The sequence below is a fragment of the Labrys sp. Lb11 genome, from assembly GCF_057554225.1.
This window is the reverse complement of the sequence record NZ_BAAJOT010000008.1, coordinates 171068-227476: the sequence shown is the minus strand read 5'-3', so window position 1 is coordinate 227476 and position 56409 is coordinate 171068. Positions and strand designations below refer to the sequence as shown.

General features: G+C 68.7%; 53 protein-coding genes (2 of these 53 only partly in view). 26 read left to right on the top strand and 27 right to left on the bottom strand.

The window, feature by feature from the left end; all coding sequences use genetic code 11:
* Positions 1–146, bottom strand: partial view of a YciI family protein gene (locus tag AC27L4_RS28000; RefSeq protein ID WP_487145900.1) — the beginning only. 253 nt of this gene lie to the left of the window's left edge; the window shows 146 of its 399 coding nt (coding positions 1–146); its start codon is at positions 144–146; its stop codon lies off the left edge, out of view.
* A 105-nt stretch (positions 147–251) separates the two neighbouring features.
* Positions 252–1352, bottom strand: coding sequence for a calcium:cation antiporter (locus AC27L4_RS27995; protein WP_487145899.1), 1101 nt, complete (start codon positions 1350–1352; stop codon positions 252–254).
* A gap of 274 nt (positions 1353–1626) precedes the next feature.
* On the opposite strand from AC27L4_RS27995, the gene AC27L4_RS27990 reads away from it, so the two are divergent.
* Genes AC27L4_RS27990 through AC27L4_RS27980 form a run of 3 tightly spaced genes read left to right on the top strand, consistent with a single transcriptional unit; the run spans position 1627 to position 2642 of the window.
* Positions 1627–1950: an ArsR/SmtB family transcription factor gene (locus AC27L4_RS27990; protein WP_487145898.1), complete on the top strand. Its 324-nt coding sequence runs from the start codon at positions 1627–1629 to the stop codon at positions 1948–1950.
* Positions 1947–2378, top strand: coding sequence for an SRPBCC family protein (locus tag AC27L4_RS27985; RefSeq protein ID WP_487145897.1), 432 nt, complete (start codon positions 1947–1949; stop codon positions 2376–2378). The genes AC27L4_RS27990 and AC27L4_RS27985 overlap by 4 nt, the downstream gene beginning before the upstream one ends.
* A 57-nt stretch (positions 2379–2435) precedes the next feature.
* On the top strand, positions 2436–2642 hold the full coding sequence (locus AC27L4_RS27980; RefSeq protein ID WP_487145896.1) for a hypothetical protein: 207 nt from the start codon (positions 2436–2438) through the stop codon (positions 2640–2642).
* 24 nt (positions 2643–2666) lie between these two features.
* Here AC27L4_RS27980 and AC27L4_RS27975 read toward each other — a convergent pair whose 3' ends face one another.
* A complete protein-coding gene (locus tag AC27L4_RS27975) occupies positions 2667–3464 on the bottom strand; it encodes an IclR family transcriptional regulator (protein ID WP_487145895.1) in 798 nt (265 codons plus the stop codon).
* Between the two features lie 241 nt (positions 3465–3705).
* Between AC27L4_RS27975 and AC27L4_RS27970 the strand changes: the two genes are divergently transcribed.
* From AC27L4_RS27970 to AC27L4_RS27910, 13 genes are all read left to right on the top strand, one after another.
* On the top strand, positions 3706–5082 hold the full coding sequence (locus AC27L4_RS27970; RefSeq protein WP_487145894.1) for an aminotransferase: 1377 nt from the start codon (positions 3706–3708) through the stop codon (positions 5080–5082).
* A gap of 35 nt (positions 5083–5117) precedes the next feature.
* Entirely contained in the window at positions 5118–6221 is a 1104-nt protein-coding gene (locus tag AC27L4_RS27965) for an ABC transporter ATP-binding protein (protein ID WP_487145893.1), read from the top strand.
* 72 nt (positions 6222–6293) lie between these two features.
* A complete protein-coding gene (locus AC27L4_RS27960) occupies positions 6294–7337 on the top strand; it encodes an ABC transporter substrate-binding protein (RefSeq protein WP_487145892.1) in 1044 nt (347 codons plus the stop codon).
* A 13-nt stretch (positions 7338–7350) separates the two neighbouring features.
* Positions 7351–8541: an ABC transporter permease gene (locus AC27L4_RS27955; protein WP_487145891.1), complete on the top strand. Its 1191-nt coding sequence runs from the start codon at positions 7351–7353 to the stop codon at positions 8539–8541.
* Between the two features lie 11 nt (positions 8542–8552).
* Complete coding sequence (locus AC27L4_RS27950) at positions 8553–9356, top strand: ABC transporter permease (protein ID WP_487145890.1); 804 nt, start codon at positions 8553–8555, stop codon at positions 9354–9356.
* A 174-nt stretch (positions 9357–9530) separates the two neighbouring features.
* Complete coding sequence (locus tag AC27L4_RS27945) at positions 9531–10607, top strand: beta/alpha barrel domain-containing protein (protein WP_487145889.1); 1077 nt, start codon at positions 9531–9533, stop codon at positions 10605–10607.
* Positions 10604–11521, top strand: a complete 918-nt coding sequence (locus tag AC27L4_RS27940; protein WP_487145888.1) for a DUF6282 family protein — start codon at positions 10604–10606, stop codon at positions 11519–11521. The genes AC27L4_RS27945 and AC27L4_RS27940 overlap by 4 nt, the downstream gene beginning before the upstream one ends.
* Positions 11518–12288 carry an HpcH/HpaI aldolase family protein gene (locus AC27L4_RS27935; RefSeq protein WP_487145887.1) on the top strand — a complete coding sequence of 257 codons (771 nt, stop codon included), beginning with the start codon at positions 11518–11520 and terminating at the stop codon, positions 12286–12288. The genes AC27L4_RS27940 and AC27L4_RS27935 overlap by 4 nt, the downstream gene beginning before the upstream one ends.
* A 5-nt stretch (positions 12289–12293) precedes the next feature.
* On the top strand, positions 12294–12626 hold the full coding sequence (locus tag AC27L4_RS27930; RefSeq protein ID WP_487145886.1) for a cupin domain-containing protein: 333 nt from the start codon (positions 12294–12296) through the stop codon (positions 12624–12626).
* 20 nt (positions 12627–12646) lie between these two features.
* Entirely contained in the window at positions 12647–14068 is a 1422-nt protein-coding gene (locus AC27L4_RS27925; protein WP_487145885.1) for an NAD-dependent succinate-semialdehyde dehydrogenase, read from the top strand.
* A gap of 20 nt (positions 14069–14088) precedes the next feature.
* Positions 14089–14397 carry a hypothetical protein gene (locus tag AC27L4_RS27920; protein ID WP_487145884.1) on the top strand — a complete coding sequence of 103 codons (309 nt, stop codon included), beginning with the start codon at positions 14089–14091 and terminating at the stop codon, positions 14395–14397.
* A 23-nt stretch (positions 14398–14420) separates the two neighbouring features.
* Positions 14421–14825 carry a RidA family protein gene (locus AC27L4_RS27915; RefSeq protein WP_487145883.1) on the top strand — a complete coding sequence of 135 codons (405 nt, stop codon included), beginning with the start codon at positions 14421–14423 and terminating at the stop codon, positions 14823–14825.
* Between the two features lie 3 nt (positions 14826–14828).
* Positions 14829–15713 carry an amidohydrolase family protein gene (locus tag AC27L4_RS27910; RefSeq protein WP_487145882.1) on the top strand — a complete coding sequence of 295 codons (885 nt, stop codon included), beginning with the start codon at positions 14829–14831 and terminating at the stop codon, positions 15711–15713.
* A gap of 56 nt (positions 15714–15769) precedes the next feature.
* Here the strand turns inward: AC27L4_RS27910 and AC27L4_RS27905 are convergent, their stop codons facing one another.
* The 3 genes from AC27L4_RS27905 to AC27L4_RS27895 all read right to left on the bottom strand — a co-directional run bounded on the left by AC27L4_RS27905 (position 15770) and on the right by AC27L4_RS27895 (position 18274).
* Positions 15770–16234 carry a hypothetical protein gene (locus tag AC27L4_RS27905; protein WP_487145881.1) on the bottom strand — a complete coding sequence of 155 codons (465 nt, stop codon included), beginning with the start codon at positions 16232–16234 and terminating at the stop codon, positions 15770–15772.
* Positions 16231–16491, bottom strand: coding sequence for a hypothetical protein (locus AC27L4_RS27900; RefSeq protein ID WP_487145880.1), 261 nt, complete (start codon positions 16489–16491; stop codon positions 16231–16233). The genes AC27L4_RS27905 and AC27L4_RS27900 overlap by 4 nt, the downstream gene beginning before the upstream one ends.
* A 355-nt stretch (positions 16492–16846) precedes the next feature.
* Positions 16847–18274, bottom strand: a complete 1428-nt coding sequence (locus AC27L4_RS27895) for an MltF family protein (RefSeq protein WP_487145879.1) — start codon at positions 18272–18274, stop codon at positions 16847–16849.
* A gap of 138 nt (positions 18275–18412) precedes the next feature.
* On the opposite strand from AC27L4_RS27895, the gene AC27L4_RS27890 reads away from it, so the two are divergent.
* The gene (locus AC27L4_RS27890; RefSeq protein WP_487145878.1) at positions 18413–19216 is read left to right on the top strand and encodes a phosphate/phosphite/phosphonate ABC transporter substrate-binding protein; all 804 of its coding nucleotides are present in this window, start codon (positions 18413–18415) and stop codon (positions 19214–19216) included.
* Here AC27L4_RS27890 and AC27L4_RS27885 read toward each other — a convergent pair.
* The 6 genes from AC27L4_RS27885 to AC27L4_RS27860 form a co-directional block, all read right to left on the bottom strand.
* On the bottom strand, positions 19198–19773 hold the full coding sequence (locus AC27L4_RS27885; protein WP_487145877.1) for a P-loop nucleotide/nucleoside kinase family protein: 576 nt from the start codon (positions 19771–19773) through the stop codon (positions 19198–19200). The genes AC27L4_RS27890 and AC27L4_RS27885 overlap by 19 nt on opposite strands.
* Position 19774: 1 nt before the next feature.
* Positions 19775–20620 carry a class II fructose-bisphosphate aldolase gene (locus tag AC27L4_RS27880; RefSeq protein WP_487145876.1) on the bottom strand — a complete coding sequence of 282 codons (846 nt, stop codon included), beginning with the start codon at positions 20618–20620 and terminating at the stop codon, positions 19775–19777.
* Positions 20617–21417 carry an ROK family protein gene (locus AC27L4_RS27875; RefSeq protein WP_487145875.1) on the bottom strand — a complete coding sequence of 267 codons (801 nt, stop codon included), beginning with the start codon at positions 21415–21417 and terminating at the stop codon, positions 20617–20619. The genes AC27L4_RS27880 and AC27L4_RS27875 overlap by 4 nt, the downstream gene beginning before the upstream one ends.
* On the bottom strand, positions 21414–22232 hold the full coding sequence (locus AC27L4_RS27870; RefSeq protein WP_487145874.1) for a carbohydrate ABC transporter permease: 819 nt from the start codon (positions 22230–22232) through the stop codon (positions 21414–21416). Before AC27L4_RS27870 ends, AC27L4_RS27875 begins: the two co-directional genes overlap by 4 nt.
* Positions 22225–23112 (bottom strand): carbohydrate ABC transporter permease, encoded by an 888-nt coding sequence (locus tag AC27L4_RS27865; RefSeq protein ID WP_487145873.1) that lies wholly within the window; start codon positions 23110–23112, stop codon positions 22225–22227. The genes AC27L4_RS27870 and AC27L4_RS27865 overlap by 8 nt, the downstream gene beginning before the upstream one ends.
* Positions 23113–23176: 64 nt before the next feature.
* A complete protein-coding gene (locus AC27L4_RS27860; protein ID WP_487145872.1) occupies positions 23177–24454 on the bottom strand; it encodes an ABC transporter substrate-binding protein in 1278 nt (425 codons plus the stop codon).
* Positions 24455–24685: 231 nt separating this feature from the next.
* Here AC27L4_RS27860 and AC27L4_RS27855 point away from each other — a divergent pair, with 231 nt between their 5' ends.
* Positions 24686–25567 (top strand): MurR/RpiR family transcriptional regulator, encoded by an 882-nt coding sequence (locus tag AC27L4_RS27855; protein ID WP_487145871.1) that lies wholly within the window; start codon positions 24686–24688, stop codon positions 25565–25567.
* Positions 25568–25767: 200 nt separating this feature from the next.
* Here AC27L4_RS27855 and AC27L4_RS27850 read toward each other — a convergent pair whose 3' ends face one another.
* A complete protein-coding gene (locus AC27L4_RS27850) occupies positions 25768–27312 on the bottom strand; it encodes a calcium-binding protein (protein ID WP_487145870.1) in 1545 nt (514 codons plus the stop codon).
* Between the two features lie 713 nt (positions 27313–28025).
* Positions 28026–29645: a calcium-binding protein gene (locus AC27L4_RS27845; RefSeq protein WP_487145869.1), complete on the bottom strand. Its 1620-nt coding sequence runs from the start codon at positions 29643–29645 to the stop codon at positions 28026–28028.
* A gap of 578 nt (positions 29646–30223) precedes the next feature.
* Between AC27L4_RS27845 and AC27L4_RS27840 the strand changes: the two genes are divergently transcribed.
* Positions 30224–31438 (top strand): acyltransferase family protein, encoded by a 1215-nt coding sequence (locus AC27L4_RS27840; RefSeq protein WP_487145868.1) that lies wholly within the window; start codon positions 30224–30226, stop codon positions 31436–31438.
* Between the two features lie 566 nt (positions 31439–32004).
* Here AC27L4_RS27840 and AC27L4_RS27835 read toward each other — a convergent pair.
* The 6 genes from AC27L4_RS27835 to AC27L4_RS27810 form a co-directional block, all read right to left on the bottom strand.
* Positions 32005–32289 (bottom strand): acyl carrier protein, encoded by a 285-nt coding sequence (locus AC27L4_RS27835; protein WP_487145867.1) that lies wholly within the window; start codon positions 32287–32289, stop codon positions 32005–32007.
* A gap of 57 nt (positions 32290–32346) precedes the next feature.
* Positions 32347–33897, bottom strand: a complete 1551-nt coding sequence (locus AC27L4_RS27830; protein WP_487145866.1) for a class I adenylate-forming enzyme family protein — start codon at positions 33895–33897, stop codon at positions 32347–32349.
* The gene (gene asnB / locus AC27L4_RS27825) at positions 33897–35915 is read right to left on the bottom strand and encodes an asparagine synthase (glutamine-hydrolyzing) (RefSeq protein WP_487145865.1); all 2019 of its coding nucleotides are present in this window, start codon (positions 35913–35915) and stop codon (positions 33897–33899) included. The genes AC27L4_RS27830 and asnB (AC27L4_RS27825) overlap by 1 nt, the downstream gene beginning before the upstream one ends.
* Positions 35891–36934: an NAD(+) synthase gene (gene nadE, locus AC27L4_RS27820; RefSeq protein ID WP_487146063.1), complete on the bottom strand. Its 1044-nt coding sequence runs from the start codon at positions 36932–36934 to the stop codon at positions 35891–35893. Before nadE ends, asnB (AC27L4_RS27825) begins: the two co-directional genes overlap by 25 nt.
* Before the next feature lie 56 nt (positions 36935–36990).
* Positions 36991–38016 (bottom strand): alpha/beta fold hydrolase, encoded by a 1026-nt coding sequence (locus tag AC27L4_RS27815; RefSeq protein ID WP_487145864.1) that lies wholly within the window; start codon positions 38014–38016, stop codon positions 36991–36993.
* Positions 38017–38451: 435 nt separating this feature from the next.
* Positions 38452–39228: a class I SAM-dependent DNA methyltransferase gene (locus AC27L4_RS27810; RefSeq protein WP_487145863.1), complete on the bottom strand. Its 777-nt coding sequence runs from the start codon at positions 39226–39228 to the stop codon at positions 38452–38454.
* A gap of 701 nt (positions 39229–39929) precedes the next feature.
* Here AC27L4_RS27810 and AC27L4_RS27805 point away from each other — a divergent pair.
* Complete coding sequence (locus tag AC27L4_RS27805; protein WP_487145862.1) at positions 39930–40139, top strand: hypothetical protein; 210 nt, start codon at positions 39930–39932, stop codon at positions 40137–40139.
* Positions 40140–40474: 335 nt separating this feature from the next.
* Here AC27L4_RS27805 and AC27L4_RS27800 read toward each other — a convergent pair whose 3' ends face one another.
* Complete coding sequence (locus AC27L4_RS27800; protein WP_487145861.1) at positions 40475–40876, bottom strand: transposase; 402 nt, start codon at positions 40874–40876, stop codon at positions 40475–40477.
* Positions 40877–41080: 204 nt separating this feature from the next.
* Here AC27L4_RS27800 and AC27L4_RS27795 point away from each other — a divergent pair, with 204 nt between their 5' ends.
* A complete protein-coding gene (locus AC27L4_RS27795; RefSeq protein ID WP_487145860.1) occupies positions 41081–41857 on the top strand; it encodes a response regulator transcription factor in 777 nt (258 codons plus the stop codon).
* 504 nt (positions 41858–42361) lie between these two features.
* On the opposite strand, the gene AC27L4_RS27790 is transcribed toward AC27L4_RS27795, so the two are convergent.
* From AC27L4_RS27790 to AC27L4_RS27765, 6 genes are all read right to left on the bottom strand, one after another.
* Positions 42362–43912: a lipopolysaccharide biosynthesis protein gene (locus AC27L4_RS27790; RefSeq protein WP_487145859.1), complete on the bottom strand. Its 1551-nt coding sequence runs from the start codon at positions 43910–43912 to the stop codon at positions 42362–42364.
* Between the two features lie 65 nt (positions 43913–43977).
* Positions 43978–44808 (bottom strand): nucleoside/nucleotide kinase family protein, encoded by an 831-nt coding sequence (locus tag AC27L4_RS27785; RefSeq protein WP_487145858.1) that lies wholly within the window; start codon positions 44806–44808, stop codon positions 43978–43980.
* Between the two features lie 74 nt (positions 44809–44882).
* On the bottom strand, positions 44883–47084 hold the full coding sequence (locus AC27L4_RS27780; RefSeq protein WP_487145857.1) for a GumC family protein: 2202 nt from the start codon (positions 47082–47084) through the stop codon (positions 44883–44885).
* A gap of 25 nt (positions 47085–47109) precedes the next feature.
* Positions 47110–49107: an asparagine synthase (glutamine-hydrolyzing) gene (asnB, locus tag AC27L4_RS27775; RefSeq protein ID WP_487145856.1), complete on the bottom strand. Its 1998-nt coding sequence runs from the start codon at positions 49105–49107 to the stop codon at positions 47110–47112.
* Positions 49108–49111: 4 nt separating this feature from the next.
* Complete coding sequence (locus AC27L4_RS27770; RefSeq protein ID WP_487145855.1) at positions 49112–50380, bottom strand: O-antigen ligase family protein; 1269 nt, start codon at positions 50378–50380, stop codon at positions 49112–49114.
* Complete coding sequence (locus tag AC27L4_RS27765) at positions 50377–51576, bottom strand: glycosyltransferase (protein WP_487145854.1); 1200 nt, start codon at positions 51574–51576, stop codon at positions 50377–50379. The genes AC27L4_RS27770 and AC27L4_RS27765 overlap by 4 nt, the downstream gene beginning before the upstream one ends.
* 445 nt (positions 51577–52021) lie before the next feature.
* Between AC27L4_RS27765 and AC27L4_RS27760 the strand changes: the two genes are divergently transcribed.
* The 5 genes from AC27L4_RS27760 to AC27L4_RS27740 all read left to right on the top strand — a co-directional run.
* Positions 52022–52741: a sugar phosphate nucleotidyltransferase gene (locus tag AC27L4_RS27760; protein ID WP_487145853.1), complete on the top strand. Its 720-nt coding sequence runs from the start codon at positions 52022–52024 to the stop codon at positions 52739–52741.
* Positions 52742–52819: 78 nt separating this feature from the next.
* Entirely contained in the window at positions 52820–53956 is a 1137-nt protein-coding gene (locus tag AC27L4_RS27755; RefSeq protein WP_487145852.1) for a DegT/DnrJ/EryC1/StrS family aminotransferase, read from the top strand.
* Positions 53953–54675 (top strand): sugar transferase, encoded by a 723-nt coding sequence (locus AC27L4_RS27750; protein ID WP_487145851.1) that lies wholly within the window; start codon positions 53953–53955, stop codon positions 54673–54675. The genes AC27L4_RS27755 and AC27L4_RS27750 overlap by 4 nt, the downstream gene beginning before the upstream one ends.
* 30 nt (positions 54676–54705) lie before the next feature.
* Positions 54706–55713 carry an SDR family NAD(P)-dependent oxidoreductase gene (locus AC27L4_RS27745; protein WP_487145850.1) on the top strand — a complete coding sequence of 336 codons (1008 nt, stop codon included), beginning with the start codon at positions 54706–54708 and terminating at the stop codon, positions 55711–55713.
* Positions 55714–55778: 65 nt separating this feature from the next.
* Positions 55779–56409, top strand: partial view of a hypothetical protein gene (locus tag AC27L4_RS27740; RefSeq protein WP_487145849.1) — the 5' portion only. The gene runs 701 nt beyond the window's last position; the window shows 631 of its 1332 coding nt (coding positions 1–631); its start codon is at positions 55779–55781; its stop codon lies beyond the right edge, outside the window.

Sequence of the window (56409 nt, the reverse complement as noted above, 5' to 3'; positions counted from 1 at the left end):
AGCAGGCGCGCCGCCGGCCCGAGCCGGCCCGCCGCCGCCAGCCGCCGTTCGACGGCCTCGATCCGTGCCATGGCCTCCGCCTCCTGCTCCCGGCTCCAGCCTCCGACCACATCCTCGGACTCGTAGCAAAGGATGGCATAGAGCATGGCCGCACTCCGTTCGCCCCAAGGACGTCCCGAGGCGGTCGATCCCGACAGCGCCTTGAAAAAAACGGCTCGTCGCTCGGCGTTGCATCCGCAGGCTGCGCCACGTCAGGGCACGAAGATCAGGAAGACGTAGGCGACGAAGATGACGAGATGCACCATCCCGGTGAGGACGGTCGTCCGGCCTGTCCCGAAGCTCAGGACGCTGATGGCCAGCGCGAGCACCAGGAGCACCATGTCCCCCGCGTCCAGGCCGAGCGTCAGGCTTCGCCCCGTCAGGAGGCTTGCCACGGCGACCGCCGGAATCGTCAGGCCGATGGTGGCGCAGGCCGAGCCCAGGGCGACGTTCAGCCCCCGTTGCAGCTCGTTGTTGATCGCGGCCCGGATGGCTGACACCGCTTCGGGCATCAGCACCAGCGTGGCGATGAAGAAGCCGACGATCGCATCCGCCTGGGGCACCTGCAGATAGGCCAGGCCGTCCTCGACGCTGCCCGCGACCTGTTCCGTCAGGAGGACGATGCCGACCAGCCCGACCACGAGCAGAACGGCGTTGACGGCGATGCCGCCGCTTGCATCGGCATGCCCGTGGCCGGCCGCCAGGTCCTCGACGAAGTCGTCCCGGTGGCGCACGGTCTGGGCAAAGACGAACGAACCGTAGAGCAGCACGGACAGGCAGCTGACGAAGGCAAGCTGCGATGCCGAGAACAGGCCCGGCGCCGTCGCCAGCGTGTAGTCCGGCAGGATCAGCGTCAACACCGTGAGCGCCATGAGCACGGCCAGCGACGCATTGGTGCCCTGCCGCTTGATGTCCTGGTACCGGTGCCGGAGCCCGCCCATGGTCAGGCACACGCCGACGACGCCGGCGCAGACGATCATCACGGTCGAGAACACGGATTCGCGGGCCAGCGTCGGGTTGTTCCCGCCGTGCAGCATCATCGAGACGATGATCGACACCTCGATGGCCGTGACTGCGAAGGTCAGGAGCAGCGTGCCATAGGGCTCGCCCACATGCCGCGCCACCGTCTCGGCATGGTGCAGGACGACGAAGACCGTCACGAAGATCAGGACGAGGACGAGGGTGAGCGACGGAATCCTGACCGGAAGCGGCCAATGCTCGGCGGAGATCAGGCCCAGTTGAGCCGCTGCCGCCAGGCCGAAGGCGCCGACCGGGATCAGGCGATTGGCAACCGACTGTCGATGAAAAGCCAAACCCAGCCCCTTCTCTCGGTGGAACATCGCGGCGGTGGTATTATGGGGATGATGCCAAGTCCATAGGTCCATCCGCCGGTTCGACGCCCGTTGGAGTGCTTGGGGGGCTGCCTCCGCGCGGCAATGCCCGACGCGGCCGCAGGCCGGCCGCTGCGGTTCTGCCGACTGCGCAGCAGGGACCGATGCGGGTCGTTGCAGCTCCGTGCTCCCGCTTGACTCGCATATAACCCTACGGTTATTGATTTGATCAATAACCGTAGGGTTATATGTTTCGATGACGAATGCCCATGATGTGCTCTTCAGGACGCTCGCCGATCCGACGCGGCGGGCCATCTTCGAGCGGCTGTGCCGGGAGGGGGAACTGACGGTCGGGGCGCTGACGGCCCGGGCCGGGATTTCGCAGCCGGCTGTCTCGAAACATCTGGGAGTCCTGAGGCAGGCCGGGCTTGTGAGCGACCGTCATGAAGGCCGCCAGACACATTACAGCGCGCGGCCCGGCGCCTTGGAGCCGCTGCTCGACTGGACGAGCCGCATGGCCGGGTTCTGGGAAGCGCGTTTCGACGACCTTGAAGATCTGCTCAAGAGGATGGACCAATGAGCGAAGCAGCAACCGAAACGCGTTCCGTCATTGTCGAGCGCGAGATACCCCATCCCCCTGAAAAGCTCTGGCGCGCGCTGACGCAGCCACACCTGATCGAGGAGTGGCTGATGAAGAACGACTTCAACCCCGTCGTGGGTCACCGTTTCAACCTTCGCGGCGATTGGGGCGGCGTGCTGGACTGCGAAGTCCTCACGGTCGAGCCGAACAGAATGCTGTCCTACACTTGGAACTTCGCGCATGACGATCCGGCCTACGCCCTGCAGAGCGTGGTGACCTTCACGCTGATCCCGACGGGCACGGGGACGCTCTTGCGCATGGAACAGGCGGGCTTCCGGCCGGGCCAGCGGCAGGCCTTTGGCGGCGCCAAGGCGGGATGGACGCAGTTCCTCGCGAATCTGGATCAGGTCCTGGCGCGCACGGATTGAGGCCCCGGCCGAGGAAATGGCCCGGCCCGCGTTTGCTCGTCTTCAAGGGAGGTCGTGTTGAGCTGGAACAGATGGATTCGGCAGTCCCATCGCTGGCTGTCGATCGCCTTCACGGTGACGGTCGTCGCCAATTTCGTCGCCATGGGACTTGGAGACCCCCCCGCCTGGGTGGTCTACGCGCCGCTGCCCCCGCTCTTCCTGCTGCTGTTCACCGGCCTGTACATGTTCGTGCTGCCATACGCCGCCAACCGGCGCGGCGGGTGACGCCGGACGGACGCGGCCGCCCTGTCACCGCGGGTCGGGCGGGATGCGGCCGGCATAGCCGAGTTCCCAGGACACCTTGGCGGCGGCGCGCAGCACCGCGTCGACCTGCTCGACCGGCGGCTCGCGCGGGATGTGCTGGATCGAGCCGACGATGGCGATGGTGCCCACCGCGTGGCCGTCCTTGCCGAGCAACGGCGCGGCCAGGGCGTTGATGCCGAGCGTCTCCTCCTCCGGCGCGGTGGCGTAGCCGCTGGCGTGGCAGCGGGCGAGCTCCTCGGCGAAGAGGTCGATGTCCTGGATGGTGTGTTCCGTCTCGCGCGTCAGCCCCCTGCGGCGGATGGCCGGCAGCAGCGAGGGGTGGCTGAAGGCGGTGGCGACCTTGCCCTGTGCCGTGGCGTGCAGCACCAGCTCGCTGCCCGGACGCACGCCGATCTCCAGCGACGGCTTGCCCAGGAGCGTGGTCAGCACCGTCACGCCGCGGGCGCTGACGGCCGAGACGACGACGGTGGCGCCGGTCTCCTCGCGCAGGCTGCGCGCCGGCGCCTCCGAGGCGGCCAGGAGGTCGATGCGGCCGGCCGCGGCCTGGCCGAGCAGATGTGCCCGCACGCCCAGCCTGTAGCGGGCGCTCGCCGGATTCTGCGAGATATAGCCGCGTTCCATCAGCGTCTGCAGGTGCCGGAACACCGTGCCCTTGGTCGTGCCCAGCCGGTTGGCCAGTTCGCTGACGCCGATTTCCTCCTGCTCCGCCGCCACGGCTTCGAGCACGTCGAACGCCAACTGCACGGACCGCACGCCCGTATCGGCCTTTTCACCAGACGCCATCGCCGCACAGCCCCCTCATCCGCCGCAGCAGCGCGAATCCATCCGACGGACCCCCGAACTGCGTTTTTCTCCTCGAAACAAAATTCGGACCAGATTGCGCGGAAGGAATCAAGGGATTTTTTGTAACATATTGAAAATATGCGTATATATCTGTCGGATCGCATTTTTGGCTGGATCTTGATTCGTAGAAAATCGTCCTGTATGTAGAAACTAAGTTTTGTCAGCCGAAACGATATCTCTCATGTCCCCGACGACGAACTCGCCCTTTGCCCGCGACGCGGCCTTCCATCTGCATCCGCAGACCAATCTGCGCCTGCACGAACAGGTCGGCCCGATGGTGATCCGTCAGGGCGAGGGCGTGCATGTCGTCGACATCGAGGGCAACCGCTTCATCGAGGGCATGTCGGGCCTGTGGTGCGCCGCGCTCGGCTTCAGCAATCGCCGGCTGGCCGACGCCGCCCACCGCCAACTGCTGGCGCTGCCCTACCAGCAGGCCTTCGCCCATCGCGTCGCCGAGCCGGTGGTCGACCTGACCCAGGCCCTGGTCGAGCGCGCCCCGGAGGGGCTCACCAAGGTGATGCTGCAGAGCTCGGGCTCCGAGGCGGTCGACACGGCGATCAAGCTGGTCTGGTACTATCACGAGGCCATCGGCAAGCCGCAGAAGCGCAAGATCATCGGCCGCATGCGGGCCTATCACGGCACCACGGTCGCCTCGGCCAGCCTCACCGGCCTGCCCAACATGCATCGCGGCTTCGGCATCCCGCTGCCGGGCTTCCTGCATGTCGGTTGTCCGCACCACTACCGCTACGCCCAGGAGGGCGAGAGCGAGGAAGCCTTCGCCGACCGGCTGGCGCGCGAGCTGGAGGAGACGATCCTGCGCGAGGGGCCGGACACGGTCGGCGCCTTCTTCGCCGAGCCGGTGATGGGCACGGGCGGCGTCATCGTGCCGCCGGCCGGCTATTTCGAGAAGGTGCAGGCCGTGCTGAAGCGCCATGACGTGCTGATGGTCGCCGACGAGGTGATCTGCGGCTTCGGGCGCACCGGCCATTACTGGGGCTGCGACGCCTTCGGCATCCGGCCGGACATGCTGACCTGCGCCAAGGGGCTGTCCTCGGCCTATTTCCCGGTCTCGGCCCTGATGGTCTCCGAGCCGATCTACCAGGCGATCGCCGACCAGACCGACCGGCTCGGCGGCTTCGGCCAGGGCTTCACCTATGGCGGCCATCCCGTCGGCGCCGCCGTGGCGCTCGAGACCCTGCGCATCTATGACGAGATCTACATCGTCGGCCGGGCCCGTCGCATGGGCGCGCTGCTGCAGGAGGGGCTGCGCCGCTATGCCGGCCATCCGCTGGTCGGCGAGGTCCGCGGCATCGGCATGATGGCGGCGCTGGAGCTGGTGGCGGACAAGCGCACGAAGGCGCCGTTCCCGGCCGAGGTCAAGGCGGCGGCCCGCGTCTCCGACGCGCTGCGCAGCCGCGGCGTGCTGTTGCGCGCCCTGGGCGAATCCCTGCTCTGCGCCCCGCCGCTGATCATCGAGGAGGCGGAGCTCGCCACCGTGGTGGACGGCGTCGGCGCGGCGCTCGACGAGGTGCAGCGGGACCTGTCGCGGCTGCAATGAGGGCGGCGGAACGCGATGACGGCCGGGGAGGGGGCATGAACGCGATCCCGCAGCACGACGCCGAGGGCCGGAGCGCTCCGCCGATCGTCAGCTTCCGCAACGTGTCGAAGAGCTATGACGGCCGCACGCCGGTGGTCGACGCCCTCGACCTCGACATCCGCGGCGGCGAATTCCTGACCCTGCTCGGGCCGAGCGGCTCGGGCAAGACCACGACGCTGATGATGCTGGCCGGTTTCGAATGGCCTGACGCCGGCGAGATCCGCCTCAACGGCCAGGACATCACGCGCCTGCCCGCCTACAGCCGCGACATGGGCGTGGTGTTCCAGAGCTACGCCCTGTTCCCGCACATGAGCATCGCCGAGAACATCGCCTTCCCGCTCGGGGTGCGCAAGACGCCGAAGGCCGAGCAGGCCCAGATGGTCGGCAAGGCGCTGGAACTGGTGCATCTCGCCGGCCTCGGCGACCGCAAGCCCCAGCAGCTCTCCGGCGGCCAGCAGCAGCGCGTCGCGCTCGCCCGCGCCCTGGTCTACCGGCCGCGCCTGGTGCTGATGGACGAGCCGCTCGGCGCGCTCGACAAGGCGCTGCGCGAGAGCATGCAGGCCGAGCTCAAGCAGATCCATCGCCGGCTCGGCATCACCTTCGTCTATGTCACGCACGACCAGGACGAGGCGCTGACCATGTCGGACCGGGTCGCCGTGTTCCACCAGGGTCGGATCGCCCAGATCGCCGCGCCGCAGGCGCTCTATCGCCGGCCGGCCAACCGCTTCGTCGCCGGCTTCGTCGGCGAGACCAACCTGATCGAGGGCACCGTGGTGGCGCTGACGCCCGAGCGCGCCCGGCTGCGCCTTGCCGGCGGAACCACCGTCGAAGGCTGGCGCGGCGAAGGCCTGGCCGAAGGGCGGCAGGCCGCCCTGGTGATCCGGCCGGAGGCCGTGGCGCTGCGCCCGGCCGGCAGCGGCGAGATCGAGGGCGTCGTCACCGACACCATGTTCCACGGCGATCATCTGCGCCTGCAGGTCGATGTCGGCGGCGCCGCGGTGCAGGTCAAGGTCGCCGCCGCGGCGGGCGTCGCGGTGCCCGCCCACAAGGATCGCGTCGGCCTTGCCTTGCCGACCGAAGACTGCGTGGTGCTCGCCTAGGCAGGTTCAGGAGAACCGGCCCGGAGCCGCGCGGTCCCACACGCAAGAAACGACCAGGAGAAGGGAACCGACATGACATCGTTCAGGACAACGGGCGCGGCGCTGCTGCTGGCTGCCTGTCTCGCCGGCTCGGGCGCGGCGGCGCGAGACCTTACCGTGGTTTCTTGGGGCGGCAGCTACCAGGAGGCCCAGCACAAGGCCATCTTCGCCCCCTTCGCCGCGGCGAGCGGCACGCCGGTGGTCGAGGATTCGTGGGACGGCGGCATCGGCATCCTGCGCACCAAGTCCGAGGCGGCCGACAGCGGCTGGGACGTGGTGCAGGTCGAGGCCGAGGAACTGGAGCTCGGCTGCGCCGAAGGCGTGTTCGAGACCATCGACTATGACCGGGTCGGCGGCAAGGACGCCTATGTGGCGGGTGCGGTGCATCCCTGCGGCGTCGGCTCGGCGATCTACAATTTCGTGCTCGCCTACGACAAGGCGAAGCTGAGCCAGGCCCCGGCCGACTGGAAGGACTTCTTCGACCTCGCCCGCTTCCCCGGCAAGCGCGCCCTGCGCCAGGGGCCGAAGGGCAACCTGGAGATCGCCCTGATGGCCGACGGCGTCGCCCCGGCCGACGTCTATGCCACGCTCAAGACGCCGGAGGGCGTCGACCGCGCCTTCGCCGCGCTCGACCGGATCAAGCCCTCGCTGGTGTTCTGGAAGGCGGGCGCGCAGCCGATGCAGCTGCTCTCCTCCGGCGAGGTGGTGATGACGACGAGCTACAACGGCCGCGTCACCAACGCCATCCGCAACGACCACAAGGATTTCGGCATCGTCTGGAACCAGTCGCTGCAGACGCTCGACAGCTGGGTGATCCTGAAGAATTCGCCGAACAAGGACGCCGCCTACAAGCTCCTGGAGTTCGCCTCCCGCGGCGACGTGCAGGCCGTGCTGCCGACGATCCAGCCGATCGGCATCACCTCGGCGGCGGCGCTGCCGAAGATCGACGCCAAGGTGCTGGTCGACATCCCGACCGCGCCCGACAACGCCAGGACCGTCCTGAAGCTCGACGACGCCTTCTGGAACGACAACATCGACGCGCTCCTGGCGCGCTGGACCACCTGGGCGGCAAAGTAGGCGAGGCAGGGCGATGACGCGGCGCGATCTCGGGACGGCCCTCGGCGGCTATGCTCTGGCCGCGCCGCTGCTCCTGTTCCTCGGCCTGACCTTCCTGCTGCCGCTCGGCATGGTCGCCTGGCGCAGCCTGGCCGATCCCGAGCTCGGCCAGGCCCTGCCGGAGACGGCCGGCCTGCTCGCCGCCTGGGACGGGCGCGGCCTGCCGCCGGACGCGGTCTATGCCAGCCTCGGGCGCGAGCTCAAGGCCGGCGTCCCCGAAAGGACCTCGGCGCTCGCCCGGCGCATGTCCTATGAGACGCCGACCGGGCGCGAGCTGCTGTTCGGCACCGTGCGCAAGCTGAAGGCCCTCGGCCCGGCCGGGCCGGTCGACCGCGCCGCCCTTGTGGCAGCCGACGCCCGCTGGGCCGATCCCGCCACCTGGCAGGTGCTCAAGCGCGCCGTCGGGCCGGCCGGCACCTTCCACCTGCTCTCCGCCCTCGACCTGAAATGGGACTACGAGAAGGGGCTCGTCGACTTCCGTCCGGAAGGCAGCCTCTACCGTGACATCCTTATGCGCACCCTGCTGATCGGCGGGGTGACGACGGCCCTGTGCATGCTGCTGGCCTTCCCGCTCTGCGCCTATCTCTCCGGCCTGACCGAGCGCCGGCGCAATCTCCTCCTGATCCTGGTGCTCCTGCCGTTCTGGACCTCGATCCTGGTGCGCATGACCGCCTGGATCGTGCTGCTGCAGGACCGCGGCGTCATCAACGACACGCTGCGCCTCGTCGGCCTGATCGACACGCCGCTCGGCCTGCTGTTCAGCCGCACCGGCGTCATCCTGGCGCTCGTCCACGTCATGCTGCCCTTCATGATCTTCCCGTTGCTGACGGCGATGCGGGCGGTCGATCCGCGCCTGATGCGCGCCGCCGCCTCGCTCGGGGCACGGCCGTTCCACGCCTTCCGGCGTGTCTACCTGCCGCAGGTCCTGCCCGGCCTGGTGGCGGGCGGCATGCTCGTCTTCATCGTCACCATCGGTTTCTACATCACGCCGGTGCTGCTCGGCGGGCCGGGCGACCAGATGATCGGCTCCTACATCGCCCTGTTCACCACCGGCACGCTCAACTGGGGCCTGGCCTCCTCGCTCGGCATGATCCTGCTGGGGCTGATCGTGGTGCTGTTCATCGTCCAGACGCGCCTGGGCAAGTCCGCCAACACCGGGTTCTAGGAGGGAGAGCGATGCGCGCGCCGAAGACGACGGCCACGGCCCGCCTGGGATCGGGCCTGCTGGTGGCGTCCGCCATCCTGGTGCTCGGCTTCCTGATGCTGCCGATCCTGGTGATCGTGCCGCTCTCCTTCAATGCCGGGCGCTATCTCAGCTTCCCGCTCGAGGGGCTGTCGCTGCGCTGGTACGCCGATTTCTTCGGCTCGCCGCTCTGGCGCAGCGCCCTCGCCAACAGCCTGGTCATCGCCCTGGCGACCACGGCGCTGGCGACCGTGCTGGGCACGGCGGCGGCGCTCGGCCTTGCCCGCCCCGGGCTGCCGGGGCGGCGGCTGATCCAGGGCCTGGTGCTCGCCCCGCTGATCGCCCCCGCGGTCATCGTCGGCGTCGGCATGTATTTCGTGTTCTCGACGCTGCAATTGACCAACACCCTGGTCGGCCTGGTCATGGCGCACACCGCCCTGGCCGTGCCCTTCGTCGTGGTGACGGTCGGGGCGGCGCTGACCAGCCTCGACGGCCGCCTGCTGCGTGCCGCCGCCAGCATGGGGGCCCGGCCCTGGCTCGCCTTTCGCCGGATCACCCTGCCGCTGATCGCCCCGGGCGTCGCCTCGGGCGCGCTGTTCGCCTTCACCACCTCGCTGGACGAGATCGTCGTCACCCTGTTCCTGGCCGGTCCGGGCCAGCGGACGCTGCCGCGGGAGATGTTCTCGGCGGCGCGCGACACCCTCACCCCGACCATCGCCGCGGCGGCCACCGTGCTGATCGCCTTCTCCAGCGCGCTGCTGGCCGCCTTCCTGTTCTTCCGCCGCCGCGGCGGCTGACCGCCGCCGCGATGGCTCTTCCCGCCCGGCCCGCCGGGATTCCGGTTGACCGTTGTCCTTTGCGGATGTACCGTCCATTAAAACGTCGTTTTTCACAATGAAACGACATCTCACGAAGAGCCCCGCAGGCCGCGACCGGCCGGGGTCTCCGGCACGATGCTTCCGAGTCCTCCGATGACAACCAGACTGGAAACCCGGATCGGCGCCGTCCGGCTCAAGAACCCGCTGATCGCCGCGGCCGGCGAGCACATGATCGACGCCGCCGGGGTCGCGGCCGCCATCCGGGCCGGCGCCGGTGCCGTGGTGGTGAAGTCCACCAACGAATCCGCCGCCGCCCGGGACCAGTTGCAGCGGGCCGAATATGTCGCCCTCGGCGCCGACTGGCGGCCCGTGCCCTGGGACGCCGCGGCGCCGCGCGACGTGACACTGGCGACGCGTTCGGGCCTGACGCCGCAATCCTTCGAGGCCTGGCTCGACCAGTGCCGCCGGGCCGATGCGCTGGCGCGCCGCCACGACTGCGTGCTGGTGGCGAGCCTGATCCTCGGTGATCTCGACGCGGCGCTCGCCATGGTGCGCCAGATGGAGGCGGCGGGGCTGCCCGTGCTCGAGTTCAACATCGGCACGCCCTATGCCAGCCAGGCCGCCAGGGGCGCGGTGTCGACCGAGCTGCGGCCCGAGCGGGTCGGCGCCATCGTCGCCGCCGTCCGCGCAGCGACCACGCTGCCGCTCTGGATCAAGCTGACCGGCCAGAGCGAGCGCGTGCCGGAGTTGGCCGAGGCCGCCTTCGCCGCCGGTGCCGATTCCGTCGTCATGGCCGGACGCCTGCTCGGCCTCGTGCCGGACCTCGACACCATGGCGCCGATGCTCGGCACCAGCCTGGCGGTCGGCGGCTTCTGGAACCTGCCGCTCACCTGCCAGTGGCTGGCCCTGACCCGCGCCCGGCTCGGCCGGGAGCGGCCGCTGATCGGCATCAACGGCGCGCAGGACGGGCTCGACATGGCGCGCATGCTGCTCGCCGGCGCCAGCGCCGTCGGCTTCGCCTCGGCGGTGATGCTGCGCGGCTACGACCTCATCGGCCGCAGCCTCGGCGAGCTCGACGCCTATCTCGCCGGCAAGGGCCTGACGGCCGAGGACATCGTCGGCCGGGCCGCCGACAGCCGCCGCAGCTTCGCCGACATGCCGCTGCGCCAGGACCACTGGCGCCGCTTCGTTCCCGCCCCAACCCCCGCCCAGGAGGAGACATCGTCATGAGCGAGCCCCGCGACCAGGCGCGCACCGAGGCCGTGGACCGGCTGATGCAGGGCGCCGTCGACCTGCACGTCCACAGCGGCCCCTCGCTGATGCCGCGCGCCGTCGACCACATCGAGGTGGTGCAGCAGGCGGCCGAGGTCGGCATGGCGGCCGTGCTGCTCAAGGACCATTACTACCCGACGATGCCGATCGCGCATCTCATCAACAAGCACCACCCCAGCCGCACCACCGTGCTGGGCGCCATCGTCCTCAACAACCCGCTCGGCGGCCTCAACCCCAGCGCGGTCGACTATGCCCTGAAGCAGGGCGCGCGCATCGTCTGGATGGCGACCGCCCACGCCCAGAACCATATCGACCACGACAAGAAGGACGCCGACTTCAAGAACAAGTTCCCGGTCAACAGCAAGAAGACCGTGGCGCCGGTCGGCCAGAGGCTGGTCGACGAGCGCGGCGTGATCACCGACGAGGTCAAGCTGATCCTCGACCTCGTCGCCCAGGCGGACGCGGCGGTCTCCGGCGGCCATCACCACATCGATGAGCTCTGGCCCTTCTACGAGGAGGCAAAGCGCCGCGGCGTCAAGCGGCTGTTCCTCAACCACCCGACCTACGTCAACGAAGCCTCATTCCAGGACGTGACGCAACTGGTGCGCATGGGCGTGATGATCGAGCACTCGATCTGCATGTTCGTGCCCTCCACCTTCCTGCTGTTCGACCGCGACCACCTGCGCCAGGTGATCGAGGCCGCCGGCGTCGACAACACCTTCTTCGGCTCCGACCTCGGCCAGAAGAACAACCCGACGCCGGTCGAGGGCTTCCGGCAGATGATCGACCTGCTGCTCGACCTCGGCTATGGCGAGGACGCCGTCCGCAAGATGGTGTCGACCAATGCCGCGACCCTGATGGGCCTGCCGTGAACCCCTCGTCGCTGCGCGCCCGCATCCGGGCCGGCGAGGTCCTCGCCGGCACGTTCGTCAAGACGCCGGCGCATCACCAGGCCGAGCTTCTCGGCCTTGCCGGCCTCGACTTCGCCGTGGCCGATGCCGAGCACGCACCGATCGACCTCGCCGCCGTCGATCGCATGGCCGCGGCGGCCCGCGGCGTCGGCCTGCCGCTGCTGACGCGGGTGCCCGCCCTCGACCCCGTGGCGATCGCGGCGCAGCTCGACGTCGGCGCGCTCGGCGTGGTCGTGCCGCATGTCCGCAGCGCCGCCGATGCCGAGGCGGTGCTGGCGGCCGCGGACTACGGCCGCGGCCGGCGCGGCTTCTCGCCCTCGCCGCGGGCCGGGCGCTTCGGCACCGAGGATCCGGCTGCCTACCGCGCCCGCGCCGACGCCGAGCGCGTGGTCGTGGCGCAGGTCGAGGACGCCGAGGCGGTCGAGGCCGTCGACGCCATCGCCGCTGTCGAGGGCCTGGACGCACTGCTCATCGGCCCGGCGGATCTCGCCCTGTCGCTCGGCCGCGAGCGGCCGGACGATCCGGCCGTGCGCGAAGCCATCGCCCATGTCGCCGCTGCCGGGCGCCGGCACGGACGGACGGTCGGCATCTTCATCGGCCGGCCCGAGGCCGCCGCGGCCTTCGCCGCGCTCGGCATCAGCCTGTTCATCTGCGGGTCGGACCAGAGCCTGCTCATCGCCGAGGCCGGCCGCGCCGCGCGCATCGTGCGCGCATCCAAGACGGAGTGACGGACATGTCGGTTCATCAGGTCGACTGGGAAGCCATGGAGTGGACGCCGGTGCGCCGCGGCATCGAGCGCAAGGCCTTTTCCGGCAACGGCGCCACGCTGGCGCTGCACCGGCTGTGGCCGGGGCACGAGACGCTGCCCCATTCCCATCCGCACGAGCAGATCGTCTACATCATCGAAGGCCTGGTCGATTTCCACATCGGCGAGGAGGTGGTCCGCCTCGGCGGCGGCGGCGTCGCCCTCATCCCCTCCAACGTCGTCCATTATGTCGAGGTCGTCGGCGACCAGCCGGCCCTGAACCTCGATGTCTTCACGCCGGCCCGTCCCGAATACGCGTGACCGCCTCGGAGTTCCCGTCCATGACCGCATCCCTCTTCATCGACGGCGCCTGGAGCGCCGGGTCGGGCGCCCGCCGCGGCACCGTGGTCGACCCCGCCACCGGCGGCGCCATCGGCGAGGTCGCCTTCGCCGAGGCGGCCGATCTCGACCGCGCGCTCGCCGCTGCCGAGCGCGGCTACCGGGCCTGGCGCAAGGTCACCGCCTATGAGCGCTACAGGATCCTGCGCAAGGCCTCGGATCTGGCGCGGCAGCGGGCCGAGGCGCTGGCGCAGGCGATCACCCGCGAGCAGGGCAAGCCGCTGGCGGAGGCGCGCCTGGAGGCGGGTGCCACCGCCGACGTCATCGACTGGTATGCCGAGGAGGGGCGGCGCGCCTATGGCCGCGTCATCCCGGCCCGCATCCCCGGGGCCCGACAGGTCGCCCTGGCCGAGCCGGTCGGCCCGGTCGCGGCCTTCAGCCCCTGGAACTTCCCGCTCGGCCAGCTCGTCCGCAAGGTCGCCGCCGCGCTCGCCGCCGGCTGCTCGATCATCGCCAAGGCGCCGGAGGAGACGCCGAGCTCGGCCATCGCCCTGGTCGCCTGCTTCGAGGAAGCCGGCGTGCCAGCCGGCGTACTCAACCTCGTCTTCGGCGTGCCGGCCGAGATCTCGGCCCATCTCATCCCCTCGCCGGTGATCCGCAAGGTGTCGTTCACCGGCTCGGTCCCGGTCGGCCGCCAGCTCGCCGCGCTCGCCGGCCAGCACCTCAAGCGCAGCACCATGGAGCTCGGCGGCCACGCGCCGTTCATCGTCTGCGACGATGTCGACGCCGAGGCCGTGGCGCGGCTCGGCTCCGGCACAAAGTTCCGCAACGCCGGCCAGATCTGCACCTCGCCGACCCGCTTCCTGGTGCAGGCGCCGCTGCAGCAGCGCTTCGCCGAGGTCTTCGCCGGGCTGGCCGAGGCGCTCGTCGTCGGCAACGGCGCGGCCGAGGGCACGCAGATGGGGCCGCTGGCCCATGCCCGCCGCGTCGATGCCATCGACGGCTTCGTCCGCGACGCCGTCGACAAGGGCGCGAAGCTGCTGACCGGCGGCAAGCGAGTCGGCAACCAGGGCTTCTTCTACGCCCCGACCGTGCTCGCCGACGTGCCGCGCTCCGCCCGCATCATGAACGAGGAACCGTTCGGGCCGGTGGCGGTGATCAACCGCTTCGAGACGCTGGACGAGGCCGTCGAGGAGGCCAACCGCCTGCCGGTCGGCCTCGGCTCCTATGCCTTCACCGGCTCGACTGCCCGGGCCGCCCGCCTTGCCGACGAGATCGAGGCCGGCATGGTGTCGATCAACCATTTCGGCCTCGCCGCGCCGGAGACGCCGTTCGGCGGCATCAAGGACAGCGGCCATGGCAGCGAAGGCGGCAGCGAGGGCCTGCAGGCCTATCTCGCCACCAAGTTCGTCAGCCAGGCCTGAGCGGGGGAGGGCGGCGCGCCATGGCGGCCGATCGCCGGGAGGGCAGGGGAGGCGCGGCCGCGCCGCAACCGGACGCCGACGTCCATGCCCTGCTGGTCCGGGCGACGGGCTGCGTCGTCCGGCGCGGAGCGCGCCCGAGCTGCGACCTGATCGTCGGCGAGGAGGAGCGGCGCCTCGCCTTCGCCTCGCCGGCGGATCTCGCCGCCTTCCTGCGCGAGGTCCGGCAGGCCGGCATCCCCATCCATCGCGACGGGGCCTTGCCCCTCGCACTCCTCGCCGTCGCGGCGGCGGCCGTGCTCGCGGCCGCCCTGTGGCTGCTGCATCGCTGATCCCGCGCCTTCCGGAGACAAGCATGGTCCGCCAGAGCATCGTCATCGACGGCTTCCGGCATCGGAACCCGATCCCCAACGCCAGCATGATCGGCGGCCTGCTGATGTCCGGCGTGATCAACGGCGTCGATCCGGCCACCGGCCGCGTCGCCCCGACCATGGACGCGCAATGCGCCCACATGTTCGCCCATGTCCGCGCCATCGTCGAGGCGGCGGGCGGCACCACGGACGACATCCTCAAGATGACGGTGTGGATGAAGGACCGCGCCGACCGGACCGCGCTCAACCGCGAATGGCAGGCGATGTTCCCCGACGAGGAGTCGCGGCCGGCCCGCCACGCCCTGCAGGTCGAGATGGAAGGGGCCATGCTGATCCAGTGCGACGTCACCGCCGTCATCGGCGCCAGCCGGTCCGGCAGGGAGGTCTGAGCCATGCCCGACTATCATCCCTTCGACCCCGATCCGCGGGCGCCCGGCTTCATGCCGCCGCCCGGCGCCTGCGACTGCCAGTTCCACGTCTTCGGCAGCCCCGAGCGCTATCCCCCGCGAGACGGCGCCGCCTACCGCATGCCGCAGGCGACCTTCGCCGAGGCGCGGCGCATGCACCGCGCCCTCGGGATCGAGCACGGCATCATCGTCCAGGCGACGACCTACGGCACCGACCACGCGGCGGTGCTGGACGCCCTCGCCGAGGCCGGGCCGGCCTATCGCGGCTGCGCCATCGGCGCAGTCCTCACCGAGGCCGACGACCGCCTCCTGGCGCGGCTGCACGACGGCGGCATCCGCGGCGCCCGCTTCAACTTCCTGAAGGACGTCAACCTGATGCCCTCGCGGGCCGGCTTCGAGCGCGCCGTGGCGCGGGCGCGCGAACTGGGCTGGTACGTCAAGATCCAGCCGGGCGCCGCCGGCATCCGCGACTCCGTCGACCTCTACGCCAACCTCGACATTCCCGTGGTCATCGACCATATGGGCCGGCCCGACGGAGCCGAGGGTCTGGACGGGCCGAATGTCGGCAGGGTGATCGAGCTGCTGCGCCGCGGCAATGTCTGGGTGATGCTCTCCAACGGCCACAAGCTTTCCAAGGCCGGCCGGCCCTGGCACGATATCGTGCCGATCGCCCGGGCCTATATCGACGCGGCGCCCGGGCGGGTGCTCTGGGCCAGCGACTGGCCGCATCCGCTCTCGACCACGCCGCCGCCGAACGATGGCTGCCTGCTCGACCTGCTCGCCGCCTACGCGCCGGACGAGGCCGTGCGGCGGCGCATCCTGGTCGACAATCCCGGCGAGCTGTTCTTCGGGCAGCGCCCCGGCGGCTGAGGCAGCAACGCCGGGCCGTCAGGCCGGCCGCGCGCGGCGGCCGGCCCACAAGCTCCTTACGGGCACTTGTCCCAGAAGCCCTGGCGACGGCTGGGGTCGGTGTAGTACCAGCAATAGCCCGGCGCCGGCGCGCTGCCGGCCCAGGCCGCGGCCGTCGCGGCGGTCACGACACCGATCGCGGCGCCAGCGGCCACGGCCGCTCCGGGCCGCCACCAGTAGTTCGCCGGGCGCACCCAGACGCCCGGCCGCGGCGCGACCACCACCGGATGGGTGCCGGGGCGCACAACCGGACGGGCGCCTGGCCGGACTGCCGGGCCGCGGGTCACGGTCCGGCTGGCGGCGACGCCGCCGTGCGGCCCACGGACGACCGTGGTGCGGCGGCGCACCGCCACAGTCTCGACCACGGAGGCCGGCTGTTCGATCGTCGGCATCGGCCGCATCGGCAGGGCCGTGGCCGGCGTACCCGCGGCCGAGGCGGCGATCGCCGCCAGGCCAAGACCCAGCACATATGTCAACTTCATGGGATACCCCCTCCTTGCAGGCTCGTCGGACGGGCGGCATGCCCGGCTATTTCGGAAAGCAGCGTGATCGCCCCGCGGACCCCGATGCCTTCGAGTCCATTTTGCGGGTGGTGCGCCCAGTCGCGCAACCCCGCCGTGAAGCGCACCAGCCGGGCGCCGATCTTCACCAATCTGTCGAGGTCGATGTCCTCGGCGTGAGCCACGCCGGGCGCGTCGCCCGCCAGCGCCCCTATGGCAGGAAATCCGATGGCTCGCACGTCCGAAGTCCCTCCGCCCGGTGTCCGGACCGCCACCGGCCCGTTGATGGTCTCGGGGCGAAGGGGAGGTCGTCCCTTCGCCCCGCTCCGGGCTTGCGGCAGGCAGGGCCGCCGCCGGGAGCTCGTTCGCGCATCGGCTCCGTGCCGGCGCGGTCCGTCGGTCGACGCCGCCGGCGCCCCCGAGCTGCGCCTCGATCTTGCTCAGGTTGAAGGGCCGGACGTCCGGCTCGGCGAATCCTTCGCGCAAGTCGGGGCGCGCCGATAGTTGGACTTAGGGCCCATAGGCCCGCCCCCCGGGGAGCGGCCCCAAGGGACTGCGGTCGCGACGAGGCCCCGGCTGCGGCGGTCACCCGGCTCAACTGCCGCTCGGCGTGGCCGTGCTGTTCTTTCGATCAAAGTACAGCTTGTATGCAACATAGTATTTGTAGATGTTGCCGACATACTGCACCGTCTCGCGGCCGACGATCTTGGCGGCTCCATGCTCGACATTGCCGAACCAGACGTTCGGATCGAGCCCCATCTTTCCGGCTTCCCGCCGGAACTTGTTCAGGTTGCCCGCCCCGGCATTGTAGGCTGCGATCGCGAACAGCATGCGGTTGATCGGCGTGAGGTTCGCGTCGTTCACATAGCGGTTCGAGAGATAGGCGAGGTACTTGGCGCCTGCCTCGATGTTGCGCTCGGCGCTCTTGTCGATGCCGGTGATGGCGATGATCTTGTCGGCGGCGGTCGAGGGCAGCAGCTGCATGATGCCGACCGCGCCGCGCGGGCTGCGGCGCGTCTGGTCCAGCTGCGATTCCTGGTAACCTTGGGCGGCAAGCAACAGCTCGTCGAACCGGTAGGTCGTGCCGTACTGGTGGAAGAGGACGACCAGAGCCTGGAACTTCTCGATCTCGGCCTTGTCATAGGCGGCGCGCACCAGCTTGTCGCTCTGGTAGTAGCGCTTCTTGAGGAGATTGCCGAACGTGGTGCCCAACTTGTGCTCGCGGACGAAGGGGGCCAGCGCCTCCGCGAGTTTCGGGCTGTCCTTGCGGAGGGCCCAGGCGATTTCCCCGTCCCGGGCGACGGCGATGTCGTCACGCAGCTTGATGTGGTCGAAGGTCGTCGCCCAGATCTCGGCCTTGTGGCGGTCCACGATGGTCCAGGGCAGCAGGCCGGCGTTGACCATCTCGAGCAGATCTTCATCCTCGAGCGTCTCGTCGATGGGCTCGACGGTGATTTCCGGCCTTCCGGCCTGCCTGGACTGCTCGTTGATGGCGCTCAGATGGGCGTAATAGCTGCTGCTGCGCCGGACCGGCACCGTCTTGCCGCCGAGGTCGTCGATCGTCGGCGCCGGTGGGGCGGACGGTCCCGTGACCAGGATTTCGCTCACGCCGGTCGCGAGAGGCGGCGTGAAATCGATGGCCTCCTTGCGCTCGGGCGTGACCGTCAGGTTCGCGGCGACGATGTCGCCGCGCCCCTCGATCAATGCGGGGATGAGCCCGTCCCGGGTGACGGGCACGAAGGCGACGCGGATGCGCTCGATCTCCTTCTTGCGCGTCTTGTTCAGGTATTTTTCCAGGGCCTGCCCGAGCTCGACGGCGGTGCCCAACTGGCGGCCGACGGCGATGCCATTTCCGCGGCGATCCAGGCCGTCACGGCCCGATAGACGCCCGGCCGCTGCCTTCTCCGAGCCCCGTCCTCGACGGGAGCTTCGTGACATCCTTAAGGATCCGCACTCCAGCGCCCGCGGCCGCCCAGGCCGTTCACGCGGCTGCGCGCAGCCCTCCCGCAGATCGCTCGACATTCGGATGTCTGCCGCTCGCTACGCCCTTTCCGGCGCCGCCGCACGGCCATATCCGAGGTTGGCAAATTAAAATATAAAGATTATATTTTATATGTATTATTAATGTGCGTCAAAACCTGGCGCCAGCGGAGAGCGAGCGTGTCACCCGCCATATCCCTGCCGATGTACGAGCAGGCCTCCGCCGCGATCCAGGCGTTCTGGCCGGCCTTGCGCCGCCACCTGCGCGCTGCGGGCTTGCCGATCGTACCGGAGGATTTGTTCCTGCCGACCGACTTCGCCGGACACTGGCTCTCACCTTCGACGCTGCTCAGCCAGGCCTGCGGCTATCCGCTGGTGACGGTGCTGGCGGGCCGGGTACAGCTGGTGGGCACCCTGCGCTATGCGGCCTTCGGCTGCCGCGGCAGCGACTATGCCAGCCTGGTCATCGTGCGCGAGGACGATCCGGCCCGGACCATCGCCGACCTGGCCGGCCGGCGGGCGGCCTTCAACGCAAGAGAGTCCCAGTCGGGCTACAACGCCCTGCGCGCCCTCGTCGCGCCCCACGCCCGGGACGGTCGTTTCTTCGGCGCGGTGGTCGAGACCGGCGCCCATGCCCGGTCCATGCAACTGGTCCGGGACGGCGGCGCCGACGTTGCCGCGATCGACTGCGTCACCCATGCGCTGGCCGCCCGCGCCACGCCGGAGGCGGTGGAGGGGCTGCGCATCCTGTGCATCTCGGAGCCTGCCCCCGGCCTGCCGCTTGTGACGGCGCGGGCGACAAGCACGGCGAACCTCCTGCGCCTGCGCCAGGCAGTCGCCGCGGCCTGCGCCGATCCGGCCTTGGCCGAGCTTCGCGCCGCCTTCCTGCTCGAGGGGTTCGAGGTCCGACCCTTGTCGGACTATGATCGCTGCCTGCGCATGGAGGAGCGAGCCAGGGCGCTCGGCTACCCCGTTCTCGCATGAGGAGGCCGGCCGTCGTGCCGGGCCTCGATCGCCGCGAGGCAGCGCGCGAGCATGTCCGGCAACGGGGCGGTGGTGTCGATCACCGCATGCGGCATGTCGATTGCCTCGAAGGTTCGGCCGATGCGGGCGGCCTTCTCCGGATCGCGCTGGGCCCGGACGTTGCGCGGATCGGCGAGCCCGCGGCGCAGTCGGGCCTCGATGACCTCGGGCGGCGCGACGCAGTGCAGCACCAGGAGCTCGGCGCCGTGTTCGGCGGTGAGGGCGCCGACCGTGGCGATCTCGGCCTTGCGCGAGAAGGGCTTGCCGTCGACGATGACGAAGCCCGGCCTCTTGTGCCGCAGGAGATAGGTGAGGACGCCCATGAGGGCGTCCGTGCCGACCTGGTTCTGCGGCGCGCTGTAGTCGAGGAAGGCCTCGGGGAAGATCGCGTCGCGGATGTCGTCGCGGTTGAGGATGACCGCGCCGATGCGCGGCGCCAGCGCCCGGGCGAGCGTGGTCTTGCCGGCGCCGGGCAGCCCGACCAGCAGGATGACCAGGGGCGGGGAGGGAGGCGTCACGTCAGGCCGCCCGTCCCGTCGCGCCGAACCAGTCGATCCGCTCCTTCACCGCCGCCACGGCGCGCCGGCGCGCCTCGCCGAACGGCACGCGGGTGTCGACGATCGGATCGGAGCCGCCATAGGCTTCGCTGAAGGCGCTGCGGAAGGCCCCCTTGATCGCGGCGTCGATGTTGATCTTGGCGATGCCCGCGGCGATGAGCGCCTTCACCGTGTCCGCCGGCACGCTGGTGCCGCCGTGCAGCACCAGCGGCATGCGCAGCGCCGCCGACAGCGCGCGCACCAGCGGCACGTCGATCGGCGCGCCCGTGCCGAGCCGGCCCGGGGTGTTGCCGATGGAGACGGCGAGGTAGTCGACGCCGGTATCGGCGACGAACTTCACCGCTTCCTCCACCGTGGTCTTGCGCTCCACCACCTCCTCGCCCTCCTCGGCCAGGGTTTCTCCGATCTGCGCCTCGACGCCGACGCCGTGCCGGCGGGCCAGCGCGACGACGCGGCGAACCAGGTCGACGTTCTCGTCATAGGACGCGGACGAAGCGTCGATCATCACCGAATCGAAGCCCGCCTCGATGCAGTCACGCACGGTATCGTAGTCGGCGCCATGGTCGAGATGCAGGATCAGCGGGGCGGTGGTGCGGCTGCGCGCCACCCGCGCCATGGCCGCGAAATAGTCGAGCCCGACATGGCGGATCCCGCCCATCGTCGTCGACAGCATCACCGGCGCGCGCGCCGCGTCCGCCGCCAGCGCGACGGCCTGCGTCGCTTCCAGGTGGTGGGCGTTGAACATGCCGACCGCCCAGCCCTCCCGGTAGGCGCGGCCGATCCAGTGAGTGGCACTTTCCCTGATCATGTCATTTCCTTCACGAGAAGCGCGGCGCCGCGGAGATTGGGATCCGGGACGTCGCTTTGAACGAGGCGCGGCGGGGCGAGGCCGGGATAGGCGAGCTGCGGCAGCAGGCTTTCGAGGCGGGCGAGATCGAACCACGTTTGGTTCAGCGCGCCGCCGGCCAGGATGACGAGCTCCGGCTCGACCAGCGTCGCCGCCGCACCGATCGCCATCGCCAGCGCTTCCAGGGCGCCCGGGCCGGGCGCCGCGTCGGCGCGGCCTGATGCGAAGACGCACAGGCATCCGGCATTGCCGCAGTAGCAGCGCGGACCGCCGGGGCGCACCACCATGTGGCCCATGGCGTTGGCCGCGCCGGTGGCGCCGCGCCAGACCCGGCCGTCGAGGACGAGGGCGTGGCCGACGCCGGTGCCGATCGCGACATAGAGGGCGGAGCGGCTGGACCTCGCCTGCCCGGCGCGGGCTTCGTACAGCGCGCCGCAGAACACGTCGGTGTCCACCGCGGCCGGCCGCCCGAAGGCCTCGGCGACCAGGGCGCGCAGCGGCACGTCGTACCAGCCGATGTTCTCGGCCCGCACGACCGCACCGTTCCGGTCGAACACCGCCGCGGCCGAGATGCCGATGCCGCCGAGATCGGCCGGGCTTACGGCCCAGTCCGAAAGGACGCCGCCGATCCGGGCCAGGAAGTCCTGTGGCGTCATCCCCTCGGGACGGCGCAGGCGATGCTCGCGCTGGAACGGGCCGTCGCCCTCGCCGAGGGCGAGCCTGAGATGGGTGCCGCCAAGATCGATCGCCAGGTTCATTTGATGCCAGCCGCCACGGCGCCTTCGATGAAGTGCTTCTGGAAGGCGATGAAGAACAATGTGGTCGGAATGGCGCCGAAGATCGAGACCGCCATCACCTGGCCGTATTGCGTGTTGAAGGCGCTCTGGAATGCCGCCATGCCGAGCGGCAGGGTGCGCAGGCTGTCGTCGGTGGCGACGATCAGCGGCCACAGGTAGCTGTTCCAGCTGAGGTTGAAGGTCAGGACCGCCACGACCACGATGCTCGGCAGGACCATCGGCACGATGATCGAGACCAGGATGCGCACCTCGCTGGCGCCATCCATGCGCGCCGCCTCGATATAGGCGTCGGGGATGGCCAGCATCGCCTGGCGCAGGATGAAGATGCCGACCACGTTGAAGGCGGTCGGCAGCAGCAGCGCCGCATAGGTGTTGGTCCACCCGAAGGCATGGATCTCCAGGAAGAGCGGGATGACGATCGCCTCCAGCGGGATCATCACCGAGGCGAGGACGGCGAAGCCGACGAGTCCCGAGAAGCGGTAGGAGAACTTGGCGAGGCTGTAGCCGCATAGCGCGCCGAGTGCGACCGTGACCGCGACGGAAACGAGCGCCGCCAGGACCGAGTTGAGGAGATAGAGCAGGAAGGGCCGCTGGCCGAAGGACGAGGTGAAGTTGCTCCATCCCGCCGTGCCGATCCCGGCGACGCCGGTGGAGAAGATCTCGGCATTGGTCTTGAAGGCGGCCGAGACCATCCAGGCGATGGGATAGAGGGTGAGGGCGGCCGCGAAGACGACGACGGCGATCGCCAGGAGGCGGGCGGCGATCGGCCTATGCATGACGGTCCCTCAGGAGCCAGATCTGCAGCAGGCTGATGACCAGGATGCCGCCGAACAGGACCACGGAATAGGCGCCGGCCCGGCCCATCTCCAGGAAGGAGAAGGAGGTCCTGTAGATCAGCAGGGTCAGGATCTGCGTCGCGCCGGCCGGCCCGCCGTCGGTGACGATCTGCTGGAAGGCGAAGGTCTTGAGGCCGTTGACCGTGGCCAGCACCACCACCAGCGCGACCGTGGGCTTCATCAGCGGCAGGGTGACGTGCCGCAGCAGGGCGAGGCTGCCGGCGCCGTCGAGCGAAGCGGCCTCGTAATAGTCGCGCGGGATCGCCAGGAAGCCGGCGAGGAAGATGATGGTGTAGTAGCTCGTGGCGTGCCACCAGCTCATGACGATCATGGCCCAGGGCGCGTAGGCGCTGCTGTTGAGCCAGGCGACGGGCGAGAGGCCGAAGTCCCCCATGACGCCGTTGACCGGCCCCTGGAAGTTGAACAGGAGCTTCCAGACCAGCGCCACCGAGACCAGGGGCATGACCGAGGGCAGGAAGATCGACGTGCGCCACAGGCCGCGCGTGCGGTCGAGCCGCGTCAGGGCGTAGCCGAGGCAGAAGGCGAAGCCGATGACGGGAATGACGGTGTAGAGCACGTAGACGACCGTGACGCGCAGCGCGTCGAGGAAGGCCCTGTCCGTCGCCAGGTCCCGGTAGTAGCGCAGGCCCACCCAGCGCGGCGGCGAGAGCAGGTCGTACTGATTCAGGCTGATGAAGACCGAGAACAGGATCGGGTAGAGCTGGAAGGCGGCGATGTAGAGCAGGGCCGGCACGGCGAAGGCCGCCCCCCAGAGGCCGGGACGATGCCCCCTCGATCCCATGATCCGGCCTGCCGCCATGTCGCTCGCCTGTCCTTGCGGGCGCGGGCCGCGGCCCGCGCCTCTCCTGTCCGCCCGGGCCGTGTCAGCGGCCGCGGATCCGATCGATCTCGGCCGCCGCCTGGTCGAGGGCGTCCTTGACCGGCACGCCCTGGGCGAACTGCTCGATGGCGTTCTTGATCGCCGTGCCCTCCTGCGCCCAGGTCGGCGAGCGCCAGACGAAGGAGCCGTATTTCTGGCCGTCGGCGAAGACGGCGCTGCCCCGCGTCTTCTGGGCGACCTCTGTGTCGGCCCAGCCCTTGAGGCCCGTGACATAGCCGGTGGCGGCGAGGTAGCCGTCGCCGTCCGAGGTCAGGAACCGCAGGAACTCCCAGGCCTCCTTCTGGTGCTTGGATCCGGCGGTGACCGCGAGCGCGTAGGAGTTCAGGAGCGTGTGCGGCTGGGCGGGGTCGCGCTGGGGCAGCCTGGCGACGACATAGTCCTGCTTGACCGCGTCCGAGTAGAGCGGCGGCGCCCAGATGCCGGCGATCGCCATGGACTGGCGGCCCTCGCTGAAGTCCTGCAGCGCGTTGACCGGGTTGACCGTGGCGAGGTTCGGCCCGCCGATCCCGTCGGTGATCAGCGCCTGCCAGGTCTCGGTGAAGGCGGCGACGCAGGCCGGCGAGTTGATCGCGGCCTTGCCGTCGGCGCCGACGACCTCGCAGCCGTACTGCACCAGGATCGGCCAGTACTGCTGGGCATACCAGTAGGGGTCGAGGTTCCAGACCCAGTTGAAGCCGAGCTGGGTGACCTTGCCGGACGCATCCTTCTTCTGCAGCTTGGCAGCGAGGGCGAAGACGTCCGCCCAGGTCTTCGGCCAGTTCTCGGGCTTGGTGACATCAACGCCGATCTCGGCGAAGTGCTTCTTGTTCAGGAACAGGGCGAGCGTGTTGAACTCTTCCGGCACGCCGTAGAGCTTGCCGTCGATGGTCAGGCCCGACAGCGCCGCCGGCATGTAGCGGCCCTCGACCTCGGCCACCGACGCGGCGCCGAGGGCGGCGGGATCGGCCTCGGCCAGGATGCCCTTGGCCGCGAATTGCGGGAAGAGATAGTCGAGCACGTTGACGATGTCGGGCGGATTGCCGGCGGCGATCGCCGAGAGCAGCTTGACCTCGTAGTCGCCGTGCGGATCCTCGTGCAGCTTGATGGTCACGTCCGGGTGCTTGGCAGTGTACTCGGCCGCCTTCCTGGCGATGAAGTCCGTCGCCGGCGGGTAGGTGTGATGCCAGAACGTCAGTTCGACCGCCATGGCCGGGCTCGCGACGGCGAGGGTCATTCCGGCCGCGAGCATCGGGCCGAGCAGAGCAGAGTTGAGCTTGTGCACGCGTTCCTCCCGCGATCGTCCAGCCGCCATCGGCGGCGCGATCGGCCTTGCTTGTCTGTTGTCAGCGTCGGATCGGCGCCCCTGACCGGTCGATCTGCGTCGGCGGTCGCCCGTTTCGATCCGATGGCGACGCTACTACGGGACAGTAAGCACCTCAATACGTCTATAGACTATTATTTTGACACAAAACGTGTCAGATTCGCCGCAATTGGATGGACGGAGGAGGAAGGGGTGGCGAAGGCCCGCGATGTGGAATCCCTGCTGTCACGCGTGTCGCGCATGCCGTTTTCGAACGCCGAGCGGCGCGTGGTCGAGTTCCTGCTGAGCATCGCCGAGTACGACATCGCCAGCCTCACCTCGGTCGAGCTTGCCGAGCGCACCCGCACCAGCCGCTCGACCATCGACCGCCTGTCCAAGCGGCTGGGCTTCGCCGGCATCAAGGAGATGCGCCGGGCCCTGCTCCAGGAGAGCAGGGCCATGCATGCGCCGGTTGCCGCGGCGCCGCGGCTGGAGCCGGCGATCATCCCCTCCGACGGCCTGGCCGAGATTGCGCTCAAGGTGTTCCACAGCGCCTCGGTGCGGGCGCTCAGGTTCGCCGAGATTCTCTCGGACCGGCCCGAGCTGGCCCAGCTCGTCGCCGCGCTGAGCGAGGCGACGAACGTCCAGGTCTTCGGGGCGGGGGCGTCGGCCGTGGTGGCGCTCGACATGCACCAGCGGCTCCTGCGCCTCGGCATCCCGATCAATTTCGCCGAGGACCATCACAACCAGATCGCCTTCGCGTCGCTGATGTCGGCCGGCGACCTGGCGATCGCGATCTCCTATTCCGGCCGCACCAAGTCGACGCTGCAGGCGGCCGAGGTCGCCCGCAGGCGCGGGGCCCGCATCGCCGCCATCCTCGGCAGCAACGGATCGCCGCTCGGGGATCTGGCGGACATCCGCATCGTCACGCCGCCGGGCGTCAGCCTGTTCGGCACCGATGCGGTGATGACGCGCATCCTGGAGATGATGTTCAACGAGGTGCTGTTCCACTGCCTCGCGCGCCGCAATCCCGCCATGCTCGACAATGTCGTGCGCATCGAGGAGACGCTGAGCGGGGAACGGATCGCGATGTGAGGCGCTCCGGCGGCGACTTCCGGCAGTTCCGGGGGGCGGTGCCGATCATGTGGCGGCTGCCGGTTCCCGGCGGCTCGCCGACTGGCCATGTCCCTGGAGCGGTCATGAATCGAGCCCTTCGATCCGGGATCGAAGGGCTCGAGGAAGGTCCGCCCCGCCGCATGCCGGCGGAGCGGATGCGGCGGGATCCGGGATCGCGTCTAGAGCAGGAAGTCGCCGGCCGTGACCGACGAGACATGGGCCAGCCGGACCTCGAAGTCGGCGCGGCCGTCTCCGTTGACGTCGCCAGAGACGAAGGTGTCGGCGCCGTGCGTCTCGGCCCGCAGCTCGCCGGCGTGATGGCTGAAGGCGTGCGTGCCGATGAAGCTGAACGCCTGGTGGCCGCTGACACCGGTGTTTGCGTCGATGCCGCTCAGGGAGATCTTGTCGCCCTGGGCATGGCTGAAGTCCGAGATGGTGTCATAGTGCCCCGGGCCGGGCCGGCTGTCGTCCAGGGTCTTGAAGACGAAGGTGTCGGCGCCGTCGCCGCCGGTGAGATAGTCGGCGCCGGCTCCCCCGATCAGCGTGTCATTGCCGCCGCGGCCGTTGATGACGTCGTGGCCGGCGCCGCCATCGATGACGTTGTTGCCGCTGTTGCCGGTCAGGCGGTTGTCCAGCGCGTTGCCCGTGCCGTTGATGTTGCCCTTGCCGGTCAGGACGAGGTCCTCGACATCGCCAAGGACATGCGCCGTATCGGCCAGGCTGAAGCCGATCGAGGAGTAGACCTTGTCGTGGCCGGTCGTGCCGGTCTCGTCGACGATGTCGCCGGCATTGTCGACATAGTAGCTGTCGTTGCCGTTGCCGCCGATCATGTGGTCGGCGCCGGTGCCGCCGACGAGCTTGTCGTGGCCGTCCCCGCCGTGCAGCGTGTCATTGCCGCCGAAGCCGTGCATGACGTCGTTGCCGGCGGTCCCGGTGAGAACATCGGCGCCGGGCGTGCCGTCCAGGCCATGGGTGCCCGCGTCGACGACATTGTGCTGCAGCATCACCTTCTGCAGGGTCGGGGAGCTTTCGAGCGCGGTGTCGTTCTGCTGCGTGCCCCAGGCATAGGCATAGTCGAAGGCCGGATTGGGCACGACGTTGTGCCAATGGTCCAGCATAGTCTGCATCTGGCTGGTCGTCGGCATCACATATTTGCCGCCGGAATCGTTGTGCCAGTCGCCGCCGCCGAATGTCTGGTAGATCGGCACGATGTTGTCGATCGGAATGCCGGACTTCACGGCCGCGGCCACGGTCCGGTCGATCATGTCGTAGTCGACGGTGGTGGTCTCCGACCGCACAGGGTAGGGGGACAGGCCGAAATAGTCGATATGGGTGTTGTCGGGGTTGAAGTTGTTGGAGAAGTCCGGGTTCTTGGACGACCCGGTGTTCATCATGGAGATGAAGGTCTTGGCGCCAGGCAGGTTGGCGTGGATCCAGTCGGATTCGGCCTTCAGGTTGTCGGCGGTCGTGTACTTGCCCCATTTGCCGGTCGGATCGGGCTCGTCCAGCAGGAAGAAGCCGTAGACCTTGGGATTGCCGATATACGGGCGGACCTTGTCGAGGAACGACTGGGTGACGCCGTCGCCTTCGTTCAGATAGACCAAGCCCTTCATGCCGGGCGGCAGCTCGTTCAGCGCCGCGACCGATTGGACGTCGGCCAGGTTGAAGCCAGCCGTATTCGCTGCGGCGGCCGAGCCGCCGGACGTGTAGTGTAGTGTTGTCAAAATCTGACCCTCTTGTGTCTTTTGATCGCTTGCAATTCATCCCCGGCCTCATGCCGGGTGGTTGCAGGTTTTCCGGTCTCCTTTGCTTTGAACTTCAATGGTATTTTTGTAGATACGACGAATCATGTACCTGCCGATTGTGGCGGTAGCTACCGTGGTTGCTGTTTGGGGCGAGAATTTGGCGAAATTTGAGATTATGTGTATCTTATTGAAAGCATTGAAAATTAATAATTTCGAAATTGATGCCAGTGTCTGTGTCGAAATTCAGTATGCACGAGTGATTCTTGTCTGGTGCACGTTATCTGGTGTCGGGCTATGTTTTCCGAAATTCGGATGCAATAGGAAATTTTGATCATTATTCCATATTTTCCCGATGTGATTTGGTAAGGGAGCTGCAGTGGATTGGCCATGGCGTGTGGCCGGTCGACTCATCCTCCCGGACGTCCGCCCGCTGCCCGATCAGGCGCGATGCCTGTCGGCTTGCCCGCCATGCGAGGCGCCGGGATTCCGATCTTGCTGCGACGCCCGCGCCCATCCTCGTGCGGAGAGGAGTGGGATAAGACACGCCCTGCGCGACGATTCCCCAGGCCCCTTGCCCCGCCGGTCTCGTGCGTTTCCGGGATTGGCGAGTTGAAAGGCAAGTCGGATATATCCGACTTGCCGGGTGTGCGCGGCCGGCGTCGCGCCTGATGCCGTCGGCCGCGGACGGAAGCTCAGAGCAGGAAGTCGCTCGCCGCCAGCGACGTGACGTGGACGAGCCGGACCTCGAAGTCGGCGCGGCCGTCTCCGTTGACGTCGCCATAGACGAAGGCGTCGCCGCCGCGCACGTCGTAGCGCAACTCGCCGGCATGATGGCTGAAGGCGTGCGTGCCGATGAAGCCGAACGCCTGGTTGCCGCTGGCGCCGGTGTTCGCGTCGACGGCGGTCAGCGAGATCTTGTCGCCCTGTGCGCGGCTGAAGTCCAGGACGGTGTCGTAGCGGCCCGCGCTGGCCTGGCTGTCCGCCGTGCTCTGGAACACGAAGGTGTCGGCGCCCGTGCCTCCGGTGAGGCGGTCCGCTCCTGCCCCGCCGGTCAGCACGTCCCGGCCGGCGCCCCCGTTGAGGGTGTCGGGACCGTCGCCGCCGAGAAGGTTGTCATTGCCGTCCCGCCCCATGATCACGTCATGGCCGGCGCCGCCGTTGAGGATGTTGTTGCCGCTGTTGCCGGTCAGGCGATTGTCCAGGGCATTGCCCGCGCCGGTGAGGTTGCCCGTGCCGGTGAGGACCAGTTCCTCGACATTGCCCATGACATGCGCCGTGTCCGCCAGGCTGAAGCTGATCGACGCATAGACCTTGTCGGCGCCGGTCGTGAGCTTCTCGTTGACGACGTCGCCGGGGTTGTCGACGTAATAGCTGTCATTGCCGATGCCGCCGACCATGTAGTCGGCCCCGGTGCCGCCGACGAGCTTGTCGTTCCCGGAGCCGCCGTAGAGCAGGTCGTGGCCGGCGCCGCCCGAGAGCGTGTCGTTTCCGGCGAGGCCCTGCATGATGTCGTCGCCGGCGGTGCCGGAGAGAACATTGTCGCCGGCCGTGCCGTTCAGGGCGTGGCTGCCGACGAGATTGTGCTTCAGCAGCACCTGCTGCAGGCTCAAGGAGCTTTCGAGGGCGGTGCCGTTTTCCTGGCTCCCCCAGGCGTAGGCGTAGTCGAAGGCCGGATTGGGCACGAGCCGGTCCCAATGATCCAGCATCTGCTGCATCTGGGCGGCCGTCGGCATCACGTATTTGCCGCCGGAGTCATTGTGCCAGTTGCCGCCGCCGAAGGTCTGCAGGATCGGCACGATGTTTTCGATCGGAATGCCGGACTTCACGGCCGCGGCCACGGTCCGGTCGATCATGTCGTAGTCGACGGTGGTGGTCTCCGACCGCACGGGGTAGGGGGACAGGCCGAAATAGTCGATATGGGTGTTGTCGGGGTTGAAGTTGTTGGAGAAGTCCGGGTTCTTGGACGACCCGGTGTTCATCATGGAGATGAAGGTCTTGGCGCCGGGCAGGTTGGCGTGGATCCAGTCGGATTCGGCCTTCAGATCGGCAGCCGTCGTGTACTTGCCCCATTTGCCGGTCGGGTCGGGCTCGTCCAGCAGGAAGAAGCCGAAGAGCTTGGGATTGCCGATATAGGGGCGGACCTTGTCGAGGAACGACTGGGTGACGCCGTCGCCTTCCTTCAGATAGACCAAGCCCTTCACGCCGGGGGGGAGCTCGTTCAGCGCCTCGACCGATTGAACATCGGCCAGGTTGAAGCCGGCCACGCGGATTTCGGCGTTGGAGCCGCCGGACGTATAATGTAATTTTGTCAAGTCTGACCCTTTATTTCTTCTGTATATTTATGTTTGCCCCCGCCTTATGTGGTGTTGTTGCAGGGATTTCAGCCTCCACGGGCAGTATTCCAGATACGGGAACGCAAGGACGACGCAAAATACCACACATCAAGAGCGTCGGGCGCAACCTGATGTTCATTTGCGGCGAGAATTTGACAGATATAGAGGTCATCCACATAATTCAAGTGGAAATATGCATCGAAAACACGCGAAAAATACGGATTTGTCGATGTTGATGTCGAGATTCGTGAGGCAATTTGGACTCAAAAATGTCTATTAAAACACCGATGATCCTTGTCTCTCGGGGATAATTTACTTGTATCTAGGGGATAGATTTTTGGACGATAAATGAACATCCGACGAACACTCGCTGTGGCTGGATGGGAAGTCGTGCCGGCGTGCGATCCGGCCCGGCCGGGTGCGTCGATCTGAGGCGCCGGTATCGCCGTCGGCGACCCGGGGGGCGGGATCTGGCCCGGCACGGCGTCCATCATTCGAAGGATGCCCCTGTCCCGGGGCTGCGCGATGATGCTTCCACGCAAGGTGGGAGTGTGGCCATGGTGGATGTGCGAATGGGGGCCCCGGCGGTCCCGCCGCTGCGGGCGTCCGGCCGGCTCGACCGGCCGCTCGCCGGCGCATCCCAGGTCCCGAAGACGCTGATTCGCATCCAGGTCCTGCGCGCGCTCGCGGCCGCAGCGGTCGCCCTGCACCATGCCCAGCACGACGCCGGCACGCTGGCTTCGCAGTTCGGCCAGTCCTTCCGGGCTTGGAACCCCATCCCCTGGAGCGCCGGCGTCGACGTCTTCTTCGTGATCTCCGGGCTGATCATGGTGCACGCCTCGCAGCCCCTGTTCGCGCAGCCGGGCGGAGCCCGGACCTTCCTCACGCGCCGGATTGCCCGGATCCTGCCGGTCTACTGGGTTGCGACCACGCTCTATATCGGGGTGGCGCTGCTGGCGCCGGCGCTTCTCAACCAGAGCTACGTCAACCCGTCCTTCGTGATCGCCTCCTACCTGTTCATTCCCGCCGCCCGGCCCGACGGCGTCGTCCAGCCGATCTACGAACTCGGCTGGACCCTCAACTACGAGATGCTGTTCTATGTGCTGTTCGCGGCAGCCATCGCGTTGCCGCTGCGGTGGGCGGCGACGGCCCTGCTCGGCACGCTGGTGACGCTGGTGGCGGTGGGCCGGCTTGCCGCCCCGCTGCCGCAACCTTTCGGGTTCTGGACCGATCCGATCCTGCTGGAGTTCGGCTTCGGCGTGGCCGTCGGTTGCCTGGTCGTCCGGGACGTGCGGCTTCCCGGCTGGGCCGGCGCGAGTCTCGCCGGCGCGGGCCTCGCCGCCCTCATGCTCGCGGCGGCCTTCACGGACGGCAGCCCGTCGCTCTCCCGGCCACTGGTCTACGGCGTGCCGGCTGCCCTCATCGTCGCGGCGGCGGCCTTGACCGTGGGCGGCAAGCCCGGCGGGCGGCTGGCGGCATGGGGCGCGGCCGCGGGCGATGCATCCTACGCCCTCTATCTGTTCCATCCTTTCGTGCTCCGTGCCACGCGTATCGCCTTCGGGCGGAGCGGCCTGGCAGCCCATCTCGGTCCCTGGGCCTATATCGCCACGGCGCTGGCGGCCTCGCTGGGCGTGGCGCTGCTCAGCTATCGCTTCTTCGAGAAGCCGCTGACGCGCCATGTCCGCCGCCTCCTCGGCGGCGACAAGGGCAGGGCGCGCCCGGCGCCCGCCATGCCGATCGCGCCCGGCAGCCTGCCCGAGCCCCGGGATTAGAGGCGGCGTCCTGTCCGGTCCGGCGACCGGGTTCGCCGCGCTGTTGCGGAGCACCGGGGGACAGGCCCGCCGGAGTTGCCGGGGGAGCGCTATCGGGGCGAGCGGACCCGAAGCGGGCTGACGTCCGCAATTCCAGCCCCCTGCCGGCGGAGGGGGATCGGCAGCGCCTCGCCGTGGCGGCCGGCGATCCGCGTGGCGATGCCGGCCCGGCCACCCCTTGCCGAGGCACGGGCCGGTGATCGCGGCTCCTTGCCGCGGACTGCCTGCCGATGGCCTCCGACCCGATGGCGATCACACGGTCCTCGATCTCCCGGACCGGGGGGCGCCGACGGCGGGCATGGCTGCGCGACGCCCCGGGGTCGAGACCGACCGGGCGACGGGCCATGGCATGCGACGGCGTGGTGAAATCCGAACGCCCGGCAGCATCCAGGCCCCGGGCGCCGACCGGAGGCGCAAAAGTATTCGCCGCTCCCCGGGGCAAGGGGAAGCGGCGCCGGTGCTGTGACGGCGGCGGCTTCGGCGGTTCCGCGCGTGCGGCCTGCCGGGCGTCCCGCGCCGGGACCGGCCTACGAAACCATCAGCGCCTCATGGCGCTTGCCGGCGACATAGCGCGCCAGGCCGTGGACGGAATCCAGATTCTCCGGCACGAGCTCGCTGTCCTCGACCGTGACGCCGAAGGTCTCCTCGATGAAGCCGATCACCTCGAGCACGCCCGTCGAATCGATGATGCCGCGGTCGAGCAGGGACGTGTCGTCCTCCAGCGCCTCCACGTCGGCGATATAGAAATTCGACAGCAGAAAATTGCGGATCTGTCCTTTGTAGGCGCCGATCGCCTCCGGTGTTGGCGTCATGGAATTCGGGCTCCGATGCAAAATTGAAGGGGTAAATCGACCTGATCCGCACTGAAATCACGACAGGGCGAGCTTGTTGAGCTTGCCGGTGTGCGTCTTCGGCAGGCTCGATGCGATGACGATGTGTTTGGGCACCATGAAGTTCTCGAGGCGTCTCTGGCACTCCTTCTGGATCTGCTTCTCGTCGACCATCCGTCCCTGTTCGATCACGACGAAGGCCTTCACGGCCTGTCCGAGGATCTCGTCGGGAATGCCGATGACCGCGGCTTCCTTGATCCCCGGTATGTCCATCAGTGCGTTCTCCACCTCCTTGGGCGCGACCTTCTCGCCGCGGGACTTGATGATCTCGTCGGCCCGGCCGACGAAATAGAGGTAGCCGTCCTCGTCCAGCCGGCAATAGTCGCCGGTGTAGAGCACCTGCTCGCCCGGCAGGGGGCCGGGCCTGAGCTTCTTGGCCGTGGCCTCCGGCTTGCCCCAATAGCCCTTCATCACCGTCGCGCCGCGGATGACGAGCTGGCCGACGACATCGGGGCCGACGCGCCTGTCCTCCTCGTCGACGATCCACAATTCCGTGTTCGGGATGGCGAGGCCGACGCTGAGCGGCTTGCGGTCGAGATCCTCCGGCGGCAGGTACGTGCAGCGCTTGCACTCGGTCAGGCCGTACATCGAGTAGATGCGCGCGCCCGGGAACAGGCCCTGCAGCATGCGGATATGCTTGAGCGGCAGGGCGGCAGCCGTGTTGGTGACGTACCGGATGCTCGAAAGGTCGAAATCCCGGAGGGATTTGAGCTCGGCGAGCGTGGCGAAGATGGTGGGCACGCCGGGAAAGCCGGTGACCCCCTCGTCCTTGACCAGGCCCAGGATCTGGGCCGGGAAGGCGAAGGAGCGTTCCAGCACCAGCCGGGCGCCGGTGCGGAACGCCATGATCATCTGGTAGAGGCCGTAGTCGAAGGCGAGGGGCAGGACATTGAGGATCACCTCGTCCTCGCGAAGGGCAAGGTAGGAGGCGATCGAGGTGGCCGCGGTCAGCATGTTGCGATGCGTCAGCATCACGCCCTTGGGATCGCCCGACGAACCGGAGGTGTAGACGATGGCGGCGAGGTCGATGTCGATGCAGCGCCTCTCCGGCGGGGTGGCGCAGCCGGCGGCGGCCTCGTCCCAGCGCACCGCCCGCGGCAAGGCCGCCAGCTCGGCATCGTTGATCGGCCCGGAGACGACCACCCGGCGCAGGGATGGGCTGGCCAGGACCGGCTCCCGGAAGACCGTGTGCAGGTGTCGGTCGGTCACGAGCGCCGCCGGCCGGCAGTCGCCCAGGAGATAGCCGAGCTTGTCGCTCTTGGTGAGCGGGTTGACGATGCACGCCACGGCGTTCGCCTTGAGGGCGGCCCAGAAGGCGACGACGGTCTCGACGGTGTTGTCGGCGAAGATCATCACCCGGTCGCCCCGCGCGACCCCGGCCGCCGCCAGGTGATGGGCGAGGGCGTCGGAGCGCGCCTCGATCTCGCCATAGGTGATGCGTCGCTTGCCGCAGACCAGGGCGACCTTCTCGCCGAGCCGGCCGGCGGAATGGGTGAGATAGTCGTGCAGGAGGGGGACGGGGCCATGCATCACGCGAAGACCTCGGATCGGTGCGTGTGATCGATATCGACGCTGAGCGTCACGGTGCGATCCGCTTCGGGGCGATTCGCGACGAACTGCTGGTGCAGGAGCTGGGTCGAGAGCACGCCGACCAGCGCCATGTTGTCGGAATTGGACAGATCGCCGTCCCCGGCATGGGTCCGGGCCTTGCCGAGCAGGCCGGCGACCGATTTCGGGTCGAAGATGTTCGCCTCGCGCAGGGCCGTCTCCGAAAGGGCCTCGGCGACATAGGCGGGGGCGGCGTCGGCAATGAAGCACAGCGCGTTCGGCGCCCGGAACGGCTGCTTCGTGCGGGTGACGATCTCGGGCGGCAGCACCGGCGCCGCCACGCGCTTGAGCACGTGCTTCTCGTCCAGCACGCGCAGCTTGTAGGCGGGAGGCAGCGAGTTGGCGAGCCTGACCACCTCCTCGTCCAGGAAGGGGAAGCGTCCCTCGACGGAGTGCGCCATCAGCATCCGGTCCCCCTGGGACGACAGGAGGTAGCCCGACAGCAGCGTCCGGATCTCCAGATACTGGTCCTGCGCCAGCGGGCTCCAGCGCGGGAACTCGGCGGGCAGGCGGCCGAGCAGCTCGGACACCGCGTCCCGGCGCGCGGACTCGGCCTGCATGTCCCTGGAGAACAGGCGCTTGACGGCGCTCGTGGTGCGCCAGCGCGGACCATGCGCGAAGCCGGGCATGTCGCAGGCCTCGAGGTCGCGCCCGAAGAACTGGCGCGCCATCGCCTGCTGGCGGACCGGCGAGCGGGTGAGGTAGGGATAGAGCCGCTCCAGGAGCCGCGCTCGGCGGGCCGAGCCGGGCTGCCGGCCCCAGAAGCGGCGGACCTTGCCCTCGCGGAACAGGTCGTAGCCCGCGAACATCTCGTCGGCGCCTTCGCCGGTCAGCACGACCTTGATGCCCCGGGCGCGCACCAGCTTGGAGAGGAGGAACAGCGGCGCGGGTGCCGTGCGCAGGATCGGGCGCTCGGTGTGGCGGACCACCTGCGGCAGGGCCTCGGCGATGTCCTGGCGCGTGACCACCAGCTCGTGGTGCTCGCTGCCGGTGGCACCGGCCATCAGGCGCTGGAAATGGGTCTCGTCATATTCGGCGTCGGCGAAGCGCAGCGAGAAGGTCTGGAAGCGCTCGCCGGCAAGGCGGCTGCCGAGCGCCGCAACCAGCGAGCTGTCCAGGCCGCCCGACAGGTAGCTGCCCACCGGAACGTCGGAGCGCACCATGCGCAGCGCCGTCGCCGCCTCCAGCGCATCGCGCACCGCCCGCACGGCATCCTCGCAGGAGCCGGTGAACGCGCCGGCCGGCTCGGAGAGCTCCGGGTAGCTCGGCCGATAATAGGCCCATTCCCGGCTGGTCCCGTTCTCATAGACGCGGACATGACCCGGCGGGATTTCCTCGATCCCCTGGAAGATTCCCTGCGGCGGCACCACCGTCCAGAACGTGAAGGTCTGGTCGAGGCCGGCCGGATCGAAGGCGCGGGGGATCGCCGCGTCCGCCGCGAAGATCGCCTTCACCTCGCTGGCGAAATAGAGGCGGCCGGCATGCTCGCAGACATGCAGCGGGCAGATGCCGGTCCGGTCGCGCGACAGCGTGAGCCGGCGGGCGGTCGCGTCCCAGATCGCCAGGGCCCACTGCCCGCGCAGGCGCTCGAAGGCCGTCTTGCCCCAGGCGCGATAGGCATGGACGATGACCTCGGTGTCGCTGCGGGTGCGGAAGCGGTGGCCGAGGGCGACGAGTTGGTCGCGCAGCTCGACATAGTTGAAGATCTCGCCGTTGAACACGATCCAGGTCGCGCCGTCCGTGTCGGCGAGCGGCTGTTGGCCGCCCGCCAGGTCGATGATCGACAGGCGGGCATGGGCGAGGCCGGCGTGCTCGTCGCGATAGAGCCCCTGCTCGTCCGGCCCGCGATGGGCCAGCGCGCCTGCCATGCGCAGCAGCGCCTGCCGCGACGGACGCGCCGCGGCAGGGCTCAGCGCTAGGATTCCAGCGATGCCGCACATGCCGCCTGGTCCTCGATCGATGGGGTGACGGGCAGCGGCCGCGCATGCAGGTAGCGCGCCGCGCGGCGCTTGGCGTTGATGTCGTTGAAGACCCTCTGCACCTGGTCCGGGGTGAGATCGGTCGCCGCCGCGACCTCGTCGACGGGAACGCCGTGGTTGGCGGCGTAGAGGCACAGATCCATCAGCCGATAGGGCAGGGCGAAATAGAACTCCTCCTGGCTCTGCGGCATGGAGAAGGTGTCCGTCGTCGGTGGTCTTCGCCGGATCTCCTCGTCGACGCCGAGATGCTCCGCCAACTGGTAGACCTGGGTCTTGTAGAGATGGGCGATCGGGATCACGTCCGCCGTCCCGTCGCCCTGCTTCACGAAGAAGCCCTGGTCGAACTCCAGCAGGTTCGGGGTGCCGACCACCGCATGGTTCAGCCGGTCGGCGTGATAGTATTCCGTCATCTTGCGCACGCGCTGCTTGTAGTTGGTCGCGGCGACGATCTGCAGATAGGCGGCGGGCGGCAGGCGCACCGTCCGCGACCCGCCATCCGGGCTCTGGACGGTGAGGCGGGTGATGTTGAGGCCGGCGCTCGCCAGGACGGAGGGGAGCACCAGCTTGCATTTCCAGCCGTCGCCGTAGTCGGGCACGACGGTCCGGATGGCCTCGACCTGCCGGCGGTAGCAGCCGAGCCCGGCGAGGGCGTCCGTGATGTCCTCCAGCACGGCGTCGATGCCCAGCTGCGCGGCAATGGCGCGGCCGAGCCGCAGGGAGTCGTCGGAGGAATGGCGCTCCGGCATGAACAGGCCCAGCACCTTGTCCGGTCCGAAGGCGCGCGCGCACAGCGCCGCGACCACCGAGCTGTCGATGCCGCCGGACAGGCCGACGACGGCCCCGCGCCGCCGCAGGGTGCCGAGGACCTGCCGGCGCAGGGCCTCGACGATCCGCTCGACCTCGGCGGCGGCATCGAGCTTCAGCGCGTCCCGGTGGAAGCGCGGCCCTATCGGGCTGAAGCGCGGCGGCGCCGAATGCATCTGGGCTTGAGGAACTGGCATGGGCCGAGGGCGTCCTGCGTGAGGGGCGATGAGGGTCAGGCTCCGGCGACGAGGCCGCCGTCGGCGAGGTCGGGCGCAGGCGGCGTCTCCTCCCGCCTGCGCGGCTGCGGCGAGGCGAGGCTCCGCCTCACCGCCTTCTCGATCAGGGGATGGTTCGTGGCCAGGTGCGGCTCCATCACCAGGTCGGTGTGGCCGCCCGCGATCGGGACGATGTCCAGGCCGGCGAGGGCCTTGTCCCATCCGAGAGCCTGCGGCATGCCCTTGCGGGCACAACGGAACAGGGTGCCGGAGAGAGGCAGCGTCGGCTTCGGGGCGGCCAGCCAGGCGAAGAAGGCCTTCGCCCGCAGCACTTCCTGCAGTTCCAGCTTGATCCTGAAGCAGGTGGCGTTGAACTGCCCCTTGGCGTGGCGGTCGACCCAGCCCGCAAGGCGCGCCTGGCAGCCGAGAGCGACGGTGACCTTTGCCAGGGCGCGGCAGGCCATCCTGGTGGCGGTGACGCGATTGGAGCGGATGCGGTAGACCGTGCGGACCACCGTTTCCAGATAGGCGCTACGCTCCCCGAGCAGGCTGGTGTCGAGGAGGCCCAGGAACCGGATGGGGCGCCCGGCCGCCAGCAGCAGCGCCGCGACCTCGAAGGCGACGGCGCCGCCGAGGGAATGGCCGAGCAGCAGCACGGGGCCGCCGGGCTGATGGCGAAGCACCTGGGCGAGCCCGGCCGTCGCCATGGCGGCGAGCGTGTCCTGCCCGCTGAGGATCAACTGGAGGTTGGGGTAGCGGATCGGAACCACCCGCGCCACCCTGCCGAGGCCGGTCGCGAAGGCCGCCATGCTGGGGCCGTAGCCGACCGAGCCCGGGAACAGGAAGAGGATGGGGGGCTCGTCGGCCGGCGGGGGCTCGACGGCCCGGTCCGTTTTGTCGACGGCCGTCGCGACCTGGCGAAGCGATGCCGCGCCCCCGGCCTCGGCGGCAGCCGACACCGCTTGCGGGAAGGCGCGCTCCTCCGCCCCCATGGCCGAAAGCCCGGCCTTCCCGCCCGGTTCGAGAGGGGGCTCGGCGATCATCGGCGGCCCCGGGACCTGATCCGGGGCGTCGGGGGCACGAAGGGCGACGGTCGGTTGGCAATCCGTCGGCAAATCCTGATCCACAGTTGCTGGTTGGAGATGCGCTTGGGCCATGGGACACCCACGCTGAGGGTCGCCGACCTTTATCGCCGCCGGCAGTTTCCCTTGCATCATCCATTCGAAGGATGCGCTCGCTTTCCGTTCCGGCATGCAAGCTTCCCCCGCAAGGGAAGCCGGAGGGGACAAGTCCCGCCCGCCCGCTCCGGCGAGGCTCGGTGGCCGGAATTGGCATGTTCCTCCGTGTCGGCAAGGCTCCGCAGCTGCGGAGGGATCGTCGGCCGCCCGTCGGCCCGGGCCCTCGGACCGGCACTCCGCGGCGTGCCGCCCCGGCTGCGGGGCGGCGTGGACCGGGTGGGGCAAGGAGCCCGGCTCGCCTCAGGCGGTTTCGGCGGACGATGGCTTGCGGGCTACGACGATGACATGTTGGGCCAGCCATGCCGGCGCCCTGAGTGTCCTGCACAAGGTCTCCACCGGCTGAATCAGGGCTTCGCAGAGCCTTGGCAGAAAATGCCCGGGCCTGGGAAGGTAGCCGTAGGCGTGAACGGCCTCGATGCTGAAGCCGGAGGCGCGCAGGAGCCTGGCAAAGGCCGCCGGACTCGCCGTGTGCGCCACCGTCCTGCCCGTGAGAACGTTGACAAGCCTGTAGAACAGTCCCGCCGGCGAGGTCGAGGTCATGTGGATGTCGCATATCAGGACGCCGTCGGGGCGCAGGTGCTGATGGATGGACCGCAGGGCCTCCCGCCTGAGCGAGTCCTGAGCATTGAGGAAGAAGCGGAAGGCCGTCGCCACGTCGAACGTCCTGTCGAGGTGTTGTCTCGTGAGATCCACCAGGAACAGCTCGACATTGGCGCGCGGCTGTACGCATGCCAGCATGGCTTCCGAGACATCGACACCGACGGCCGTGCCGAAGAGGCCGGCGGACACGCTCAGGATACGCCCTGTTCCGCATGCAAAATCGAGGCAGCTTCTGTCCCGCCCTCCGACCCGCTTCAGAATTTTCTCCAGCAGGGGCCGTTCGATTTTTGCCCAGAGAGCGGCATAGTACCCCGTTTGGTACGTCTTGTTGTAGTGTGCGCCATAGCCGTCCGACTGGTGGCACGTGCGGTAATCATAGTCGTGCGGATCACCGGCTCGCGGCAGGCGTCGCGTCATGGGGATTGCCGCGGGGGCTGCCTCGGCTTCGCCCGGATTGCTTCCCCGCCATGCCGGCCGCGCCGCGTGCGGCGGAGAAGACGATGGCACCCGGGCCGGAGCCCACCCTCGGGCTCGCGCAAGCTCTTTCGCTTCGTTCATGGTCGGTTGCCTTTCCAATCGGATGGGTGGTGCCGGCGCTCCTTGCCGGCCCGCTTGCGGAAGCGTCGGCGGCGTCATTTCGGCGCACGCTCCGGGCGGGTGACCCGCGGCGGCATCGAGCCGGCCGGATGGAACGCACGGCTGGTGGAGCGCCCCTCCTGCGTGCGAGATGCGGGCGCGGGTTCGGTGTTCGCCGGCCGGGGCGTGACGATCCCGCCCAGCGTTGCCGGGGATGTTCGGGCTCGGCGCCGGCGAACAGCGCAGCTCGTCGTCGGGCTGCGCGTCGCCGCTGTTGACGGGCGCCGGCTCGGCCCTCTGCCGTTCGTGGCCTGGGATGGGCAGCAGAAGGGTGACGGCCCGGCCGCCTGCATGTTCCAGCAGAGCGCGGACGGCATGAATCCTCCAGGCACCGGACGTCGCCGCGTGGGCGATGCCCGCAAATGCCCCCCAAGCGTCGCAGGATAGGGCGTCATCCGGCGGCCGCATCATGCAAATGAAGGGCGCGGATCCCTCGGAACTGAGCTATTTCGGAACGTTTCACGAACAAAGGGAGGTTCGCCGTGGGCATTGGCGACCTGTCGCTTGCGGCTGCCTTGAAGTCCGGGCGCCTTGAGGAGTTCATCCGGCAGGAAGAGGCGCGCGGCGTCCGGGCCATCGAGCGGGCCGATTGGGAGGCCGCCCTCGCCAAGCTGCTTCAAGATCCCAAGCAGATCGGCAATCCACCGCAAGTTCCGACAAGAAACAAGAGTTCGACGAATAAGATTCGATAGGTTTTGCTATTTTTAGTCAAAAATTTGTCATATAAAGGGACAGGCGAAGTATCAGAGCGGACCATTTCATGAAAGAACCTGGCGTTTCGACCGATGACCCTATGGCAACAGATCGGTTGGCTGTGACCGCAAGTGGGCAGAATTGTACCAAATTTTACACGATCGGTTGCGGCATGGCGGCTGGTTGCTGCGAGTGACGCCCATACCGTCATGGTTGTTTGTAATTCTTCCCGGTATAATTCCGAGATTTATTCCAACGACTTGTAATAAAATTTCCCGCATGCACGGAGTATTTGACTATCATCTGTCGTATACCAGTTTGGTTTCGTCGTATTTTATTGAATGATCTTTGATGTATTCGAAGGTAATTCAATCAGACGTGTGATATCCCTGTTCATGCGCCATGCGGTCTTATAGGTTACCCCCAGGATTTGTTGCAGATTTCGGATTGAGATATTGCCGCCAGTGCTGATTATAATAAAGATGAGGTAGAACCATACCCGAAGGGGAGTTTGGCTGTTTTCCAGAATCGTTCCTGTGCATGGGTAGAAATGATGTCCGCAATTGGTGCAAACAAAAGCACGTCGCCCTGTAATTTTGTGAAAAATTTCTTTGCGATGGCATGATTCGCAAACAAAATTATCCTTAATTCGCAGCTTCATGATTTGATCTAAGCAGGAGTTATCGTTCGGGAAGCGATCAAAAAACTGTCGGACGGAGATTTTATCGATGGTCATGATAGCCTCCCTTCTCCGTTTTCTCGTGTCTTGTACATTCCTTGCTTCACGGGGATAGTTTCTTAAAAATTCTTTGACAGGCACTGTGTCAAGTGAATATATTTGCTGGCAAAATTGGTCGTCGAAAATCGGTGCCAACATGCAGCGGGAGGGACGGGCGCCCCCTTCTGATGCACGGTATTGCGACGTTTGAGGATGGTAACAATGGGTATCGAGATCATTCGGGGCGCCGGTTTTTCTTTATTTTCTGACGGTCCGGACATTGAGGGCCTGGATTGTCTGGACGACAATGCCGATATGGAGGCTGGTCGCCGGCCTTCGTCGCCGACGACGATTGCGATCATCGAAAAGCGCCCCATGGCTGGGGAGTGCCTGTCCCGGTCGATCTGCGAAATCGAGCCGGGCTACGCGGTCTATGTTTATTCGAGTCTTCGGGCGTGGCATCAATCGGCGGCCTTTTCCCGTTCCTCGCTGGTTCTTCTCTGCGCGTCACGCACCGGCAGCACCGAGGCTGAGGCGGTCGAGCTCGAGCGAGAGTTGGATCTGCTGCGGCTTCTCGGCGTCCAGGTCCCGACCGCCGTTCTCGCGGATTGCGAGGATGCGAGCTACATATCGAGGCTGATCGAGCGCGGCGTCCGTTGCTACATCTCCAGCAATCTCTCTGTCTATATGGCCGTGAGGTCCATGCAGTTTGCGATCGATGGTGGGATTTCCATTCCGTCCGCCAGCCTCCTGTCCATCCTGAAGTCGCAAATGTCTTCGAAGGTGCTGGGTATCGACGATGAACTTGACTCGTTTACCTCCCGGCAAAGAGAAATAATCAAGGCTATACAGCAGGGTAAGCAGAATAAAGAGATCGCTCACGATCTTAGCATGAGTGAAGGTACCGTCAAGGTTCATGTGCACAATATCATGCGCAAGCTCAAGGCCAAGAACAGGACGGAAGTTGCCATTCGCCTGAAAGGCGGCGTTTTCGACTGACGTCATCGGGTTTGCTGCGAGCATCCGAGCGCCCCTCCGGTCCGACTGGCCGGAACGCGGGGCGTCTTGGTGTGTGATGTCATGAGCCGATGCTGACACCGTGGGCGGCTCCATCCGCATGGCGTGCGTGGCTCTCGGCCCCAGCCGGAGACGTGCCGCCTGTTTGCCCGGGGGCGAAATGAGCGGAGCGCCTGTTCGGGCCTCGGCGATGTCGCGAGGCATCCCCGCCAGGCCGCCGTCCCGGGCCTGCGATACCGGCATGCCGGCGGCGGCGCGGCGCACCATCTCCGGTCATGGCCCTGCCGGAAGCAGCGGGCGGATGCGGCGGCTGGAGCAAAGCGTGTTTTGGTCGAAACCGCTTTGCTCCAGCTCCTCGTTTCGACCGGTCTTTGCGACTCGACGCAATCCGTCAAATCGCAAAGCGCTCCAGGGCGCGCGCTCGGATATGGTTTGGAAGCGAGATGAGGCCAAAAGCGCTCGCGTCTCGCCCGAAACCATATCCGATCACACGCCCTGGACCTCGCCCGGGTTCGGGGCCGACCCTGCCCTGGTCGGAACATGGGCGGGCAGGAACGGCGCCAGCAGGCCGGGGACCAGCTGCAGGCGGCGATGGATGACGATCGCCATGCCGATGTTCCAGGCGGCTTGCGTTGCGACCGTGACCACGGCCGCGCCGACCGCCCCGGAGGAGCCGATGACCAGGGCGCAGCCGCCGACATTCGCCGCCGCGCCGGCCGACAGCAGCAGGGCGGCCATCTTCTCGTGACCGACCATGGTCATGAGAGTCTGCTGCGGTCCGTTCGCGGCTGCGAACAGCCGGCCGACCACCAGGATGCAGATCAGCGGGACGCCGCCCGCGAAGTCCTTGCCGAACCAGTGCAGCAGAGGTCCGGCCATCAGCAGCAGCGGTATCCCGAGCCCGGCCGCTCCCAGCAGGGTGAGGACGGCCGACCGGGTGAACAGGGCCTGCAGGCCGGCCCTGTCTCCCCGGGCGTAGAGATCGGACACGGTCGGAGCGAACATGGTGTTCACCGCGACCTGGGGCAGGGCGACGAGCGCGGCCATGTTGAAGGCCAGGGCGAAAACGCCGGCGCCCTTGGCGTCTCCGCTCATGCCGAGCATGATCACGCCGGCCCGGTTCATCAGGATGTCGGCTCCGGCAAAGATCATCAGCGGCAGGACCGACGGCAGCCAGTCCGACGGGGCATAGGCCGGTTCGGCCATTCGGATCCGGGGCGGCATCAGCCGGCGGGCCAGGACGATGACGAGGACGAGCGTCAGGGCCGAGCTGATCAGCAGGGCTCCCATCGCCAGGGTGGCGTCGCGCGGCCACAGGTTCCACCAGGCGACCGCGACGACGATGACCATGAACAGTCCGTCCCTGACGACGCGTTCGGGCGCCAGCGCCGTGACCACGCCGCCGAAGGTCCGCAGCATCGACATGCCGATCATGTAGAGCGCAACCAGCGGCACCGTGGCGATGCCGATGAGGAAGGTGTTGGAAAGCTCGATGTCCAGGGGCTCGGGCCAGCCCAGCACGATCACGGCGCTGGCGAGGGCGGCGGCCACCGACACCGCGAGCACCCGCCGGCAGGCATAGCTGATGACGCCGCGCGCGAGCGGCCAGTTCTCCTTGGCCTGGTAGGCGGGCACGAAGCGCATCAGCGACACGTTGAAGCCCAGGGTCGCGGCGTAGGCCAGCAGGGAAGCCCAGACGAGGACGTAGGAGTAGACGCCGTAGCTGTCGGCGCCGATGCAGCGGGCGATGACGAGCTGGGTCAGGTAGGTCAGGCCGGCGCCGACGATATAGATCAGGAAGGCGACGAGGCTGGCCCGGGTGAGGCGCCGGCTGAGGGCCTCCCTCTCGGGCTGGGCCGGCTCCAGGGCGTCGCCGCCCCGACCGCTGGGCCCGCTCTCTTCGTCGACGGGCGGGATGCGGCCGAGCCGGCCCGCGACGCCGCGGCGGTCGCGTTCATCGGCCTCCCCGAAGGCCGGCTCCGACGTTCTCGGCTGAGTGTCGCCGTCGATCGACCGCGAGCGGGTCGATGCGCGCACCGGCTGCACAGTTGCGCGCTCAGGTCCCAGGACCAGGCTCGGTCCGGACGTCGGATTGCCGATCTTCATCGATTTACCTGTGAGGCATGCGGCGCCTGGGCGGCGGACGGAGGGGGATGCAACCACGTCGCGTCATGGGAAAAAGGGCCGGACTGGGACTTGCGATCCTGGGTTCTCCGCTCCAGCGCCGGCAAGACCTTGAGCACCACCCGATCGACGACATCGGCCAGCTCCTGGCGATCGAGGTTGCTGACATCCATGATCGGCCAGTTCGCCTGGTGCACCAGCGCGGCGACCTCGTCGGTGATGTCGGCCTGTTTCAGGCTGTCTTCGACATGCAGGTCCAGAAGGCGTCCGAGCAGCCGCTGCGCCTCGTGGCGCGCGACGAGGCGGGGCCTTAGCGCTTCCTTGGGCACCTGCAGGCGAATGAGCAGATCCGGCTTCGGCAGCAGGGCGAGGCAGGCGCGCACCGTGTCGGGGGCCGAGTTCCGCGCCAGCAGCGCGAGGGAGCACAGGGCCTGGACGAACCCCTCCTCGAACACGAAGACGGCGCCCGACCCCCGGGCCTCGGTCCAGGCCTGGGCGAGATGGACAAGGTCGATCCTCAGGCGCACCGACCAGAGCATGCTCTTCGGCTTGATGGCGTTCAGGAGCGAGGATGCGATCTCGGCTTCCCGGGAATCGGCGAACAGGGTGGCGGCCGCGGTGGAGATTTTCGTCAGGATCCGGCTGAGGGGGTGGCGGATCTCCGGGCCGGACGTGAAGGGCGGATGATGCGCCAGCCGGGCGCCGTCCACCTTCCTGACCGCGATCCCCCGCTCCGCCAGGGCGAGCCCCAGCGCGCGGCCGAGCGTACTCTTGCCGGCTGCCGGTGGACCGACGAGTTCGATGATCATTGCACTCTCTCCAAGATGCGGGGGAGATCCCGCCGCCGGCGGGATGTGACTGGGTCGGGCGGAGGCCTTCCGCGTCAGGTCCTCAGCACATGCTCCGCGTCGTCGCCTCGGCGGTCGCGGAGATGTCGCCTGAGGTTGACCCGTGTCAGAACGGCGTTGAAGCGGGCGGTGCTGCCGAGCTCGGAGGAGGTCCCCGACGTCAGGACCTGCAGGCCGGAGAGCGCCACGTCGCGGCTGGTGCTCGCCCAGCGCACCGCAAACAGAACCTCGTCCACCTGCGCCGCCAGCAGCCGCGTCTCCGGGGCCCCGAGAGCGGTGGGACCGTCGATGATGATGCAGTCGTAGATCTCGCGCAGCTGGCGCAGCAGCGCCGAAGCCTGCCTGCCGGCCAGGGCCGAGGGAAGGCCGGAATGGAACCGCGGCGCGGGCAGATAGTCGAGCCCGAGCGAGGGAATGCGGCCGATGGCGTCCGTGGCCGGACGGCCTCGCGACAGCACGTCGGCGAGATCGGCGGCCGGCGGGACGCGCGTCTCGGCCATGCCGGTCGGCGCGCGCGGACCGAGCTCGATGAGCAGCGCGCGCCAGCCCAGCTGCGCCGCCGCCACGCTCAGGCTCAGCGCGAGCTCCGTCTTGCCTTCGCCGGGGAGGGCCGAGCTTACCAGGACCATGCTCGAGGTCCGGTGCGGAGAGGGCAGGGGCAGGGTCGCCACCAGCACTGCGCGAATCGCCTTGGCATAGGGCGTGGCCGGGCGATCGACGAGATGGCGATACAGGTTGGCCTTCTGACGGCGCGGCGCGTTCGGCACCAGGCCGGCGCAGGGGATGCCGAGCGCCTCCGCCACCTCCTTGCGTGTACGCAGGCGCCTGTCGAGGCTGTCGAGGCCGACGGCGAGCATGCAACCGGCGATGCCGAACGCGACCAGCGCCGGCGGGATCAGGAACAGAGGATGGAGCGAGGTCGGCCACACCGGCGGGGCGGCCAGGGCAAGGACCTGCACGTCCGAGCCGCCGAGCTGAAGCCGCTCGTTGGTGTCCTGCTGGCGGCGCAGCAGCGTGTCGAGCAGCTGCGACGCCGCCGAGGCCTGCTGCTCGAGCGCCCGCAGGCCCGACTGCTGCGCGGCGATCGTGGCCCCCGACGTCTTGAGCAGGTCCATTCGCTCCTCGATCGAACGGACCTGGGCCTGATCGGCGCGGCCTTCGCCGTCGAGCTGCTGCAGCGCGCGATCGATCTCCTGGTCGACGGAGCGGCGCAGCTCGGCCTGCTGGCTGCTGCCGGCCGCACCCGCTTCGAGACGGACGAGCTTCGACAGGGTCGGGGAGCCGATGACGTCCGCCAAGGCCTGCGAGGCCGCGCCGGCGCGGCGCATCTCGCGGATCTTGGCAAGATGCGCCTGGGCGGCGGCGGCATCCGCCTTGGCGGTAGAGAGCTGCCAGCTCGTCTGCGCGATCTGCCGGTTGATCTCGTCGGCGGCTCCGACGGCGACGCCGCCATGGGCGACCCGGTAGGTCTGGACCGCCTCCTCGGCACGCGCCATCTCCTGCTGCACCTCCGGGATGCGCTGGTCCAGCCATTTCAGGGTCCGGGCGGCCTCCGCCCGCCGCTGCTCGGTCTGCGCCTCGGCATAGAGGCGGACCACCGCGTTCGCCACCGCCGCCGCCTTCCGGGGATTGGAATCCGGATAGGCCACGGTGATGACGCCGGAGCGGCGTTCCTGATGGACGTTCAGGACCTGCTGCAGCCTGACCAGTTCCTTGGTTTCCCGCCTGGCGGTCTCGGCATCGGCGCCGGTGACCGGATCGCGCCGGACGAGGTCGGCGAGGCGCGAGAAGGCGGCGAGGATCTCGGCGCGCAGGGTCTGCGTCCATGACGGCGGACCCGCGGCCGCCGGCGGATTCACGTCGGGATCACCCGCCAGGGAGGTCAGGACGGTCCGCAGGTAGGATTCGGAGGTGAGCATCGTCAGGTGATTGTCCATGGCCGCTTCTTCCATGGCCTGCGAGCTCGTCGCGGCGTTGCCGCTCTGGAACGTCCTGAGGTCCACCGCGATCTGCGCCGTTGCGGTGTAGGTCGGCGGCATCATCGCGGCGGCCAGCCCTGCCACGCCCAGCCCCAGGAGCATCGCGCTCAGGACCAGCCCCTTGCGCCGGCGCAGCGCCTGCACGATCCGCCGAAAGGACAGCGCGGCCTCGGCCTCGCCGCTGCCTGGCCGGGAGGCTTCGAATCGCGGGTCGCTCGGCAGCGACTCGACACGTGGGGCAACCCGGATGATTTCCATTCTCGTATCTGCTCTTGCTTGGGGGTTACAGCTCCGCCACCTTCGGCTCCGGCGCGACTGCCCGCGCCGGCACGTCGCTTGCGACCCAGGCGTCAAGCCAGGCCTGAAGCATCAGGGCCGCCCACAGTTCTCGTGTCCTGTCGTGCCGTCCGCCGAGATGCTCGTGCCAGCGGGCCTGGACCCGGTCGGCATCCAGCAGGCCCTGCCGCCGCAGGCGCGCTCCGTCGAGGAGGTCGCCGGCCCAGGATCGCAAGGGGCCCCGCAGCCATGCGGCGATGGGCACGTCGAAGCCCTGCTTCGGCCGCTCGAACATCGCCTTCGGCACATAGCGGGCGAGCACCTGCCGCAGGATCCATTTGCCCCGGCCATGCCTGATCTTGGCGGCGGCGGGCAGTCGCCACGAGAACTCGACGACCCGGTGGTCGAGCAGGGGGCAGCGGGCCTCCAGGCTCGTCGCCATGCTGGCCCGGTCGAGCTTGACCAAGATGTCGTCCGGCAGGTAGCCGGTCATGTCCCGGTAGATCATGCGCGAAACCAGGTCGCCGAGCGGCGGCACGCTCTCCGGCGCCGGCCCGCCGGCGTTCAGCGCCGCGAGGGGGCCGGGCAGGGCGGTGAGCCGGTCATAGATCGCATCCTGGTCGGGGCTGTCGAGGAGCAGGCCGAGCCGTGCCAGGCCGTCGCCGCGCAAGGATCGCCGCAGCCCCGCGGGCATCGGCAGCCGGTTCAGATAGCCCCTTTCCGCCGCCCGCCCCGCCAGCCGGACGGCCGACGCCACCATCCCGCGCAGGGCGGGGGAGAGAGCGAGCACGGGGCCGAGCCGCGCCGGGGCGACGTGCCGGTTGTATCCGGCGAAACACTCGTCGCCGCCGTCGCCGGAGAGGGCCACCGTGACGTGCTGGCGGGCGAGCCGGGCAACCAGCAGGGTGGGGATCTGCGACTCGTCGGCGAAGGGCTCGTCCCAGATCCGCGGCAGGTCCGGGATCACGTCCCGCGCGCCGTCGGCGGTCAGGTGCAGCTCGGTGTGCTCGGTGCCGAGATGGCCGGCCACCCGCCTGGCGTCGGACGATTCGTCATAGCCGTCCTCGCCGAAGCCGATGGTGAAGGTTCGCACCGGTCGGCTCGACTGGGCCTGCATCAGGGCGACGACGGTGGAGGAATCGATGCCCCCGGACAGGAAGGCGCCGAGGGGAACGTCCGCCACCATTCGCTCGCGCACGGTCTGGCGCAGCAGCCGGTCGAGCTCGCCGACCAGGCGCTCGTCGCTCAGCGCCAGCGGCCGGCGGCGGCCGGCCTCGGCCGCTTCCGCCACCGACCACCACGGCCGGACCCTGTCTCGCAGCGCCTCGCCGCGGGCGAGATCGGCGACGTCCGTCGCCCGGATGGAGAGCATGCAGCCCGGCGGCAGCTTGACGACGTCGCGCAGGATGCAGTGCCGGTCCGGCACCCACCCCCGCGCCATCATCGCGGCGACGGCCCGCGGATCCACCTCCGGCCGGAAGCCCGGCACGGCCAGGATGGCCTTGAGCTCGGAGGCGAAGACCAGGGCGCCGGCGACAATCGCCATGTAGAGCGGCTTCTTGCCCATCCTGTCCCGGGCGAGATGCAGGACCCGCGCCTCGCGGTCCCAGACGCCGATGGCGAACATGCCGGCGGCGCGGCGAAGCGCCGCTTCCAGGCCCCAGCTTTCGATGGCGGCGAGCATGACCTCGGTGTCGCTGCCGCCCTGCATGCGGTGGCCCAGGCCCTCCAGCTCGCGGCGCAGGCCCTGGAAGTTGTAGATCTCGCCGTTGAAGGTGATGGCGAGCCGCCCGCCATGGGAGAGCATCGGCTGGTGGCCGGCCTCGGAGAGATCGATGATGGCGAGGCGCCGATGGCCGAGCGCCACGCCGGCCTCGCGGTCCATCCAGAAGCCGTCCCCGTCCGGGCCGCGATGGCGCAGGGACGAGGTCATCGGCCGCACGGTCAGCAGTCGCGCCGGATCGGGAGCGCGCGAGGAGAGAAGAATTCCGGCGATGCCGCACATCAGCTCAACTCCGGTTGCCGACGAGCATCGGCCGTGCGCGTTCGAACCCCGCGACGAGGCAGAGCACGAGGGCGAACCAGACGATGGGATGGCGGATGATGAAATGGGTGATGCTGAAGAAGGCGAGCGCGGCGACCATGGCGGCGAGCACGTCGAGCCGCGCCTTGAGGACGAGGACGAAGATCCCGCCCAGCAGCCAGAGCACCGCCGCGACCGCGAGGACGCCGCCCTCCGTGAACAGGTCCAGCAGGGTGTTGTGCGCTTCGAAGGACAGCATGAACGGGCGGTTGTATTCCTGGGGCGGGTAGAGGTGCGGGCCGGGGCCCAGCCCCACCACCCCCGACTCCAGGCCGCGCCGCACCGCCTGCGACCAGAGAGCGAAGCGCAGGTTCGCCTCGTCCACCGTGCCCTGGCCGCCGCCGTCCTTGGCCTGCTCCAGGGCGAGGGCCTTGGCGTCGGCAGCCACGGTCAGGGTATAGGGCGCAAGCGCGAGCGCCAGGAGAGGCGAAGCGAGAATGACCATCGCCACGGCGACGGAGCGAAACCGCGCCTGCCTGCCGGCCTCCCACAGCCAGGCCCGCAGGCGCAGCACGAGGAGGAGCACGCAGACCACCAGCGTCGCGAGCGCGAACGTGTCGCTCTTGGTCATCCGGCCGGCGATGACCGGCAGCACGATGCCGAGGAGGCCGAGGATCCGGCCGGGGAGACGGGGCGTGGTCGTCGCCAGATGCAGGGAGAGCGGAACGAGCACGGCGCAATAGAGGGCGAGCTGGTTGGGGTTGGCCGACCAGCCGCGGAAGCGGTCCCAGTCCCAGGAGTCGAGGGAGAACAGGGAGATCCAGGACATGCCCATCGCAATCTGCAGCGCCAGCCACACGCTGCCGAAGCCGACCACGAGCCAGCCGGTATGACGCAGGTTCCGGCTTGCGTTCGGCTCCAGCACGATGAACAGGGTCAGCGCCGCCAGCGGCACATAGGCCTGGGCGTCATGCGCCATGCCGGAAACGTCGGGGCGATCGTCGATCTGGATGCCGACGAAGGCGCCCAGCGCCATAGCGAAGGCGAAGACGGCCCAGAACGTCCCGAGCCGCCTCAGGGCGAAGGACTGGGCCGGCGCCGGCGTGCTGCGGCCGGCGATCAGGCGCCGGGCCATGGCGAGGCAGAGCCAGAGCCCGATGCACAGCTCGCCCGGGCCGAGCGGCGTGCCGGGGAGCCGCAGCAGCGAGGAGCCGGGCAGGAGGATGCCGATCGCCAGCAGCGCATTGCGGATCATTCGGCTGCCCCCTGGCCGAGCATGCCGGTGCCGGCGTCCGCCGCAGCCAACTGCGGCCTCTCGCCCGTCAGCACTTCGCGATAGAGCTCGGCGTAGCGATCGACGATGGTGGTCAGGGCGAACCGGCGCCGGACGAGGTCGACGGACCGCTGGCCCATCCTGCGCGCCGTCTGCCGATCCCGCAGCAGGTCGAGGATGCGGCCGGCGAGGGCCTCGGGGGCGCGCGGCTCCACCAGGTAGCCGTTCCAGGCGTCGGCGACCACGTCGCTGCAGCCGGGCATGCGCGTGGCGACGATCGGCACGCCCGCCAGCCCGGCTTCCATGAGGACGCGCGGAATGCCCTCGCGATATTCGGTCGGGAAGGCGAAGACGTCGGCGAGCATCAGCAGCGCCGGGATGTCGTTGCGGTGTCCGAGGGCGGTCACATAGGGGGAATGACGATCGATCTCGGCCTGATCGACGGCCAGCGGGCCCTCCGTCTGCCGCGACCCGACCAGCAGGAAGCGCACGCCCGGCCGCGCCTCGTGCACGAGCGCCGCGGCCTTGAGCAGGGTGGGAATGCCCTTCTGCCGCGTCAGGCGCGACACGGTGATGACCACCTCGGCGTCGCCGAGGCCGAGCCCCTGGCGCAGCCTCGCCGGGGAGGAGGCGCCGGCGCGGGCCTTGTCGAAGGCCTCGACATCGGCGCCCGAGCCCGGGATCAGGCGATTGAGGCTCCGGCCGAGCAGACGCCGGTCCTCGAAGAAGGTCTGGTCTTCCTCGTTCTGGAACACGGTGGCGGCGCTGCGGCCGGAGGCCAGGCGCTGCAGCGCGCAGTAGACCGGACGCAGCAGCAGGGCCGGGAGCGACCTGGCGGAGAACACCCAGCCCATGCCGTTGATGGTCCGCACCACCGGCACGGCCCTGCCGGCCGCCAGCGGCGCCAGCAGGTTCGGCTTGGTGTCGAAGCTCTGGACCAGATCCGGGCCCGTCGTGGCGACGAGGCGCCTGATCTCGGCCAGGGCGGCCCGGTCGGCTCCCGGACGGATGAAGCGATCGAAGCGATAGCGGCAATAGGGGATGCCGGAGCGCGCGAAGGGGCCGGGATCGCCGGTGCCCGCCGCCGTCAGCCGGAAGCCGCGCTCGCGCAGTGCGAGCAGGAAGGGGATCCTGAGGGCATGATCCTCACCACCGATGCAGAGGATGTGCGGCGCCATACCGTCTCTCCGACGAACCACATCTGCGCCGGGTTGTCCCGGCGCCCACGCGCCCAGCCCTTTTGAAGAAGCCTGCTCTGGTCGGAGCGGCTCAATGGCCGTCGCGAACCGAAGGGGAGCCTATGCAAGGGGAAGGGGACCTGTCCTCATGCATTTGAAGGACGTAGGGAAAGCGGTGCGGGCGGGGCGATCCGCGGCCTCATGCAAACGAAGGAAGACAGTGATTCCGGCCGCTCCTAAATTCGCCTGAACCTGCCGGGAGAACCGGCCGGGCCGGGGAGCGAAACGCCTTCGGCACCGCCCTCCCGGCGTCGGGATCCCGTCACCGCGCCCGCATGTCCGAGGCGCCCGCATCGACGGGCGCTCCCCGTCCTGTCGGGGCGTGAGGCGGTGTGCGGCCGGGCCCGTCGACCCAGGCGGATGAAACCAGATAGAGGAGGCACGAATGCAAGCCGTGATCCAAGCTGGCGGGAGAGGCACGCGCCTGCGCCCCTACACCTCGGTCCTGCCGAAGCCGCTGATGCCGATCGGATCGAGGCCGGTGCTGGAGCTTCTGCTCAAGTGGCTCCGTCGCAACGGCGTCGACGAGGTCTTCATCACCACCGGCTATCTCGGCCACCTCATCCGCAGCTTCTGCGGTGACGGCAAGCAGTGGAACATCAAGATCAACTACACCCAGGAGCTCGAGCCGCTCGGCACCATCGGGCCGCTGTCTCTGCTGCGCGACCAGCTCGATGGCACCTTCCTCGTCCTCAACGGCGATGTCCTGACCGATCTCAGCCTGAACCGGTTCGGGAGCTATCATCGCCAGCATGGCGGCCCGCTGACGATCGCCACCGCCACGCGCGCCACCAAGATGGACTTCGGCGTCATCGAGGACACCGACGGCGAGGTGAGGCAGTTCCGGGAGAAGCCGACGCTGCAGCATCTGGTCAGCATGGGCGTCTACTGCATGAATCGGAGCGTCCTCGACTATATCCCGGCCGGGGTGCCCTTCGGCTTCGACGACCTGGTGTTCCAGATGCTGGATCGGGGGACGCCGGTGCATGTCTTCAAGCACGACGGCATCTGGCTCGACATCGGCCGGGTCGAGGACTTCCACAAGGCGCAGGACGTCGCCTGGGACGAGCAGTCCTTCACCTTCGAAACCGCCGCCGTGGCCTGAAGCCCGGGGCGGCTGGCCTGGGGCCGGCGTCGCAGACGATGCCGGCCCGTCCCGACACTCATACCAAAGGAATTGGTCATGCTCCTGGTCGCTGAGCCCGTCCTGGGCGCGGAGGAGAAAGCAGCCCTGTCGGAAGTCATCGACAGCGGCTGGATCACCATGGGCGATCGGGTCCGTGAGTTCGAGCACGCCTTCGCCAGCCTGCACGGCGCGGAGGACAGTGTCGCCGTCGGCTCCTGCACCGCGGCCCTCCATCTCATCCTGCAGGGGCTCGGCGTCGGCCCGGGCGACGAGGTCCTGGTGCCGGCGCTCACCTTCGTCGCCACCGCCAATAGCGTCCTCTATGTCGGGGCCAGGCCGGTCTTCGTCGACATCGAGTCGGCAGAGCAGCCGCTGATGTCCCTCGCCGATGCCGCGGCCAAATGCACCGCGCGCACCAAGGCGGTCATCCTGGTGCATTTCGCCGGTTACCTGCCGGATCGGGACGCCTGGCGCGCCTTCGCCAGGCGCAAGGGGCTGCTCCTGGTCGAGGACGCGGCGCACGCGGCCGGGCTGGAGCAGGCCGGCACATTCGGCGAGGCGGCGGCCTTCAGCTTCTACGGCAACAAGAACCTGACCACGGCCGAGGGCGGCGCCGTCCTTGCCTCCGATTCCGGACTGCGCGAGGCGATCCGGCGGGCCCGCGGCCACGGCATGACGACCGGCACCTTCCAGCGGGTGGCGAGCCGCACGCGCACCTACGATGTGACCATGCTCGGCTTCAACTATCGCATGGACGAGCTGCGGGCGGCGATCGGGCTGGTGCAGCTCCGGAAGCTGCCGGAGTGGAACGCGATCCGAGGACAGCTCGCCGGCCTCTACCGCGCGGAGCTCGCGGAGCATTGTCCGGATGTCCTCGTGCCGTTCTCGGCGTCCTGGACGACGGTGAATCACATCATGCCGGTCGTCCTGCCCGGCCGCGTCGAGCGGCAGGACGTCGTCGACCGGTTGCGGGCCGGCGACATCCAGACGACGATCCATTATCCGCCGGCCCATCAGCTCACCTTCTATCGCGAACAGTGCCCGGGTGTCCGCCTGCCGCGGACGGAGGACTTCACCGCACGGGAGCTGACCCTGCCCCTGCATCCGCGGATGGACGCGCAGGATGTCAGGCGGGTCGTCCTGGCCCTCGCCCAGGCCGTGGATGCCGGACTGCCTGCGGGGGTGGCCGCATGACGATCCAATCCCTGCCGGACATACCCTCGCGGTCGGACATCACGTCGGCGGCGGCCCGCCGCGCCTTCGATCTCGTCCTGTCGGGCGCAGCGCTGCTTGTCCTCGCGCCGGTGCTGGCCTTGATCGCGCTGGCCGTCGTCCTGGAGAGCGGCCGGCCGGTGCTGTTCTCCCAGCTGAGGCTCGGGCTGCACGGTCGCCCGTTCCGGATGTACAAGTTCCGCAAGTTCCACGTCGCCTGCGACAGCACCGGATGCCCCCTGACCCTCGAGGGGGACGCCCGGCTCACGCGGGTCGGCCGGTTCCTCCTGGCCACGAAGCTCGACGAACTGCCCCAGCTCTGGAACGTCCTGAAGGGGGAGATGTCGATCGTCGGCCCGCGGCCCGAGAGCCTGGCCTTCGCCGATTGCTTCTCGCACGGCTTCGAGCAGGTCCTGCAGTACAAGCCTGGCATTCTCGGGCCGAACCAGATCATTTTTCGCAACGAGAGCCAGTTCTACCCGGACAATTGTGATCCGACACAGTTCTACCGGCAGGTTCTGTTCCCGAAGAAGGCCCGGATCGACCTGGATTATTTCCGGGGCCGGACATTGGGCTCGGATCTCATGTTGGTCGTACGCGGCGTCCTGGCCGTGTGCGGCTGGGTACCGTCGTCGCGCGCCATGACGGCCGGCGCGGACGATCGGACGGGCAAGACCAAGAGCCGCCAATCCGTGGAGTGATCTCGATGTGGTGCCGTTTGGGGGCGCGATATGCGGTATGACGGGTTGAAGGTCCTGGTGACGGGCGCCGATGGCTTCATCGGATCGCATCTCACCGAGGCGCTGGTTCGCAAGGGCGCGAAAGTCACCGCGCTCGCATTGTACAACTCCTTCGACAGCCATGGCTGGCTGGACGACCTGCCCGAGACCGCCCGGGCCAAGCTCAACCTGGTCCGGGGGGACGTGCGGGATGCGGCGCTGGTCAGCCGCATCGTGCAGAACCAGCAGATCGTCTTCCACCTGGCGGCGCTGATCGCGATTCCGCACTCCTACGCCGCCGCGCAGTCCTATGTGGAGACCAACATCCTCGGCACCCTGAACGTGCTCGAGGCGGCGCGCCAGTACGGCACCGAGCGCGTGGTGCACACCTCGACCAGCGAGGTCTACGGCACCGCGCTCACCATGCCGATCAGCGAGCGGCACCCGCTCCAGGGACAGTCGCCCTATTCGGCCTCGAAGGTCGGCGCCGACATGATGGCCGAGGCCTATGCCCGTTCCTTCGGCCTGCCGGTGGTGATCGTGCGGCCGTTCAACACCTTCGGCCCGCGCCAGAGCGAGCGGGCGATCATCCCGACCATCATCCGCCAGGCGCTCGATCCGGCCTGCGCCGCGATCATGGTCGGGGACACCACGCCGATCCGCGACCTGACCTTCGTCCAGGACACGGCGGCTGCGTTCCTGGCGGCGGGCGGCGCGCCGACGATCGAGTTCGGCAGTCCCTACAATGTCGGCAGCCAGCGGGCCGTCACCATCGCCGACCTGATCAAGCTGGTGCTCGAAATCACCGATTGCCACAAGCCGGTGTTGCAGGAGGAAAAGCGCATGCGCCCGACCAATTCCGAGGTGCGCGCGCTCCTGGCCGACTGCACGCGGTTCCAGACCGAGACGGGCTGGCACGCGCGCGTCGGCTTCAAGGAGGGGCTGGAGCGGACGGTCAACTGGTGGAGCGGACGCCTGGCCTGCGGCAATGTGCGTCGCGAGAAAGACTACATGACATGACGACTGCGGGCCGACGGATGGGAGGAGCCCGCGGAGCGGCCGCAAATCCTTGGGCTCGTCCGGCCATGGCCGGGATGCTGCGGCGCGGCATCCTCGTGGTCGCGCCGAGCGTCGTCGCGGCGCTGCTCCTCGTCCTGATGATGATGCAGGCCCGCGGGCTCTCTGCCCGGGCCGAGACCCTGGCGACGGCGAGGCTGACCCCCGTGGCGGCCATGCCCCTGCCGGCCTATCTCGAGCCGGTCGCGGATCCGGTGTTCGGCACGCCCTTCACGCGCGTCACCGATCCCGGCCAGCCGCTTGGGGCCGGGATGGCCTGCAAGACCGCCTATTGCACGCATCGCTACTCCAGCGCCCAGGCCTGGAACGCCGACCAGACGCTGCTCCTCATCACCAATGGCTGCAGAGGCTATTGCTTCCTCGACGGCCGGACCTACGCGCCGCTGTTCCGCCGCCAGGGATGGAGCGAATGCGAGTGGCATCCCGAGAAGGCCGAGCTCATGGTCTGCGTCGACGGGCAGGCCATCCTGGTCTGGGCGCCGCGGACCAATGCCACCACGACCGTCTACCAGGCGCCGGGGTATCGGTCGCTGCACTTCGGCCCGGGCAAGGGCAATCTCTCCCGGGACGGCCGGCGCCTGGCGGTGCGAGCCGTCGACGACGCGGGCCGCGATGTGGCCTTCGCCTTCGATCTCGCCG

Excerpts from the sequence above, each read along its gene's own strand:
- AC27L4_RS27880 (WP_487145876.1), bottom strand. The coding sequence starts at position 20,620 with ATGATCAGGGAAAGTGCCACTCACTGGATCGGCCGCGCCTACCGGGAG.
- AC27L4_RS27925 (WP_487145885.1), top strand. The coding sequence starts at position 12,647 with ATGACCGCATCCCTCTTCATCGACGGCGCCTGGAGCGCCGGGTCGGGC.
- AC27L4_RS27920 (WP_487145884.1), top strand. The coding sequence starts at position 14,089 with ATGGCGGCCGATCGCCGGGAGGGCAGGGGAGGCGCGGCCGCGCCGCAA.
- AC27L4_RS27950 (WP_487145890.1), top strand. The coding sequence starts at position 8,553 with ATGCGCGCGCCGAAGACGACGGCCACGGCCCGCCTGGGATCGGGCCTG.
- AC27L4_RS27990 (WP_487145898.1), top strand. The coding sequence starts at position 1,627 with ATGACGAATGCCCATGATGTGCTCTTCAGGACGCTCGCCGATCCGACG.
- AC27L4_RS27975 (WP_487145895.1), bottom strand. The coding sequence starts at position 3,464 with ATGGCGTCTGGTGAAAAGGCCGATACGGGCGTGCGGTCCGTGCAGTTG.
- AC27L4_RS27965 (WP_487145893.1), top strand. The coding sequence starts at position 5,118 with ATGAACGCGATCCCGCAGCACGACGCCGAGGGCCGGAGCGCTCCGCCG.
- AC27L4_RS27985 (WP_487145897.1), top strand. The coding sequence starts at position 1,947 with ATGAGCGAAGCAGCAACCGAAACGCGTTCCGTCATTGTCGAGCGCGAG.
- AC27L4_RS27770 (WP_487145855.1), bottom strand. The coding sequence starts at position 50,380 with ATGATCCGCAATGCGCTGCTGGCGATCGGCATCCTCCTGCCCGGCTCC.
- AC27L4_RS27780 (WP_487145857.1), bottom strand. The coding sequence starts at position 47,084 with ATGGAAATCATCCGGGTTGCCCCACGTGTCGAGTCGCTGCCGAGCGAC.
- AC27L4_RS27765 (WP_487145854.1), bottom strand. The coding sequence starts at position 51,576 with ATGGCGCCGCACATCCTCTGCATCGGTGGTGAGGATCATGCCCTCAGG.
- AC27L4_RS27810 (WP_487145863.1), bottom strand. The coding sequence starts at position 39,228 with ATGACGCGACGCCTGCCGCGAGCCGGTGATCCGCACGACTATGATTAC.
- AC27L4_RS27755 (WP_487145852.1), top strand. The coding sequence starts at position 52,820 with ATGCTCCTGGTCGCTGAGCCCGTCCTGGGCGCGGAGGAGAAAGCAGCC.
- AC27L4_RS27930 (WP_487145886.1), top strand. The coding sequence starts at position 12,294 with ATGTCGGTTCATCAGGTCGACTGGGAAGCCATGGAGTGGACGCCGGTG.
- AC27L4_RS27750 (WP_487145851.1), top strand. The coding sequence starts at position 53,953 with ATGACGATCCAATCCCTGCCGGACATACCCTCGCGGTCGGACATCACG.
- AC27L4_RS27970 (WP_487145894.1), top strand. The coding sequence starts at position 3,706 with ATGTCCCCGACGACGAACTCGCCCTTTGCCCGCGACGCGGCCTTCCAT.
- AC27L4_RS27865 (WP_487145873.1), bottom strand. The coding sequence starts at position 23,112 with ATGGCGGCAGGCCGGATCATGGGATCGAGGGGGCATCGTCCCGGCCTC.
- AC27L4_RS27795 (WP_487145860.1), top strand. The coding sequence starts at position 41,081 with ATGGGTATCGAGATCATTCGGGGCGCCGGTTTTTCTTTATTTTCTGAC.
- AC27L4_RS27940 (WP_487145888.1), top strand. The coding sequence starts at position 10,604 with ATGAGCGAGCCCCGCGACCAGGCGCGCACCGAGGCCGTGGACCGGCTG.
- AC27L4_RS27955 (WP_487145891.1), top strand. The coding sequence starts at position 7,351 with ATGACGCGGCGCGATCTCGGGACGGCCCTCGGCGGCTATGCTCTGGCC.
- AC27L4_RS27895 (WP_487145879.1), bottom strand. The coding sequence starts at position 18,274 with ATGTCGAGCGATCTGCGGGAGGGCTGCGCGCAGCCGCGTGAACGGCCT.
- AC27L4_RS27800 (WP_487145861.1), bottom strand. The coding sequence starts at position 40,876 with ATGACCATCGATAAAATCTCCGTCCGACAGTTTTTTGATCGCTTCCCG.
- AC27L4_RS27910 (WP_487145882.1), top strand. The coding sequence starts at position 14,829 with ATGCCCGACTATCATCCCTTCGACCCCGATCCGCGGGCGCCCGGCTTC.
- AC27L4_RS27745 (WP_487145850.1), top strand. The coding sequence starts at position 54,706 with ATGCGGTATGACGGGTTGAAGGTCCTGGTGACGGGCGCCGATGGCTTC.
- AC27L4_RS27875 (WP_487145875.1), bottom strand. The coding sequence starts at position 21,417 with ATGAACCTGGCGATCGATCTTGGCGGCACCCATCTCAGGCTCGCCCTC.
- AC27L4_RS27840 (WP_487145868.1), top strand. The coding sequence starts at position 30,224 with ATGGTGGATGTGCGAATGGGGGCCCCGGCGGTCCCGCCGCTGCGGGCG.
- AC27L4_RS27960 (WP_487145892.1), top strand. The coding sequence starts at position 6,294 with ATGACATCGTTCAGGACAACGGGCGCGGCGCTGCTGCTGGCTGCCTGT.
- asnB (WP_487145865.1), bottom strand. The coding sequence starts at position 35,915 with ATGTGCGGCATCGCTGGAATCCTAGCGCTGAGCCCTGCCGCGGCGCGT.
- AC27L4_RS27870 (WP_487145874.1), bottom strand. The coding sequence starts at position 22,232 with ATGCATAGGCCGATCGCCGCCCGCCTCCTGGCGATCGCCGTCGTCGTC.
- AC27L4_RS27785 (WP_487145858.1), bottom strand. The coding sequence starts at position 44,808 with ATGATCATCGAACTCGTCGGTCCACCGGCAGCCGGCAAGAGTACGCTC.
- AC27L4_RS27835 (WP_487145867.1), bottom strand. The coding sequence starts at position 32,289 with ATGACGCCAACACCGGAGGCGATCGGCGCCTACAAAGGACAGATCCGC.
- AC27L4_RS27815 (WP_487145864.1), bottom strand. The coding sequence starts at position 38,016 with ATGATCGCCGAGCCCCCTCTCGAACCGGGCGGGAAGGCCGGGCTTTCG.
- AC27L4_RS27915 (WP_487145883.1), top strand. The coding sequence starts at position 14,421 with ATGGTCCGCCAGAGCATCGTCATCGACGGCTTCCGGCATCGGAACCCG.
- AC27L4_RS27945 (WP_487145889.1), top strand. The coding sequence starts at position 9,531 with ATGACAACCAGACTGGAAACCCGGATCGGCGCCGTCCGGCTCAAGAAC.
- nadE (WP_487146063.1), bottom strand. The coding sequence starts at position 36,934 with ATGCATTCGGCGCCGCCGCGCTTCAGCCCGATAGGGCCGCGCTTCCAC.
- asnB (WP_487145856.1), bottom strand. The coding sequence starts at position 49,107 with ATGTGCGGCATCGCCGGAATTCTTCTCTCCTCGCGCGCTCCCGATCCG.
- AC27L4_RS27905 (WP_487145881.1), bottom strand. The coding sequence starts at position 16,234 with ATGAAGTTGACATATGTGCTGGGTCTTGGCCTGGCGGCGATCGCCGCC.
- AC27L4_RS27760 (WP_487145853.1), top strand. The coding sequence starts at position 52,022 with ATGCAAGCCGTGATCCAAGCTGGCGGGAGAGGCACGCGCCTGCGCCCC.
- AC27L4_RS27830 (WP_487145866.1), bottom strand. The coding sequence starts at position 33,897 with ATGCATGGCCCCGTCCCCCTCCTGCACGACTATCTCACCCATTCCGCC.